This is a genomic window from Paenibacillus sp. Y301 (genome assembly GCF_059445505.1).
Genome location: NZ_JCAIUL010000023.1, coordinates 1 through 57,671, shown reverse-complemented (window position 1 = coordinate 57,671; position 57,671 = coordinate 1). Strand labels below are relative to the sequence as shown.

Below are 57,671 nucleotides of genomic sequence, written 5' to 3'. Positions count from 1 at the left end.
AACGCTCTCAATTATGCGGAATTCACTCGGAAATTTTCCAATGGATGGGATCCTTTGCATATAGCGCAACCAACTCGGTTTATCTATTATCATTGTAAAAGATATTACCCGCCTAATCCAGTCAACAAACATGAGACCGCAGTCAATAAACGATAGATTTGGAGAGGAAAGGCTTGTCCGCCCTCTTCATTCAGATCGGTAAAAACAACTTTTGCACCTTCACTTACAAATTTACGGACATGAGATTCTCCCATACACGTGCGCCACCTGTAATAATAACTACTTTACCTACTAAACGTTCCATTAAAAGGTCTCCTTTTGATTTGAATGTCATTAAATTACACTATAAAAAAGATGATATTTATAAATTTAGATTCTTGTACAGATTGATTGTTATTCACGCTGAATAACAGGTATGAATAAAATAAAACTCTGGGATATGCCATCCAAAGGTGCTAAATAGCCGGCCCTCCAGATTCGTCTGGAAACCGGCTTCTCCGTATTACTTTTAATAACTAATGTCTATTCTATTTCATCTAGATAAATGTACATTTTCTTTTTGAAACAGTTGTCCTACCGGAGTATCCCTGTATTCCGTATTTACAAAGACCAAATTATATTTTTCAGTTTTACTTTGATCTCCCATATTGTTTCGCATATGAAACGATTCGTTTATATAACTTTTTATCCTTCATGTTCTTTAAGGGGTAAAATTGGGGCCTCGTATTCACTTCCAGAATCCACGGTTTGCCCATAGAATCCAAACTGATCGAAGTTATTCCCAACAGAGATACCCAAGTCCTTCAATCTTGTCTCCATACGTTTAATCTCGACTGTATTGTATCCTGCGCCTGACATTGTTTCATGAATATAACCGATTTTCCCGCCTTGATTATAGTTCGTCGCAACTTTACCAGTCTTCCCTATTTTTGCGAACATGGCAGTGCTAACCCATGCTCCTTTGTTCGTCTTCTGGACCATAACGCGAATATCAAAGGGTTTTCCTTTCGTTCTAGCCAGATCAATTCCTTTCTGGAGTAAAAATGATTGCTTGTTGGAAAAGCGGCACAGCTCATCGTACAAACGATGAATAGTAGAATACGTAGATTTGACTGTATTGAGCTGGGTTTGATAGCCCTTCTCTTTTCTTTTGATCCGAATAATATTAACCCCACCTGAACCTCCTGTGGGTTTGAAATAAACAGTATGATAAGTAGAAAGCATCGAGATCAAGTTCTTTTTATTAAAAAGCATCGTTCGTGGAACGTATTTTTTCAAATTCGATTGCTTCAATAGCCAACTACTTTTTTTCCACTTACTTTTAATTGTAGTACTCCTATAATTCATTTAGATACCTCCTATTCTATAAGATAGGATATGAATGGAGGTTATAGCCTGTAACCACTTTTGCCTATCATTCAAATCTTCGTAAGTCCTAAATCAAAGTGATCTTTAACAAGACGTAAATAAATACTTGGATCAAGAACTTATTCCGGACTTTATCAAAAAATAGAATACATAGGTCGTTTTTTGGGTTAATAGTAAGTACTACAGCTCCATTGCCAAAATTACTATCCTTATCATTCATTAAAAACCCGAGTTCCCATTAATTCATTATAGAGAGGAATATGTGTATGATGCGAGCCATGATCATTATTAACCCCTCTTCCGGTAAGGAAGAGGCACTTAAACATGTCAGCAGCGTAGAAGAAATACTACAGAATAAGGGATATATTGTGACCGTCAATGAGACGAAAAAAGAATTGGATGCAACCCGTTTTTGTGTCACTGCATGCGAAGAATGTTATGATCTGGTCGTTTCCATTGGAGGGGATGGTACCCTCCACGAAACCATTAATGGACTCGTTAATCAGGAACACTACCCGAAAATAGGTGTGGTCCCTCTTGGGACGGTCAATGATTTTGCTCGCGCTTTACAAATTCCATTGGATCCCGAAAAGGCGATCCAGACACTCACTTCATCTAGAGTAAAAACAGTAGATATAGGCCGAGTAAATCACCTAATGGGTTGGGGAATCTCCGCTTTTTGTGGTCGCATTAACGAACTCAGTAGGTGGATTTGAGCAACTGGCCCCTAATGCTGAAGTTGACGATGGTCTACTTCACTGCTTTATTATAAAAGATCTCAATATATTCAATACCCTAACAGTCAGTATCTCCTTACTACTTGGCAAACTGAAAAATCATAAGGATGTTGTTTACTTTACTGCACAAAATGTAAGTGTAAGTTCAGGAGAAGCGGTTAGGACTAATGTAGATGGCGAAGAGGGACCGCCACTGCCCATCAAGCTCAGTATTTTGCCTAAACAATTCGAGGTAATTGTTCCAGAAGAGGACTAGAGATGGTAGTACTTGACCACTGTGGATCAATTTTCGGCTGTTTGGTAGGAACGCGAGCCCTCTTTAATCCGATGAACGGCTCAATCATAATTTTGGAAAAACGAGACGGAAGACAGAAGCAAATCATGAAAGGTGCTTTGCTTCTGTTCTTTACTCTCGTTTTAATATTCTCAGCCATCGTCTGCTGGGCTCAACTGAAGGCTCTAGCGAAGGTAGCCCTCTCATACTAATATCTAGTCATAGGTAAGTCATACTGAATAGACGCACTCAGTATGACTTTCTATGTCTATAGTTAAGATTGAAAATGATGTCAATTTCTATATTTTTTTAGCCAGTACCATATCCTTAGAAGTCTTCAGGTCACTCGGTCACTCTCTGTTTGCTAATTGTTCTTGTGCGAGACGGATCATTTCCCGTACCATTGCTCCTCCTATTTTACCGCCAACTTGTCCAACGGATTCTGTAGTCAGACCCCCATTGTCGCTTGGTTGCAGAGCTACACCAAGCTCCTTAGCCACTTCGTATTTCACATCGTCGGGTCGATTCGGATCAACTGCATAACCTTCGCGCTTCATTACGTCTGCTTTAAAAGCCTGCATCCCTTGTTCCACCCCGGGCACCGCGTATCTTCTCTTTCTTCTTGCCATCTTGCTACACTCCCTTCAATGTCTTGTTCTAAGATACCCAGGAGTACAGACCTTCATCCCCATATCAAATACTCACCATTCAGGTTTTTGATTGGTTATAGTGTAAACTGAGAATAATCTACATAGTGAAACTAATGCTTAGGAGTGAAATCAATGCCCTCAATAAGCGATATTCAGCTGCACTTACAGAATATCCAATACTCATCCCCTACCCTATTCTCTGGACTTGAAATTTTGCTTGTATTAGATGGTGAGCTATCTGTTGAAACGGATCGCGCAGTACATCAGTTAAGCGAAAATGATTTATTTGTCATTAATCGTAATCAACTTTACGAAATTCACGGAAATACAAAAAATGCCGTACTGAAGGTTAGTATTCCAGATTATTTTTTATCCTACTTTTATCCGGAATATCGCTTCCATACATTTAATCTATTCTCTCCACAAATCGACCGGGGTAAAGAATATATGATCAAAGAATTACAAAAGCTTCTAGCTGAAATGATGATCATCTATTTGCGTAAAGAAGAAACCTATAAACTAGAAATGAGTGAAAGGATTTCTAAAACTTTGCTTATCTTAATTAGGAGATTTAAAGATGTCGGAACCATGGTTGTAGATGTAAATGTGGAAGATGACCGGTTAAAAGGAATTATCGCTTTTATTGCACAGCATTACGACGAGCCACTTATGTTAGAAGAAGTAGCAAACAAATTTTATTTATCGCCTAGTTACTTTTCCCGTTATTTCAAACAGCAATTTGGGATTGGGTTCACTCGTTATATTATGAATATCCGATTAAACCATAGCTTAAAGGATCTATTATATACGAAAGACTCCATTACAAATATTGCTTTGAAAAATGGGTTCCCTAACACCAAATCGTTCTCAAATTTATTTAAGGAGTCATTTGGTGAAACGCCCTTCTCGTATCGTGAGAAACATGCGAAAGAACCTGTGAATGTAGTTAAAAATTATCAGTTGGAGGATAAAGAAACCTTTCTAAGTTCCCCTGAAATCTTAATAAAACTCAACATTTTAATCACACAAGGGGAATACACCAAAACGATTAGTGATATTGAAACCAATTATGAGGCCTTAAGTATTGATATTCATTCGCCTACTCCACGAAAATTACATCACCCGGACAATATCCTTATGATCGGAGAACTTCGGGAATTACAGAAGGAGAGTATACGGAATCAAGTATTAATGGCTAAAGAGGATTTGCAGATCAAATATATCGGAATTGATAGACTGCTTACGGGGAGGACGATTGCTCCTGAAGTAGAAACAGATGAGTTAATCCCCACTACGTCGCCGTATTATAATTCCGATGAGGCCATTGAATTTCTGAAATCCAATCATTTATCTTTATATGTTCATGTTAGATATAATCAAATGAATACAGAGCAAGAAGGATATCTAGATAAATTACAGAAATTTTTTCAACACTGCATCATCGTATTTGGATACAGTTATGTAGAGTCTTGGTGCATTTTGATTGCCGATGCTTTAGATACCCATGCTGATAAGAATGAGCTGGAAATATTCTATTTAAAGATTTACGGATTGTTAAAATCAATTTCACCCAACCTGCAAATAGGCTTTCTTTTACCCTTCTCTTTTGAAAAAGGAGCTATACCCAGTAAATATAATTGGGTACTGCAACAGAGTAACTATGTTAACTTTATTGCCTATCAAGCAAATACTCATGAAGTCATCGACTATAACGATCTGGGTGAAACCAACTTTGATTTATCCAAAGATTTCATTAAAGTAAAAACAGAAAAATTAAAAAGATTCTTAAAAAATCATTCCATTGAGAAACCCTTACATCTAATTACATGGAATACAGTTTCGGGGAATACCCGTTATACCAATGGGACCTTTTTCCGCGGAGCTTTAGTTTTCAATAACGCTATTAATATTTCCGATATGATTGAAGCTCTTGGTTTCTGGATCAACACGGAAACCCATGAGCGGAGTTTGGATATGAATAGCATTCCCCTAGAGAGTATGGAAATGTTCCATTATTTCAACGGCAAACGACCTGTGTTTTTTGCAATGTCATTTTTTAATAGATTACGTGGAAACATCATAGCCAAAGGACCCTTATTTATTATGACAGAGAACGAATTAGGCTATCAGCTTGTGTTAATGAACTCAACGATTATTAACCCTTTTTTATCGATTGAAGATACTTTTCTCCAGAAATTAATCAAGGAAATTAGAGTTACTATTAAAGGTATTCCTAGCGGTAAATATCAGATCCGAAAGTTGATTTTTGATAAAGATCATGGTGCCTTATATAAAATGTGGTGGAAGAACAACAGTCAGTATGGGATCGACCGAGAAATTATTGACCATATCACACGTTCAAGTCACCCGTCACTAGAGGTCTTTGATGAAACCATTGAGGAGGAATGGTCCTTTTACTCATACCTAACGGTAAATGCTATTCACTTTTTCGAAATACGGAAGGTATTCTTCTAGTCGGATCAAGTAAAAAAAAGACGGTTGATTTTCATCTTCATGGATAGAGCGTTAAGAATTTCATCGATTAATCCATAAAACACAACAATTATGAACTCCCTTTAAAGGGAGTTTTTTTTTATAATTATCAACGAAAAGAAAAATACCGGTAGTTTCACAATCTTTTCGTGAATAAATACACTTTGTAATAGAAAACATAAGACAGACACTTCTCAGGGGGGTAACAACGTGGAAACTAGCTATCAAGGTACAAATAAATTAATTACAGGGATTGTATTTGGGGTTATCACATTCTGGCTATTTGCACAATCTTTAGTCAATGTGGTCCCTGCAGTTCAAAAAGATTTAGGAATTTCTCTTGGAACATTAAACATTGGTATTAGTCTGACCGCATTATTCTCAGGAATTTTCATTGTAGCCATGGGTGGTTTAGCGGACAGAATAGGACGAAAAAAGATTACTAATATCGGGCTAATATTAAGTATCATTGGTTCTCTGTGTTTAGTCTTCGCTAATGGAGCTGCCCTCCTCATTATTGGCCGTATCATTCAAGGTTTCTCAGCAGCCTGTATTATGCCTGCAACAATCGCTTTGGTTAAAACTTATTATCAAGGTGCTAATCGTCAACGTGCATTAAGTTACTGGTCCATTGGTTCTTGGGGTGGTTCCGGTGTATGTTCATTCGCTGGCGGTTTAATTGCTACCTATTTAGGCTGGAGATGGATCTTCGTTTTTTCTATAGTTTTTGCATTTCTCGCCATGTTCTTAATTAAAGGTACGCCAGAGAGCAAAGCAGAAACTTCAGGAAAATTTAAATTCGATTATGTTGGATTATCGATCTTTATTGTTGTCATGCTTGCCCTGAACATCTTAATTAACTTTGGATCTGATTTAGGCTGGACAAGCCTGACTTCAATTATTTTGGCGATAGTGACTATTGCTGGAGTAGTTATCTTCGTTAAAGTAGAAAAAGCGAAAGTAGTAGCGCTTATTGACTTCTCTCTATTCAAAAACAAACCTTATGCCGGTGCCACATTCTCAAATTTCTTGCTGAATGCCATTGCAGGTACAATGGTCGTCGCCAATACGTATGTACAAGTAGGTCGCGGATTTAGCGCCTTCCAGTCCGGTTTGCTATCACTGGGTTATTTAGTGGCTGTTCTGGCAATGATTCGTGTAGGTGAAAAAATTCTGCAGAGAATCGGTGCTAAAAAGCCAATGATCTGGGGTGCATTGATTACAACCGTTGGTGTAGCCATTATGAGCTTAACCTCCCTGCCAGATTCGCCTTACACAATTGTGGTGTTCATTGGTTATGCTTTATTCGGCCTTGGATTAGGTATTTATGCAACTCCTTCTACAGATACTTCCGTATCCAATGCCCCATCTAATAAAGTCGGTGAAGCAGCTGGGATTTATAAAATGGCAAGTTCCTTAGGAAGCTCTTTTGGAGTAGCAATCTCTGCTACTGTATATAGTATCATGTCCGCTAACAGCCTGGAGATTGGCGCAACGTGGGGGATTATTACCAACGTTATCTTTGGACTATTAGCAATTCTTTCGATCGTCTTCATGGTTCCTAACAATGCTGGTAAAGAAGATAGAACCGCATAAGAGAAATATCAATATGGGAGGAATTATAGTGAAAAACAAATTAATGCAAATGCTTGAAGAACGCAAAGAAGAAATCATTCAGATCCGCCGCCACCTTCATGAAAATCCTGAGCTTTCTTTTAAAGAAGAAAAAACAAGTAAATTTATTGAAGATTTCTATAAAGGAAAAGATGTTCATTTAGACACTAATGTAGGCGGAGGCTATGGCATTATTGTTACCATTCAAGGAGGAAAACCAGGAAAAACCATTGGGCTTAGAGCAGATTTCGACGCACTTCCCATCCAAGAAGAAATAGATCTCCCTTTTAAATCTAAGAATCCTGGGGTTATGCATGCTTGCGGACATGATGGTCATACCGCTTACCTGTTAGTTCTTGCAGATTGTCTAATTCAATTAAAAGATGAAATTCCCGGTACGATCAAGATTATTCACCAACACGCAGAGGAAGTTCCGCCGGGTGGTGCAATCGGCATCCTTGCATCTGGTTTATTGGATGATTTGGATAACATTTTTGGGATTCACTTACTGCCGCTTGGAGAGTCCGGTATAGTTGGGTATAATAGTGGTTATGTATTCCCGGGTCGTGCTTACTTTAAACTAAAAGTTCAAGGTGTGGGCGGTCATGGGTCTTCCCCTCATCTGGCAAATGACTCGATTGTTGCAGGCGCTCATTTTGTCACAGCCATTCAAACTGTGATTAGCCGCCGATTAAATCCATTTGATATGGGGGTCGTAACCATTGGCTCCTTTGATGGAAAAGGCACTTTTAATGTCATCAAAGACAGCGTTGAAATCGAAGGCGATGTTCGCGCCATGACGGAAGAAACACGTGAAACGATTGAACGGGAAGTTCGCCGGATCGCACATGGAATTGAAGAAGAATTCAATGTAACCTGCGAGTTAACCTATACACCAGACTATCCACCGCTTTACAATAACCCTGAATTAACTGCAAAAGTTGCTTCTTACCTGAAAAATGCTAACGATAAAGATATTGTGGACGTTCAGGAATTCGGACCTATGGCACCTTCAGAGGACTTTGCCCATTACGCTAAAAAAATTCCAGCCTGCTTTTTCTATATCTGCTGTTCACCAAAAGGCGTTGAAAAACCATACTTCAACCACCATCCAAAATTCGATATTGATGAAGATGCTCTTTTAGTAGCAGCCAAAGCAGTGGGAACCGTAGTTTGTGGATATTATAATATCGATTAATAGCTAGACTAGGGGGCTGTCCCATAAGTAGATTTTCTACGAACGGAGGCAGACACTATTCAATCTCAAAACAGTAAAAGTTAAAAGAGCAGCGATTCTCCCGTTATTGGAAGATCGCTGCTCTGCGTTTTTGATCATTTGCGGCTTGTTTCAGTAGATTGTGGGCAAGTGAAAGCCAACAGACCTTAAGCGTCACTTTTTCCATGCCGCGAAGCAGAAATCTCCGGAATCCCCGGTTGTTTTTCAGTTGTCCAAATACACTTTCTGGTTCCGTCATTCGGCGTACGGATAAGTCGTAACCTTCCTCGCTTCGGTAATGTCGTTTTCGAATTTCATATCCACTAGGTTGAGTTTCTTTGCTCGTTTTTCGGAAATGTAACGTTTGTCCAGTAGGGCACATCCACGTATCCTCAGCTTCGTTGTACGTTCAGTTCTCAATCTTACCGACATTCTCTTTCCAAGCCTTGCTCTTCTCTTTGTGATAGCTGCCGTATTTCACTACAGCTTGAATTTCTTCTTTTTCCAGATATGCGTAGTTTTCTTCGTTACCATATTCTGCATCCGCAATGACCGTTCGTGGGAGTTTGCCAAGCATCTGTCTTACTTTCTCCATGTGCGGCTTTAAGCAGCGAGTATCGGTAGGTCTTGGGTGTAGACTGTAGGTCAAAATAAACTGATTTTCAGTCCCAATCTGTACATTGTAACCCGGTTTGAGTTGACCATTTCGCATGTGGTCTTCTGGACGGAACGATGATCATTAAATTACAAACGCTAGTATTGCCCTAGCAAACCTTTCTTCATGGCTATCTTCTCGCAAGCATGGAATACAAGAAGTCCTAAAATTAAATACACCAGCGAATTCAATAATAGTACCCCATAATCTGACATAGGCAATTGTGTCAACGTCAGATCCTCGATCATCACGGTTCTCACCATATTCACACCTTTAACGAATGGGGCGAATGCTAGAAATGGAGCTACATTTAGTGGAACAAATACAAGCCCCATCAACACAAATTGAAAGATCTGTAGAAAGGCTTGAATTTGTTTCACGATAATAGCTAAACCAGCAATCATAAAGCTAATACCTACCATACTTATGATAGTCACTACAATGATAGGGATCGTGGTCATGGGGTTAAGACTTAACCACTGTCCAGAGGTTAGCATCGCGGCAAACAGCAAAAGGACCATAATCACAAACTGTAAACCACATTGACTGAGGATCCGCGTGAGCATGATTTTCCACACACCCAATGGGGACATATATATTTGTTCTAATGTTCCACGCGTCGCTTCTGTTATTACCGAGAAACCAATAAAGTTCATCGTCATCATCGTTAAGCTCCAGAAGATGACACTTACAATGGAATATTGAACATTACTATCAAAACTGGATGGATCACCTACGAACATAATTCCAAAGAATGCAGCCAGAAATATAATATAAAACGTAAATACTAACGCAATCGTGTTCGGTAAATAGCGTTTCATCTCAATATATTCTTTACGAAAATTAGCATTGAATAAATGGAGCCATTTCATGAGTCTTCCCTCCCTTAACAATCTGAATGAATACTTGTTCAAAATCGATGGTTATACGATCTATACTTTCCACGATCGTTCCTTCCTCTTTCAGAAGATCAAACAACTCGTAAATGTCCTGGCCATGCTCTAAATTCACTTCCACGATCGTTTCATGGGAGCTTGCTTGATAAGTACTCAAAGGAAATGTACGCAACAGTTTATTCTCCTGTTCTACGCTTAACTGCTCACCCAACTTAATGGAATACGCCCTTGTTTCAAATAAATTCAGTAGATTCTCCACCCTGTCGTCAACTACAACTTCACCTTTATTTATGATAATGGCACGGTCACACAATTCCTGAACGACGGGCATATCATGTGAACTAATGATAATCGTGCGTTTTTCTTCCTTAACAATTCTGCTCAATATATGACGTAATTCATAACTAACCTCAACATCCAAACCAAGCGTAGGCTCATCCAGCAAAATGACATCCGTATTAGCTAATAGGGCTACCGCGATAGCCAACTTTTGTTGCATCCCTCTGGATAAACCATTGACAAGCTCATTCTCCTTTTCTTTAAGGTTGAATTGCTCTAATAATTTATCCGCTTGTTCAGCCACTTGCTTCCGAGAGTAACCCCGGTTTCCTGCAAAATATTCTAGGTTTTCCCGAACGGTAAGACGCCAATATAAATTTCGATTCCCCTCTAATACAGCACTAATATGCTCTAGCGCTTTAAGCCTCTTCTTACAAATATCTAAGCCATTAATGGATATAGATCCAGCATCCGATTCTAACAAACCACAGAGCATCTTGATGGTTGATGTTTTGCCAGCACCATTGGGCCCTAATAAACCGAGTACCTCTCCACGATTCACATCAAAAGAAACATCACGAACGGCATGGATCTTCTCTTTCGATTTTCTTTTCCCATACGCCTTGCTAATACCTCTTACTTCAATAATTTTCTCCACTTCATAACCTTCCTCTCCCGTACAATTTAAAAGAGTGCTTCCCTTTGCTAGCTTTATTTTATTGTAGTATCGCGATTGATATAACTGGCTTCAGGTGGATACCTCCTCCGTCTGAGGAATGAGATTTGTGTATAGGTTGTGTTTGCACAAGTTACGACAAAAAGACACATCGTAAGAGATGTGTCTGAAATCCCATATATATTTAGGTCAACCAAATGCAATTAGGTCATTCTCATATCCAACAACCGCATGATCATCGTCAACACTTCCGGCCGCAATGCTTCTGCGCTCGGTGCGAACTTACCGCCACTGCGTCCTTGTAGCGCGCCCATCTGTCTGAGTGCTTCCGCTGTGCCTCTTGCCCATGTCGGTATAATCGCATCGTCTGCGAAGCTTGAGATCTTCTTCGATGGGTCAATCCCGAACGCCCTGGGCTGGCGACCATAACTGCCATCTCTGCTCGCGTAACTCGTTCATTGGGTCTGAAGCTGCCATCCGGATAACCACTCACGATGTTCATTGCCGCAGCTTGTGCAATCGCTGACTTCGCCCAGTCTCCGATCGTGGACGCATCAGTGAAGCTTGGACTCGTACCTCCATTCCCACTTTGCCCAATCACCTTCATAAGCATCACCACTAGCTCCGCCCGCATCACCGGTGCATTGGGACGGAACGTTCCGTCTGGATAGCCGCTCACCATATTGCCCATTAAAGCTTGCCGAATCAGCTTCTCAGCCCAGTGCCCAGAGATATCGGACAATTCAGGCATTTCGTCCGAATTCGCCATACTCCGATGAATCGTGATTGTATATGTCTTTTTCGTCCCGTCTTCCGCTTGAACTACCAGTTCAAGTCGATTATTGCCTGATTTTAAGTTCATTGGTTTATTGCTACTCACGGTTTCTCTGTTAAGCGTAAGCGTTATTCTTGCCGACGCTTGCGCTGTTTCAGCCTTCACTTCGATCTGACTGGCTTCCGTCTCCGCCGTGTAGGATGTTCCCCCTGACTTGCCGAGCGAGATCATCTGGTCCTTCGCCCATATTTCCAGCTTGTTGAGTTCAGTATTGCCAGACAATTGCTGACTTCCTCCTCCCCCTACAGCAGGAGTTTTCCCTACAACAACAGTTTCCTCTGCTGCCACCACCTTAACCGTGCGACTAACACGTTCAGCCGCATTCCCCGCACGATCGCTGATGTCATAATCAATCGTATATTGTCCAGCCTTACTCGTATCTACACGACTAGACGATACAATCACTTGCGAGGTTTTATATCACCATCATAATTGTCCACAGCGCTGTAGCCAGCATCCGTATATAACGTTCCAAGACGAACTTCGACCACCGCATCGCCTTTCAAGATGATAACTGGCTTCTCACGGTCAATATTCGTCACTTCCAACTGCTTCACCATCCATAATCGTTAATGACGTTCCTCCAGAAGTGAAATAGCTTATATCCTGCTGGCCTTGCCCCACTTTTAACACTTCAATCCCGCTCTGTGCATACACGGAGGCTGTAACCGAGACGTTCCCTTGCGTCGGTGCTAATGGGTCAATCGACAGTTGTATGCTAGGTTTATCCGTATAGATGTTCCCAACTTGAATTGTTGCTACGCTCTCGTTGCCCACAGTATCCTTCGCATAAACCGTATAGATACCGTTCTCACCTACCTCGAAGCTTTGGTCAAATAATGTTCCTCCTGCTCCAAAGTAAGTCGCAGACTGATCGCCACTTGCCCATTTCGTCATTGTAATTCCGCTGTGCGTATCATTTATAGCCGCCGTAACCACAACATTCTGGCTAGTGATCCCTCGATAGAATGTGAGGCTGTTACAACACCGGAATGTGCTTTGTCCCATGTGGAATTTTCGTTTGGATCGATTAAACCCGTCCAGATATCTTTAAAATGATAGTTATTCGTATTAGCATATCCCCGTATATTGTCATAACCGATAAGTGTCAAAGAATCGTTATTTAAAAATGTATTGGCTTCAATAGCTGTTAGAGATGGATTTTCAATGATTACGCTGCTCAATTGGTTATTCCCAAAGGCAAAATTACTTATGCTGGTTACCTTCAAATCTGATGGTCCAATCTCTGAAGGAATATCAATTTCTTTGTCTATTCTCATATAACCTGTAATCGTAGCCGTTCCGTCTTTATTGTCGTCATATCCAAAACCATTGGATTCAGCAGCCCTTACCTCACTAATCACCGTACCGGGCCATGCTCTCAGCAATATCATAAGTAGAACAGTCATGGAGATCCCTATCTTTCGCCAACTCAATGAGCATTCGTTCATTCGATAATCACACATCCTTATTTCGATTTAGAAGTAATTCTTTAATCTTCCATTATAGAAACGGTATTATCAAGACAACTAAAGTTGGTATTTTGAATCATTTGTGAGCTCTGAGAGACTTGATCACCCCGCTTCAGGCATATTGCCACCATTCAACGTTAAAAAACCGTTCAACGATCTTTGTGATCGTGAACGGTTTAGATTTATTTTGCTATTCCTTATTCAACTTCTGCATAAGGATCGATCGTTTGAATGGTTCCATCAGCATTATATTTTAGTTCCGTATATTTCACGCAACGTTTGTGATTGACGCCATCAGATAGCGAGCAATCATGGTAAAAGAGGTACCATTTATCTTCAAACTGGACAATGGAATGATGCGTGGTCCAGCCTATAACAGGCGTAAGAATTGTCCCTTTGAATGTGTACGGACCCTGAGGGTTCTTACTAATTCCATAAACCAGTTTGTGCGTAGTCCCCGTCGAGTAAGATAGATAGTAGTATCCATTGTATTTATGTACCCATGGTCCTTCGAAATATCTCCGCTCCTCGTCGCCTGCAAGAATTGGGTTTCCTTCTTCGTCCAGTATCGAGATTTCAACCGGTTTATCCTTAAATGACAGCATATCCTCGCTTAGCGTTGCCACGATTGGACCTAACGCAGGCTTATCTGCTGCGGGACCCTCCGTTTGCGACGACTCGAAGCTGCCTGTCTGCCACTTTTCCAATTGCCCTCCCCAGAGACCACCGAAATACATGTAAGCCTGGTCATCTTCATCAATAAACACAGCAGGGTCGATGCTATAACTGTCCTTGATATAATTAGGCTCTGGCTTAAATGGTCCAGCAGGTGCGGATGATGTAGCAACCCCAATTCGGAAGATTCCGTCTTGATCGCGTGCTGGGAAGAACAGATAGTATACATTGTTCTTGTACGCGGCATCTGGTGCCCAGAGTTGGCTTGAAGCCCATGGAATATCCCGTAGATGAAGAGCTTCACCATGATCTACTACAGGAGAATCGAAGTTCTCCATGGATAATACATGGTAATCCTCCATAGCATATTGGTCCCCATTATCGTTATCTGGTCCATCATGATCAAGGTCATGTGAAGGATAGATATAGATTTTACCTTCAAATACATGAGCAGACGGATCAGCGGTAAAAATGTGGTTCACTAATGGTTGGTTTGGTTTAGTGTATGGTTTCATAGTTTACTCCTTTTAGCTTATTCTATTATCCATAATAAGATCGTGTGGAACATCCATTTGCAATCGCTTACAAATTTCACTTTTAGTTTACACTATCCTGCTCACTTCTCCAATACTCATACTAAAGAACTTACTCTAATAATTATAGATAATATATATAAAAACAGCCAGCCATTTAGAAGAATCTAATTGGTTGGCTATGGTCTATGGGTCTTCATCAAATTACATCTTCTAGCAAAATAAAATTCTCACTTTACACCCTTTCGTCGGTTAGAAATATCCAGCCAAACAGCAACAACAAGAATGGAGCCCTTAACTACGTATTGCCAGAATGATTCTAATCCCATCAGTGACATCCCGTTATCAAGGGTGGTCATAACCAATGCGCCTATAATGGCACCTATAATTGTCCCTGCACCGCCCATCAATGATGTTCCACCGATAACACAAGCGGCAATCGCATCCATTTCCGCCATATTCCCGGCAGTGATTGTCGCAGATGCTAAGCGAGAAGTCAGAACGATGGCTGCAATCGAAGCGAGTAGTCCGTTAAATACAAAGATCAGCATCGTCTTCCGCTTAATATGAATACCCGATAGACGGGCAGCTTCCATATTACCCCCAATGGCATAAATATGACGGCCAAACGTAGTTTTCGTTGAAATAATGTAAAAAATAATTGCCAATACAATAACGAAGATAATAGGAAAAGGAATCCCTTTGTAATTGTTCATAACAACTACGAATGACACAACCAGTAAGGCAAGAACAGAGACTTTCATAATATCTACTCCGAGTGGTGTGATCTCGAAGCCATATTTTTGTCGGGAACGACGTTTCGTATAGGCGCTCCATAGAAGAAAGGCCACGGCCAGCAACCCAATAATGATACCAAACCCTTTAGCAAAATAAGCATTCCCCAACATGGCAAGCAACGGATCGGATACTGGAATTGTTTTGGACTGGGTAACGCCCATTAGCACACCGCGGAACACCATCATGCCACCCAATGTAACAATGAAGGCAGGAATCATCTTGTAAGCAACAAGCCATCCTTGAAGTAGACCAAGCACCGCGCCAGCCACCAGTGTACCAAGAATAACAATGATCGCTGGAAGCTCCATCCAATTACTCAGTATAGCGGCTATTCCTCCGGTCAACCCTACGATAGAACCTACGGAAAGATCAATATGTGCCGCCACAATGACGAGTACCATCCCAATAGCTAATATGGAGGTAACAGACATTTGTGTGAATAGATTAGATAAATTTCGTGAGGTCAAAAAGGTAGGATTGAGAATTCCAAACAGTACCCATAGGAATACCAGCGCCCCTACCATGGTGTATGCACGTACGTCCATTTCACCAAACAAGCTACTCCAGAGCGATTTTCGGTTCGCAGGGATATCTATCCGATCTTGAGGTTCTTTTTGAAGTTGCATATTATTTACCTCCCGTAGCGGCGATCATTATATTTTCTTGAGTAGCCTCACGCCAATGAAATTCCTTAACGAATTCTCCTTCGCACATCACCATAATCCGGTCACTCATACCAAGTACCTCTGGTAACTCCGAAGAAATCATCAGAATGGCTACACCTTGATCTACCAATCGATTCATTAAATTATATATTTCGTATTTCGCTCCAACGTCAATTCCCCGGGTAGGTTCGTCCATAATCAGGATTTTGGGATCAGACATCAGCCACTTACCAAGTACAACCTTCTGCTGATTCCCTCCCGAAAGTGTACCTACCAACGTTTCCAACGAAGCTGTTTTCGTCTTTAGATCCTGCACATACTGGCGTCCCCATTTAATCTCTTCATTCTCGTTAATGAAACCGAGCTTCGATACTTTACCCATCGTAGCCATCGTCGTATTTCGTTTCACATCCATACCCATCACGAGTCCTTGACGTTTACGGTCTTCCGTCACTAGAGCAATTCCTGCTTTAATCGCTTCAGCAACGGATTTAATCTTTACCGTTTTTCCATCGATTTGTACTTCTCCCTCAGCTCTGCCTTCATAAGCTCCGAAAAGACTACTGACTAACTCTGTTCGTCCCGCACCCATAAGTCCAGCGATTCCCAGAATCTCACCTTTACGTAATTGAAAATGAATATCTCGAAGCACTTTCTGATTACGCTTTTCAGGGTGCCACACGTTATAATGGTTAACCTCAAGCACCATTTCTCCTGGGTTATGATTTACTCGTGGGTATCTTTCTGTCAATTCCCGACCAACCATCAAGGATACAACCTCGTCATCATCCGTCTCCTTACGATCAAGCGTCGCTATTGTTCGCCCGTCACGCAGTACTGTGATGGAGTCTGCTAGAGCAAAAACTTCAGGCATCTTATGCGAAATATATACACAGGAGACACCTTCACTGCGCAGCTGATTCAATATTCCCATGAGAATGGAGACTTCACTTTCTGTTAAAGCAGCTGTTGGTTCGTCTAGAATCAGTATTTTGGTGTGCTTGGAAAGTGCTTTGGCGATTTCAACCAGTTGTTGCTGACCAATCCCAAGATGACCAATTTTGACGTTTGGAGAAATATTCAGCCCCACTTTTTTCAACCATACGGAGGCATTATGGTACAGTTTATCCCACTGAATTAATCCGCGTCTGCACGGCTCAGCTCCCAGAAAAATATTCTCACCTACCGTCATCTCCTTGACGAGTGCGAGTTCCTGGTGAATGATAGCAATCCCTGCTTGCTCAGCGTCCGTTATTTGGTGGAACTGCCTGCTCTGTCCATCAATGATAATCTCACCGCTATAGGTTCCGGTCGGATAGAGACCGCTTAGCACCTTCATTAAGGTTGACTTCCCAGCACCATTCTCCCCGCATAGGGCATGTATTTCTCCCTCCCTAACCTTAAAGTTCACATGATCTAGCGCCTTAACACCGGGAAACTCCTTACTGATGTCTGCCATTTCCAATACATACATGATTCAAGCACCCTTTCTGACCATGAATCAGCAGAGAGCGGAACCTAAAGGTTCCGCACCCGCCATTCTAGTAGGTTATTGTTTAGGCCACTGGTCCTTAGGAACGTTCTTATACACTTCCTCCAGCTTGTGGAAGCCATCTTTGATCAGAACATCTAAATTATCCTTGTTAACCGCCATGGGATCGAGCAGTACGGAAGGGACATCAACCTTTCCGTTATTTACCGTCTTATCCGTCGTAATTTTTTCGCCCTTGGCAGCAGCCATAGCCATCTCAGCAGCTTTAGTTGCAATCGCGTTAATCGGCTTATACACCGTCATCAACTGTGTTCCTTCTGCAATGCGTTGTACAGCAGCTAAATCTGCATCCTGTCCGGATACTGGAATTTTGCCAGCCATCCCTTGAGCGGTTAAGGCTTGAATTGAACCCCCAGCAGTACCGTCGTTAGCTGCAACCACGCCCTGCACATCATTGTTGTTCGCAGTTAGGGCATTTTCCATATTTTTAAGAGCCTCTTCTGGCTTCCAATCCTTGGAGAACTGGTCATACACAATCTTGATATCGCCTTTCTCTTCCAGCGGTTTCAGTATATTCATTGCGCCTTCCTTGAACATATGAGCATTGTTGTCTGTGTCCGCTCCACCGATATAAACGATGTTGCCTTTTGGCGCCTGTTCGATCACTGCTGTCGCCTGGAATTCTCCTACACGTACATTGTCAAAAGAAATATAGTAGTCCACATCTGAATTATTAATCAGACGGTCGTATGCAATCACTTTGATACCTTCTTTGTGTGCTTTCTCCACAATCGGTGCTGTTGCTTCAGCATTGTGAGCAATGACAACAAGTACGTTTACGCCCTGGGAAATTAATTGCTCTGCTTGACTCATCTGCGTAGCATCATCTCCGTTAGCTGCAAGAACCTTCACTTCGCCTCCAAGCTCTTCTACTTTCGCAGTGAAAATATCACGATCCTTTTGCCAACGTTCCTCTTTCAATGTATCCATAGACATCCCAATGACAATTTTGTCTCCGTCTTTCGCAGCTGTTTTTTCCTTATTTTGATTATCCCCGTTGGAGACTAATCCACAGCCTGCAAGTGATGATGCCAATAATAGAGCTACCCCTAAACGAACTACTTTGCCGTATTTTCTCACTCTTTCATCGCCCCTTTTCACCATTTAAAATAATTGATTGCGCTTACAAACCAAGCTTAGCACGGGACGAAATGCCGTGGCCTGTTCAATACCAGCACTTCTTTACTCTCTAACTGCATTACCTTGTTGCCTCCTGTAATGAAAGCTAAATACAAGTCTTTCACAGGACAATTTGGTTATAAAACGCAAAAAAGTCCTTGTTGGTTAACAAGGACTTTCGTTCTCTATCTGCTGTCTGTATTCACTTGGCGTCATTCCTGTTGCCTTCTTGAAGACCCTACTGAAATAGTTAGGATCCTTATAACCTACCTCGTAGCATATTTCTTTAAGACTAAGACGTTCTTCCACAATCAATTGCTTAGCCTCCTTAATTCGAAGCCGAGTAACATAGTCGATGAAATTCTCTCCTGCATGCTGCTTGAATAATTTACTGAAATAATGTGGGCTAAGATTTACATATTCCGCACTTTGCTCCATAGAGATATCTTCTTTATATTTTTGATCAATATAGAGAAGAGCCCTCTGGAACACTTGAGAACGATTCTGATCTCGCTCTTCCTTCAGACTATCAATAAAGGAATCAAGCCAAAATAATGCACCTTTACGAAGTGCTTCGCTATCTTCCACTACACTCAAAGATTCAATCAGATTGGCACCGTCACCGGATTGAATCGCACGACATAGAAACAGCAGTAGCCCTATGACTTCTCCTCGCAAAGTAGAAAATGAACTCGAACTAGTTCCTTCCAAGATTTCATATAAAGAACTAAATCTCTCCGTACTCTCCTGTTTGTTATGTCGCAGCAGGGCATCCAGTAGATTCTTCTCATCATCCAGTGAGATCATCGTTTGCCCTGAGCTCAGGGGTATATCGTCGTAATGCCGTACATTCGATAACACGTTATCCTCTGCGCATACACGAACGGCTTCTCGATAGGATCGGCTAATTCCGTCCCAGCCCTCCCGAACTGATCCAATCCCTACCGAGAGGGACAACTGGAACCGCTCCTCCATAACTCCCCTAATACGCTCTCCCCATTCTAAGGAAATAATACGTTGAGAATAACCATGCCTACCCGATGGAAGAGGAATAAATAAGGCCATCTGATGTCCAATGATAGGTCCGACGATCGAGGCCAGATTGGGTTTCGTGAAATGCTTAACAGCTTCATAAACTTCCCGCTTGAGCAGTTGGAAATCGTCCCACTCCTTTTTGGATTTCCTAGAAAAAGATAATACCATCGCATAACCCTTATCCCACTGGATATGTAATAGACTGGCCAGCTGTTCGAGTTCCACCTCCTGCACTGACTCTAGCATAAGCATAAGAGAGAGCTCGTTCTCGGCTAGCGGAATCAGCTGTGACAGCTTCTCTTGAAGCTCCAATTGCTCATTTCGCAGATGTTTCTCTTCTTCCTTCTCGCTAATCAACAACTCTAGTACATGCAGGATTTCCTCACGTCTTGCTGGTTTAAGTAAATAATCCCGTACGCCCAGAGCCAGCCCCTCCTTCGCATAAGAGAAGTAATCGTGAGCTGTTATCATCACAATTTTGGTTGAGGGAACCATGGCCGAAATATGACGTACAGCCTCAAGCCCTTGAATGCCAGGCATCTTAATATCCATAAAGATGAAATCAGGCCGTTCCTCTTCCGCAATCTGAATGGCCTTGCGTCCATTTTCCGCATGGAGAAAATGAAAGGTGTCCGGCAGAATATGCCTAATCATCAGCTCCAGACCCTCCCGCTCCAGCGCTTCATCATCCGCAATAAGTAAGCTGAACATGAGTCACACTCCTTTCTTGTCATGTGGTTACCGCGTGATAGGGAATCTTGAACAAGACAGCTGTCCCTATTCCCTGGGTGCTATCAATTTCGATTCTCTGCTCTCCATTGAAATATAAATGTAGTCTTTTAAATACATTATGTGTTCCCAGCCCAGTGGATTGGCCTTTCCTACCCAAGCTAGGCGTCTCCTCGCGGAAAGATTTGAGAAGTAGCTCAACTGTCTCCCTGCTCATCCCTACACCGTTATCTCGAATCTCAATTCCTACACCTTCATCTACATATCCGATAGTGAGCTTTAACTCTGCGCCCTCTTCCATCTGCTCTATCCCATGTACGAATGCATTTTCCAGAATAGGCTGCAGGGTCAGACATGGAAGCATGCCGTCCAGTGCTCTCTCATCAATATCCATGACAAAAGAAATACGATCACGAAACCGCGCCTTCTGAATGTTGATATATTCGGTCACATGTTCGACTTCTTCACGTAACGACACCGCTTGATCCAGCTTTTGCAGGTTATATCTCAATAGACGGGATACCGATACCGTAAGATCACTTGTCCTTATGGCCCCCTCGATATAAGCCAACTTGGCAATAGAATTAAGGGTGTTGAACAGAAAATGAGGATTAATTTGGCTCTGAAGCATTTTGAGCTCTAACTCTTTCACTAGACGGTCCTTCTCCAGACTATTGATATTATCAGCCATCAAACTTTGAATGTTATCGATCATGCTATTAAAGGTTCGGCACAAGATGCTAATCTCATCATTGTTAATGCTTTCTGGTGCCTTTGTATCCATCCGACCTTTTGATATTTGCTTGGCAGTTGCCACTAGCCGCCGGATCGGTCCCGTTATACTATTCGACAGCCATATGGCCAGAATGATGCTAAGAACTGCAACAGTAACGACCAGTTGCGTCCCTATATTATTCAATTTGTCTGTGGTGGACATAATTTCCTGATAAATCGGCTTATATTGATCAAGCTCAATGTCAACTAATCCCTGAGCCTCCTCGCGTATGAAACGCTCGGTTTTCTCCGCTTCGATATAAGCCCCTGCCATCGTATTAGAATCTTGGTCGTCGATCTTGCCAATCATAGTCTCGACTTGCTCTAAAAACGTATCCATAATATTACGGTAATTTACAAGCGGCAGGTCACTTCCACCAATTGTCTCCAATCCATCTAGCTCTTGTCTCAGCCGCTGAATACCGCTCAGGTGTTTTTCCACTTCAGGAAAACTATCCGCATCGACCTGCATAATGAACCGGTTCATCGATCGCATAATCTCCCCAACTTCATAGGACACTTCCTTATATAGTAAGATACGATTCATCATTAAATGATAGCTTTCCTGCACATTCTTACTGCTTTGGAATAAGAAAAAGGAAACTGTACTCATCAAAACCACCAGTAGTGGAATACAAACCAACAGCTTTTTGCGGATACTCACAGGCCTTCTCCCTTCTGTGCATTATGCTTATCTAACACCATTACCTCTGTATAATATTCAGTTCGTAAGGCTTTTCCCTGAAAATGCTGATGAAGTAGCTTGACTGCTGTATCACCCATTAAAAAAGGCTGCTGTGCTATAGTTGCCTTAATCTCACCCCTTAGAATGGCATCCAGTGTCTCTTCCTGATTATCAAAACCAACGATCGTAAGAGAATCTCGTTTCAAGCTCTTCGCAGCCTGAAGAACACCCAGAGCATCTGTTGCACTGGTACCCACCATGATCGAAATGTCTGGATGTGCCTTTAGCATTCCCGCTGCTTGCTGAATCGCTTCCATATGTGAAATGTTGGAGCTGCGAACATCCACAATGTTTAGATCTGTGTATTGCTTCACTATGTTTTGTAGCCCTTGTAACCGTTGTAGCTGATTCTCGGCAAGCTCGCTCCCTATAATGACACCTATTTGTCCAGATCCACCTGTAGTCTCTGCAACAAAACGCCCCATGTTTTCTCCCGCCGCCTCATTATCCGTACCTACATAAGCCAGTCTTTTACTAGCCGGAGCATCCGTATCGATGGTCACAACAGGAATGCCACGCTGCACAGCCTTATCAATGACCGGTGTAAATCGCTCACCATTTAGACCTTGGACGATAATCCCGTCCACTCGGGCAGCAATCGCTTTTTCCAGTAAATGAATCTGCTCGTCCATGTTGTTGCGGACCGGACCGGTAAATTCAATATCCATTCCATACCTTTCCGCAGCTTTCTCCGCACCCTTCTCAATCATTTCCCAGTAAGGATGATAACGTTCCTGTTCAATCAGTACGATATGATACCTGTGTCCCACATTCTCGGGATGACCATGTAATTCCTGAACAATACTGCCCATCTTACCGGATTGACGCCCAAATCCAATAAATTCATAAGCCAGTAGAAATATTAGCAATACAGCCACACACGACAGCCATTTTTTATCCAATATTATTCACCTCATTCCATATCCTAAGCATTATTGGAAACGGTTGCAATAAAATTATGGACTGGTATATCAAAAGTTCTAAGGTAGTCTTGTGTATTGGTTCTGTTTATACAATTAACGACGGAAAAACACATCTCTTTGAGATGTGTCTAGAAATATATTAATAACCAATGGTACTTACTCTGCTCTTTTTACATTCAACTTATTTACCTGATGCTAAGCCTACTTTATTTAAATTAGCTATTGTACCACCGTCTACACGTAAGTCTATACCTGAAATATAGGATGCTGCATCGCTAAGAAGGAAATCTACAGCTGTTGCTATTTCAGAGGGTTCACCTTCACGACGTAATGGAGTAATATCCAGCATAGCTTGCATTTCTACTTGTTGAGAAGCTTCTAGCCGTCCCATTGGTGTATTGATTGTGCCAGGAGAAATCGAATTAATTCGCGCTCCCTTTTCTCCCCAATTCCAAGCTTGATCTTCAACAAATAATATCACGCCCAATTTGGAAAACGTGTATGCCGCCCCGGGATTCCCTTGAGCAAATTGTTCCACAGCTTCAACAATATTGTCAGCTAATGGTTGTTTTAGAACGTCAGAATATGGACCTACTCGTGGTAACATATGACCGCTCATTGAGGAAATACATACTACTGAAGTTCCTTGCGTTGCATATGGGAGAAATGCTTCTAATACAATTCCTGTACCCAATAGGTTCACTTCCGTGATCCGTCTAGAATCGGCCATAGATGGTGATAATCCTGCTGTATGAATCAAACCTTTTAGGGTTCCTAGCTCTGCAGATTTTTGTGCCAATGAAGCAACGTTTTCTCGTGAAGTAATATCAACGGTTTGGTAATAAACATCTGTAATCCCTTTAGCCGCCAATTCTTCTTTAGCTTGAATCAGTCGTTCTTCAGAGACATCAGCCAATAATACAGTTCCCTTTTTTCCTACCAATTCAGCCGTTGCTTTTCCCATTCCACCTGAACCACCAGTAATCACATAAACGGATTTAGTCATTTATCATTTCGCTCCTCGACATGTTATAATTCAAGTATATAATCCAATATATTAGAACGGACGAGACATTTTCATTAAATATGTTCATAGGGGTGTCACATTTGGAGACTACAAAGGAGACTATTCGGGTTGCACTTTTGAAATTGTTGAGCACGAACAACTTCAAAGATTTGACGGTGAAAGAAATTGCTCATGCGGCAAACATTTCTCGATCGACATTTTATTTATATTTTGTAGATAAGTATGACCTGATGGACGATGTAAGAAGGTTATTAAATGATCGCTTTCTATCTTTCTATCAAAGCCAACACCCCGGTTGGGAACAGCCCATGATCCTACATTTATGTCAGCATTTTGTTAAGTATCGCTCATTTTATAACGTAGAATTTAATGATGCTAACACTATCCAGAATCTATCTGACAGATTAACAACGCAATTAATGCTTATATTTGATGATCAAGATTATGCGATTTTTGCAAGCTATGGCACCATTGGCTTCTTAAGTCGTTGGCTCAAAGACTCTTTTGTTATAAGCCCTTATGAAGCAGCAGAGAAACTATTAAAAATTGGATTTACCAATTGGTCAAAAGAAATCGAAACTAACGATATTTACATTGCAGGTATGCTGAAATAATGAATAGGTTATACGAAGGACGATCTATACTTCATATCTATGAACTAATGCAAAGAAGCAGCCTATAAACAAACTTATAGGACTGCTTCTTTTCATGTGAATCTTTTCATTATCAATAAATTCATAAGCTTAACTGCTCACAAAACTTCATTGAATATGCCTTGTTTCGGAAAGGAATCCCTCTTTCACACCATTATAGACTTCAAACTCCCTTAATCGCTGCCATAGGCTTGCATGTTGCCACTACATCAGCTAGGGATGCACCCACCACACTATCAATAATCCGATCCACGTCTTTATATGCTTGAGGACATTCATCTAGAATCGTTGCTAAGGAACGGTGGTTGACCAGGATTTCTTCATCGGACCCCACTTTCATGGAACGCTGGAATTCATCAACAGTCACTAATTCCTTCGTAGCTTTCCTTGATCTAGCTCTGCCTGCTCCGTGACAGATGGAATAGAAATTCTTCATCCCTTCTTCTTTACCGATCATAATGTAAGAAGAAGTTCCCATGGAGCCAGGAATTAATGCTGGATGTCCCGTTTCTCTGTAAGCCGCTGTATTGAGGAAATGTCCTGGTGGCAACGCACGTGTTGCTCCCTTTCGATGAACAAGCATCGCCTCATTCCGATGATGTTCCTTCAATGCATAGTTATGCATCAAGTCATACAGCACAGGGAACTCAATATCGTCTCCGAAACATTCACGGAAAGCCTCGCGAACACCGAAGGCAATCATATGTCTGTTACTTACCGCGAAGTTTAAAGCGGAGTACATCAGATTGAGATAGCTTTGCCCTTCATCGCTCGAGATCGGTGCATAGATCAGATTACGGTCAGGATTCTCTATCCCCCAGTTGAACATGGAGGCTCGGAATAACTTCGTATACTCTTGCCCAAGTCTAGCACCCCACGCCCGAGAACCCGAATGAATCATTACGATAACTTGCCCATCAAATAATCCCCATTGTGTCGCTAGATTCTTCTGTGCTTCTTCGATCTCTAGGTATTGTATCTCGATAAAATGATTCCCACCACCCAATGTTCCTAATTGACCATGAGCGTATTTGTGAATATGATCTGGTAGCTTATCAAGATGTTGATGATCGAACTTGAATGTCGACTGCTCAACGTGTGTCAGCCATTGCTCATTTGGAACATAGGCACTCGGAAGCCCATTCAGACCATACTTTACGACTTCCTTTATATCTATATCTGCATAATGAGAGTTCGTACGTTCATTCGTCGGAACATATTTCTCAATCGTCTTAATTAGCGCTCTGCGTACACCTTTATCCTGAATGTCCTTCTTGTGTAGAGGTGTCGTATGCACACGCATCCCACACCCAATATCTACACCCACAATAGAGGGAGATACAAATCCATCCTTCATATTCCACACCGCTGTTGTCCCGATACAGGTTCCAATACCAACATGAGCATCTGGCGTATAGCTCATATATACATTACGTGGAATTCTTAAGTTGTTATCGGCCATTTCAAAGGGTCTCGAATCAAACGATTGATAAATATCCGAATTAGCAAATACGTGCAGATTGCCATTAGGTAGATCGACTTCATAATGATTATTTCCGTGGAACTTTTCTATTCTTTCCATTTTGTAACCTCCAGGTTTCTTCTTGATCTGAATTCATCATCGCTGATTTTAACGGCTACGAACATGGTGAAAGTATTACGACCACCTAAATATTTGGTACAATATTGAAATACATATATGAAAAGTGAGGGATTTCCTTGGCACGAGAAAGCTTTGATAAAGAAATCCAGTTCCTAAGGATGCTAGTCCTAACTAGTGGAGCATACAGCCGAACACAATTTGCAGAGAAGCTCGGCATCTCTGTCCATACCTTTGATAAGACACTTCGACGACTTAAAGAAATTGCCGGACCAGATTTTACTAGCTCATTGCATAACAGCTACTATGAATCAACCGATCCGATGTTATTATTCCTGTTCCGAGGGAAATCCCTCAAGGAATCCGAAAGTCAAAGAATAGCTATATTGATGGCCTCGATCCATGAAAGAGCATCCACTGCGCTCGAACTCCTTGATATATGCTCCTTAGCATTTACAAGCGAAGAGACACCACCCGATGAGAAAACGATTCGCAGCGATCTGAAATATCTAGAAAAGGTAGGTGTCATCTGTAAACAATCGGGACAGCGTCCCTATCGCTACTGTATCCAAAATGAACTTATCCAACAGCTCACATCCGATGAATTAATCGATTTATATGATTTTATCGATATTATGGCAAATACGCAGGTTCCATCCGTACAAGGATATTTACTTCGCGATGGACTTAAAAAACAAATAAACAGAAGCTCATCTATCCCTCAAGAATTTGAGGTTTATCTATACAAATATCATTATTACTCTCGTATATTAGATGAAGCGCATTTATTCACGCTATTAGAAGCCATCCATAGTTATCGTAAAATACGTTTTCTATATTTTTCACCAAAGTCTTCACAAAGCTATACGTCTCGTAATACCAATCCACGATATGAACGTGAAATCACAGGTAAAGAAGAAATTATACTCCCACTCAAGATCGTCTACGATCATCAATATGGACGGTGGTATCTCTTAGCGTACTGTACGCGACATGGGATTAGGAAGTATCGGATGGAAGGGATGACACAACTTGTGCAAGAAGAGCCTGTCGACCCATCTTACTATGGGGAGAAAAGGATCGATTTAGAAAGTAAAATCAAATACAGCTGGTTAATAGATACAAGCGGTCCTGTCACCATTCAGATGAGATTCTATAATCCCAATGATAACAATACGAGTTCAAACTTCGTTAAAGCGCGTGTGCTACTACAAGGTCAATGGGGACAAATTGTAGAAGAAAATGACGATTTTTTCGTATATGAGATTGTGGTCAATGGGACATCAGAGATCAAACCATGGATCAGAAGTTTCGGATCTAGCTGCGAAGTACTAAAGCCAATTAATCTACGTAAAGAAATGATTGCCGAATGGAAGGAGATTCGAACCTATTATGAATTTATTTGAAAAAATATATAGCCATCAAATCCTCTCCTTATTAGAAGACTCAGGAACTTATATGATTACTTCACAGGAGAGATCTTGGCTAAAGACGATGATGGACCTTCCCGTCGCATCTGAAGCTTTTTCAGCGAACACATTACATAAACTTCAAACTACTCTGCATACGGAAAAATCAATGAATACAGAAGCAATCATCGAAAAGGCACGTAGTGTAGAGAGTCAAGTATTCCACCCTCTACTTCGTAGCCTACGTCGTATGATTATGAATAAATCAGGAATAAACATGACCTATTCATCCAAGGGAGGAAGACTCTTTGATAACAAGATCGGTTATCCGTATAAGTTGGAATATTCCATGATTAAGAGAAGCTGGTATCTACTGTGGTACCCTATAGCTAACCATTCTTTGATAAGCACCAAGCTAGAACATATTCAATCAATCAGCGAGTTAGAAATGTCCGAAGAGCAAGTGAACAACATTAGTAAAAGAATTGAGAACATCCTTGAGAAACGTAAACAACAAGCCCTACTTGAGGTCGGACGACCCTATAATCCAGAGCTCTCACGCATTCTCTATGCAATCTCTTGTTTCGAAAAAGAAGTATCTTATGACTCGATGAAAGACACTTATACGATTCTACTAACCTTTGCTAATAATGAGGCAGAATATGTATTATCGAAGCTTCGTTTTCTGGGTAAACGCGTTCGTGTGGTTGAAGGTGCATATCTGAAAAAGCGGATGCTAGAGTCGGCTAATAAGGCTCTAGATCGGTATGAGAATAGTGTTGACTAAATAGGAGGAATGGCTTAATTTTTCAAGTGATTGAATGTCATTACAAGAATGAATTTAATAAGCGCTACTAAAAGTGGATCCACTTTTAGTAGCGCTTGTTTTATTTGCTTATCAGTCATTATTCTTGTACAATTCGAAATTTGCTGATCATTTCGCTCACTTGTTCGCTTGATTGTTTCATTTGTTCAGCCGCAAGATGTAACATGGAATAAGCACGCATCTGGTCCGAAGAAGCCGAACTTATCTCCTCTGTGGCAGACGCTGCATCTCGAGCCACATGAGATATCTTAGTAATGGATGAAACAACCTGTTCCCTGATCACATTCATCTGCCCTATATCCTCATCCATTTCTTGAATCGAGTTAATGAATTCCTTTAGCATATCCGCAATCGATTCAAAAACTATTCCCGACTCCTGAACAATAAGCGATTGTTTGGAGACAACCAATTCGGTCTGATTCATAACCTGTAACGTTTGAGAGACTCCTGCCTTGAGGCGTTCGATCGTGATGTTTATGCTCCTTGTTGATTCATAAGTCATGGTCGACAGCTTGCGAATCTCTGTAGCCACGACCGCAAACCCTTTTCCGGACTCGCCTGCACGTGCCGCTTCGATGCTCGCATTTAGTGCGAGGAGTTTCGTGTGTTCAGATACGTCATTAATCGTTTGAACGATTGTGGAAATGGTAAGCATCTGTTCTGCCAGACCTTCAATATGTTGTACGACCCGTTGGTTTGCTTCAGTCGTCTGTAAATTATGATCCTGCAATTTAAGTACTTTATCCATACCGCCTCTTAAGATAATTTCAGCTTCTGAAGATAGGCTGGTCATTTTTTTATTTCTTTGATTTACCTTTTCAATCGTGCCCGATAACACCATCGTTTCACTGCTCGTCACCTCTGTTAAGGACGCTTGCTCCGAAGCACCTACTGCAATTTCATTAATGCCCGAAGTCATTTCCACACCGGTTGCTGTTATTTGTTCCGCAATAGAAGTAAGTTCCTCAGCGGAAGTATTCACATGGCGAATCGATTGGTCTACTGTCGAGATGAGTTCTTTCATACGCAACGCCATGATATTAAAATCAGCGGTTAATTCCCCAAGTTCATCCTGTGAGAAGGTATGTATATCGATCGCTAGATTACCTTCTGCCATCTCTCGTACACATCCGCGTAAATAACGAATTGGTCGATGAATCGAACGGATGATCACATAACCAAGAAACGATGAAGCGATCATGCCTGATAATGTTAATAGAATACTAATCAATTGCAAGAAGCCATATTGCTTTTGTGCGTTGTCCAACATGATTTGATTATCAGCGTAGTACATATCGCCTATAAGATCCAACGTCTCCTCCATCTGGTCAAACTTTACACTGCCCTCTTGATAGGAAAGAAGCTCTGCACGTTTACGGACAGTTGAATCCTTTGACGATAGTCCGTCAATTACTTTTTTGGAAACCGAGTCATACGCTACAACCGCTGCTTCGTGGTCTTGAATCATCTTTTCCTCATTATCAAAAATAGCACCAAATGACTTATACTTATTGAATCTGTTCTTTGCCGAGTCCTTCTGTTTGTTAAGCTCTTCTAATTGCTCAGTAAATTGACTCGACCCTGGTACATAATTGTATAATGATCGTTCTACTAACAGCATCTGATATAAGTCGATATTCGCTGAACGAATGTTATCAAGGACTTCCGCCCTGATACTGAGGCTCGCCTCAAGTGAGGATTGCACCCTCTGTAAATTGAAAATCCCAACCCCTCCGATCACAAGGTTGGTAATTACCGTAACGACGATCGTTAGAATTACCTTGTTCCTAATCGTCATAAGTTTCTTCCCTTTCATTATGCCGCACTCCTCCATCCGGTTCTATTGCACTACTCCAACTGTTATTCGACATGATTTATCAAAACCCCTGCTAAAAACCAAGACTAAATAACTAATGCCTATATCAATGTTAGTACGTTTTGCCTAGAAGATGCGCTTCTGAAGATCGGATGTTAAAATAGGCTAAAAGAGCTTAGCGATTTATCCAAGACCATAATCCTGTCTAGGAGGCACGACCATGATGAGACAAAGTATTCCATACCAACGAATGTTTAATCAGCACATAGCTGGTGGGAAGTTTGACAAACCTGAACAGGTTGTCCAACACCTTGGAGCTTTACAATCACAAGATTATCATCAGGCTCTGTGGGCCATCGGAGTACGAATGAATTCTGCTACAGTAGGTACTATCGAGCAAAGCATCGAAGAGCACAAGATCTTGCTGACTTGGCTGATGCGTGGCACAATTCATTCCGTGTTACCAGAAGATGTAAGGTGGATGACAAAACTTCTGGCTCCACGCCTTCTAGCGCAGGATCAACGAAGACTTGTACAGTTAGAACTTGATCAGAAGATCATCGAACACTGCAAGCAGATCCTCTATGATGCATTACGGGGGAACAAGCGGATAACCCGGCCCACTATTATGCAATTGTTAGAGGCAGATGGGATCAGTACCAATAATCAACGGGGTTATCATCTTCTGTGGTATATCGCGATGTCCGGTCTCATCTGTCTTGGACCGCGGGAGGGCAAGCAACAGACTTTCGTATTACTAGATGAGTGGGTGCCAGCCACCAAAGAATTATCCAGGAGCGAAGCTCTCGCTTTGCTCGCGGAACGTTATTTTACCGGCCATGGTCTCGCAACTGTTCAAGATTTAGCTTGGTGGGCTGGAATTACGCTTTCGGATGCAAAACAAGGTGTTGAAGCTGCTCAATCTCGACTAATCATGGAAAAGATACAAGGGCAGGAATACTGGGGAACTGAGCACCTCCACGTTGGGGCAATGGAAGAAGAATCAAATGTCTATCTGCTTCCGGGATACGATGAATATCTGCTTGGGTATAAAGATCGAAGCGCAGTATTAAGGACGGAATATGCCCATCACATTGTTCCCGGTAATAACGGTGTATTCATGCCGACTATCCTCATCGACAGTCAAATTGCAGGGACGTGGAAACGAACTCTTAAGAATAAAGGGATCGACATCGAATTCAGCCTATTTGCACCTCAAAAGAAAAGAGAACAACGACTCATCGAGGCTGCGGAGAGATATTGCGAATATGTAGGACTGCCTTTGGCTACGACATCCTTTCATATCTAAGATAAGATTACTTCAACGCATTAATCTACATCTGTTGGCTGACTAAATAATAATAGAGTCCCTTCGCTTGAAGTAACTCGTCGTGGGTTCCGCTTTCTACGACTGTGCCTTGGTCCAGCACAACGATACGATCAGCATGCTTAATTGTGCTTAATCGATGGGCGATGATCAACGTGGTTCTATTTTTAACAATGGAATCCATATTATTCTGAATCTTTCTTTCCGATTCCGTATCGAGCGCGCTCGTTGCATCATCAAATACAAGTAGAGGTGGATCGCCAAGAAGTGCTCTCGCAATCGCAATTCTTTGGCTTTGTCCTCCAGATAAACGCATACCTCCGTCACCAATCATCGTATGATACTTCAGAGGGAGAAAGCTGATAAACTCATGGGCTCCTGCTAATATCGCCGCGGCTTCCATCTCATCCATAGTGGCATCCGGCTGACCAAACGAAATATTATCGTGGATTGTTCCTCGAAAAAGCGCTGTATCTTGCTGTACAACTCCGATATTTCGGCGTAAAGATATCGCGTCAAGGGTTCGCAGATCATTGCCGTCCAACCGGATCATCCCACTTGAGGGCTGATATAAATTCATTAATAAGTGAGCAAGTGTTGATTTCCCCGAACCACTTCGTCCAATTAATGCAACGGTTTCTCCAGGCCATATGTCTAGGCTAACATTCTGTAATACGTTATTCCCATCCGCATCATAACGGAATGTAACATTCTCAAAAGATAGTTGACCTTTAACATCCACAAGTGTCCGCATTTGACTTAGATCAGGCTGCTCCAAAGAAGCTTGAAACACGTCGTCCAATCTTTCTATTGAAATTCGCGCTTCCATGAGATCGTCCATCATTTGAATCATATAAGAGATCGCCTGGGTTACAGCCGTTAATAACACGGTAAAAGCAATCAATTCTCCTGTCGTCATATCGCCTTGCAATACAAATCGCGAACCGAAATATAGAACAGAAATGGTTCCAAGTGTCCGAATCCATTCCCCACCTGTCTCCGCAGATACCCATAGTAAGGTTCCTTGTAATCGAAGCTCCATTGCTTTTTTAAATTTATCCTTTAATTGATTAAATACGTTTTGCTCGGCAGTGAGTGACTTAACCGCTGCAATATAACTCACAGACTCCACCATCGTTGTCTCCGAATCAGCATGGGCTTGAAATTGCTTCCGGCTATTCTTTCGCATGCGTGGAGAAATAACATAAATCAAGACTACATATAGAGGGAAAATGACAGAAGCCATGAAGAACAATTCCACATTGTAATACAACATTAACGATCCATACACGACTATCGTAACCAGGTCCAAAATGAAATTCGTAGCCCCAGAAGTGAGAATTTGACGTATTTTCTCATTTTCATTCACCCGTGTGAGGATGTCACCCACAGTCCGTTCGTTGAAAAAAGATAAGGGCAGACCAAGTACATGTTTGTAAAACGCATGAACCATGTTCATATCGATCTGTAGCGCCGTTTTCGAATGATCCATTGTCTAATAAACACAAAAAAACCGTTAACCAATGAAATCGACAGCATCGCTAACATTAGAACTGTAAGTAGGCGGTCATTTCGATTAACCAGTACGTTATCAATGACCATCTGAGTAATAATAGGCAAAGAAAGTGAGATAAGCTGAATTCCAACAGACAACAACAAAATGAAAACCAGCATTCGTTTATACGGCCACAAATAGGCAGCATATCTTTGCAACGTCGAACCCCGAGAACCTGATTCCTTTAATGCCGCCGTTCGGATAAGCGTTAGGAGCAACCCATTCCAATTCTTAGCAAATTGTTCATGGGTCAGCTTCTCGACGCCGATTGCAGGATCTCCCACATACACATACTCTTTATCGTAACTTGGTACACGACTATATAATGATTTCCTTTCCAATGCGCAATCGCTGGTAAATGAACATCGTGCAGATTCGTAATATCCGTTCTCATACCTTCTACTTCGAACCCTAGCGTTATTGCGGCTTCCTTCAATCCTTGGAGCGAAGTTCCTGATCTGGAGGTACGAGTAATCGACTTAATATGATTAATCGGAATCGATACGCCATAATATTTACATATCATGCTCAAACATGCGGGTCCACTGTCCGTTTCGCTTTGCTGCAAAATGACCGGATATCTTCTCCACGGCATGCTTCTCTTAACATGGAATCGTTTATTTGCTGTCATATTTCCCTTCACAACTTCACCCGGTTCTACACTTGGTTCAGCCACAACTTTGTCCTTCTTTTCGGGAATATGCCTACCTCTCAAACTGTCATTCGAGGAAATCGAAAGCATCGCTTCCTTGTTTTGTGGATATTTACCAATCAACTCGTCAAAGTCTTCCTTTGACAGGCGAAATAGGATAGCATCCATTGTCGTTCTAACAGTAGCCTTCTGTGGTTCTCCATTCAGCAATGCCATTTCACCAATGAAATCACCCGCTTGCAATCTATTAAGCAATTCCCCACTACTTTCCTTTACAACATCCACTTTCCCAGACTTCAATATATAAAAAGCGTTCCCGGGCTCTCCTTCCGTCACTACAGACGATCCCGTTGTATAGGGGCAAATCGTTATTTTATCTATCAGTGAAGTTATCACCTTGTTTTCGAAATTGGCAAACACAGTGGAGCTTTGCAAGAATAATCGCTTAGAATACATAGTTACATATTGATTTATATATCTGTCCAGCTCAGGGTGTAATGTCAGCATTTGAACAAAATCTTCCTTCGACATCTTCAATAATTGCAGTTCCGTAGATGCCCTAATCGTGAAATCAATGATTGAGTTGTTCAATAACCCGCTTTCGCCAAAGTGCTCACCGGGATGGAGTAGACCCAGATTTATCTCATCACCATTTGCCTTTTCTTTGATTCTTCTAACTTTACCGGACACGATGAAATAAAAGGCATGCATCTGTTCACCAGTGCGAACGATCGTCTGACCCATTTCATATTGTTCAGAAACAAGTCTCTGCCCTAAGCGTTTCTTCTCCTCTGCATTCAATACATCCAAAATTGATATCTGATTTAACAGCGTGCCCACCATACTTCTCATCCCAATTTGAGTTGAATTATACTTGATCCCAAAGTGGAATCTCAATTGCGGCTTTGTTCAGTTGCTCATCGACCCACTCCTTGAACACAATAGAACTTATGTCCCTCTTCAATCCGATACATTAACTCTCGCGCTGCTCCATACTCCTTCATGACGATTTGCGATAGGATGGCTGAATCGAAAGAAGGGCGATTCTCGTAAAAATGTTGTTCAACTTGATCTCGACAAACGTTCTCCATCACTTTGAATTCAATCAACTGATCTCGAATCGATTCCGCAAGATCATCAAGAGTCATCTTGTTACGCTGTAACCATTCCGTTGCCGCGGCTACTTGTAATAGCCCATGACTCCTCCGATAATCGTCGATTCCCTGCTGTAGCTCATCTCCACTGACCGAAATAGCATTAGCTGAAGCATATCGTTCAATGATTACTTGTCTCACTTTACTCTGTACCACATCAAATGTCTGATGGTTCTTAGCATGACGTAATACTTCATTCAGGCTAATGGACTGTCCATCCATTGTAATCGCAATTATCTTGTGTAGAGACATATCCACAACCTCATTTATATTCATAGGATAGAACCAAAAATCACCCCTCAACAACATCTTGGGGTGATCGTAAAAATCAAAAATAAGTTAAGCTAATCTATGGGGCATAGGCCTTTTTTCCACAGATCGGGGTGTTCCGACTTTGGGTAGTAGTTGCAATACCTTGTCTCGAATGCCCGTTACCTCCCAAGACTTGTTTCATCTCTTGTTCGGTTAGCGTTTCACCTATCTCCTGCAATTCAACGAGGCACAGTTTCACTTCTTGATTGTTCTTCTCTAGCATTGTTATCACCTCATCTCCATTAGTCTTAATATTAATCTAACGGGGATAACGATGGTTATCAAGCAACTAAAGTTGTATTGGTTAGAGTCATTCTATACCTATACTAGCACCTTACATGCTTCCGTTTGAAGCCAAGTTGCCCTCTTTCTACTGCCTTTTTTATATTATTGGAAGCGTTCAAAATTTTGCTTTTGGCGGTACCTTGATTCACTTCTACCTGCCCTACTTCCTTCGCAACTTCGACCGCCTTATCATGAAGTGGTAGGTAGGATACCGCCACAGTGTATATAAAGTTGTTCATCGCGTATTTCGCGCGTTCGGGGGCATCATGAATGGTTTTTTTTATAAGTTCCAATAGATCAGCGATTTTCTCTTCGGCAAATTCACGATCTGGACGATTGCCAAGCAGCCAGCAGTAACAGCTCCAGCCCCCCGACATTCTCAGCTCGATATCACTTGTAATCCATTGATCGGCAACCTCTTGTGCAATATCCGTCTCTGCCAGAGTTACCGCTACCACATAATCCGATAACATATAAAAATAAGCTCCATCCATCCACCGTTCGAAATCCGCCTTAGACATTGCCATCGGATCAGCGATCATCCCCGCAAAGTACATGGCATCATAATTCCCTGTGGCATAGAGTTGCTCAGCCAATGGCTGATTTCGTTTTATTTTCTTGAAGATCGGTTTCATCTGGCCAGTAGCCACGCCAAAGAGCGGTTCATGCGCGCCGTTGGTTTGATATATCTTCTTGGTTCGTTCCTTTCCAAGAACCTCAAGCTCTTGCATGACTGATTCTAGATTCATTATTCGCACTCCTTTTTGATAGATTATCCGTCAGGATGAAATCCTTCTTCATTCGAATATATCATAAAATAAGGTTAATCCAATGCCACCAGGCGACTGTAAACTTTCATTATAAAGGAAATTCCCAATTTTTTCATTGACAACCTATCTAAATACGATATATATTTAATGACATTGATAATCATTATCATAATATTAATAAAAAATATATTACATATAAGGAAGTGTACACACATGAACACAAAACGAAAGTACTCATTCGCTACATTATTCATTTCCGGTTTACTTGCAATCACACTAGTTGGTTGTTCTAATCAGCAATCCAATGCAAATCCTACACCCTCTCCGACTGCGAGCAATTCAGCAAGTACAGAAACTACTCAAACAGAAACTCCTGCTACTCCGGATAACAATGTCCAATATCCGATCGTGATTAAGCATGCTTTTGGCGAGACGACTATTAAGAGCAAGCCTGAACGTGTAGCTACGATTCAATGGGCGAATCACGACGTTGTTCTCGCTCTTGGTGTTGTTCCTGTAGGTTTCTCAGCGGCAAACTTCGGGGTTCAGGATGATAGCGGACTATTGCCTTGGACATCCAAGAAGCTAGATGAACTTAACGTAAAGGACCCAAATGTTTTCATGGATACAGATGGTCTTGATTTCGAGGCTATTTCAGATTCCAAACCGGATGTTATTCTTGCGGCTTACTCCGGTATAACTCAGGAAGACTACGATCTTCTGACTCAAATCGCTCCAGTTGTAGCATATCCGACTGCTCCTTGGACAACCACATGGCGCGAGCAAGTCACTTTAAATGCAACGGGTATGGGTATGGCATCCGAAGGTGAGCAACTTATTAAAGACACCGAGGACATGATTAACGAAAAGGTAAGCGCATATCCTCAGATTAAAGGTAAGAAGGTGGTTTGGGTTAACTTCTCTGCTGAAGATATGTCTAAACTACATATTTATACACCTGTAGACTCTCGTGTCTCTTTCCTGCATGAGTTGGGAATGGTTGATCCTGAAAGTATTACTAAACTAATTACAGATCCTAACAGCTACTCATTAAATTTAAGTGCTGAGAATGCTGAGGCCCTTAACGATGCAGATTTAATCGTTGGATATGGTGATGATGCGTTGTATCAAGCTATTAAAGCTGATCCACTACTTGGCAAAATCCCTGCGGTCCAAAGAGGTTCTGTAGCGTTTATTGAGAGCGATACACCATTGGTAGCTGCTGGAACGCCAAATCCACTGTCCATTTCTTATACCATAGACGATTACCTGAAGTTAATCGTTGGAGCTATTGACAAGATCAATGAATAATTCAGCGATTCCGAACACCGACCATACAAAATCACATACTCCGAAGAATTTCACCTTGGTTCTAATCATTTGTTTCATCCTGTTAGGCATAAGCGTGTTTGTCTCACTGGTCTACGGCTCTCGACCCGTGAGATTTCACGAACTGATAGACGGCTTATTTCACCAGGAAGTAGACTCCTACGGTGCAAATGTGGTTCGTAAACGTATCTCCCGAACTGTTTTCAGTTTACTTTGTGGGGCAGCACTCGGAGTTTCCGGATCGCTTATGCAATCCGTCACTCGCAACCCTCTTGCTGACCCAAGTATATTGGGAGTAAACACAGGTGCATCATTGTTTGTGGTCTTCGGTATTGCGTTCTTGAACATAAGTAGCGCGAGTCAATATATATGGCTAGCTTTGGCTGGGGCTGCGATTACGGCTGTGTTTGTATTCGGAATCGGCTCAATGGGGCGTGGCGGAGCCACGCCCATTAAGCTCGTTCTAGCCGGAGCCGCTATAAGCGCTGCTCTTTCTTCTCTGGTCACAGCCATCATGATTCCACGGTCTTATGTCATGGATCAGTTCAGATTCTGGCAAGTAGGTAGCGTAGGCTCCGCAACGTGGAGCGCTATTGGTACTTTCATTCCATTTCTGATTATCGGAATGCTTATCGCTTTTATTACTGCCCCTGCACTTAACGCGCTAGCACTCGGGGACGAAGTTGCGACGGGCCTAGGCGTCCGAACAGGAATACTGCGGTTTATAGCCGCTTTTGCAGGTGTTATATTGTGCGGTGCGGCTACGGCTCTGGCTGGGCCTATTGGTTTCATCGGACTGTTATCTACTCATGTCGTTCGCCTGATTCTTGGACCCGACTTACGTTATGTTATTCCTATGTCAGCCATCGCTGGAGCAATTATTCTGACTTTATCCGATGTAGCTGGCAGACTTATTACTAACCCTGGAGAGCTTGAAGTTGGTATCGTTACAGCATTTATAGGAGCTCCAATCCTAATTATATTAGCTATGCGATCGAAAGTGCGTTCATTATGAGAAATCAATCTATTGAATTTATTATGGCGGGCAGACGTCAAAGACGCCGCCGTTGGATACTTGTTACTAGCCTCCTTACAGCACTTGCAATCATTCTTTGCTGTGCCATGCTTATACTAGGGAACACCATTTATCCCGTTCAAGATGTACTACGAGCTCTTTCGGGAGAGCAAATCCAAGGCGTTTCTTTTGCCGTTAGTACTATCCGTCTACCAAGAATGCTTGCAGGTCTTTTTGCAGGGTTTGCTTTTGGTATTGCAGGTTACACCTTCCAGACCATGTTGCGTAACCCCCTTGCGAACCCAAATGTCATTGGGATTACGTCTGGCTCAAGTGCGGCAGCTGTTTTTTGTATACTTGTGCTTCAGACAAGCGGAGCTATTGTTTCCCTTGCTGCGGTGATTGCTGGTCTTGTTACGGTCCTAGTCATTTATATACTATCCAGAGGGAAGTCATTTTCAATTGGGCGATTAATCCTTATCGGAATAGGTATACAAGCTATGCTTGATGCTGTAATCTCCTATCTCATGGTAGTTAGTTCTGAGCGAGATATTCCATCCGCGCTCACTTGGCTCACTGGCAGCCTTAATGGTTCTCAAATGGATGAGCTTCCGCCTCTTGTCATCATCGTGGTGATCTGTTCGCCTACCCTAATCGTGCTGGGAAAACATCTAAGTATATTAGAACTTGGTGAACAATCTGCTTCATCTCTCGGCGTGAACACGGACAAAACAAGAATTGCACTGATTGTAAGTTCCGTCTGTATGGTTGCTATTGCTACCGCTACAACGGGTCCGATTGCCTTTGTCTCCTTCCTTGCGGGACCCATCGCAACTAGACTCGTCGGAGTTGGCTCTTCGAACGCCATTCCGGCAGGCCTTGTTGGCGTTAATCTAGTCCTGGCGTCAGATCTAATTGGACAATTTGCTTTTGAGTACAGATTCCCTGTAGGTATCATTACCGGATTACTCGGAGCACCTTATCTGATCTTCTTGTTAATCCGAATGAATCGAAAGGGGGAACTATGATGAAACCAGCACATACTTTTCAAGCAGAACAACTCGTAGCAGGCTATGAGAATAAGACAGTTATCCATGGTGTAGATCTTGTTATACCTAGCAATAAAATAAGCGTAATCATTGGATCCAATGGCTGTGGTAAATCTACATTACTTAAAACGCTAGCCAGACTTATCAAACCGACATCTGGAAATATAACTCTTGACGGTAAACCCATTAGTAAAGTCCCATCTAAACAATTGGCTCGCGTAGTAGGTATGTTACCTCAATCACCCATTGTTCCAGAGGGGATTTCTGTATCGGATTTGGTTGGTCGAGGCAGATTCCCACACCAATCCCTCCTCAGCGGATGGACAAAGAAGGATTATGAGGCTGTTGCCGAAGCCATGAGTACGATGGATATTATCGAGTATGCTAATCATAATATCGATGAGCTTTCAGGCGGTCAAAGACAGCGCGTCTGGATTGCAATGGCTCTGGCACAACAAACGGACATTCTATTTCTCGATGAACCGACGACCTTTCTTGATATTACCTATCAGGTTGAAATTCTTGATCTGCTTACAGACCTTAACCGAAAGCGCGGAACTACGATTGTCATGGTTCTTCATGATATCAATTTGTCAGCTCGTTATGCAGACCATATTTTTGCGCTTCAAGAGGGAAAACTGGTCGCTGAGGGTAAGCCAGCAGAGGTTATTACAAATACATTGATTAAAGACATTTTCGGGCTTAATTCTACAGTGATTGAAGACCCCATTTCGGGATCTCCTTTGGTGGTACCGAAAGGTCGATATCATGTTAATGATGAATACACTTCTTAAATAGGGGTGAACTGGTAATAAACAAAGATCGAACAACAAGTAAAAAGACACTAGAGTAGCCAGACTCTTGTGTCTTTTTTTGTTTCCTCCCATTGGGGTAGCCTTCATACTTTATGTACTTAACGGATAAGACTCTATCTGAGTAGCTTTTTATTCAGTTTACCTAATGAGGTATACGGTAAATTGTCGACAAGAATAATTTCCTTGGATAGCTGAGATCTTACCAGTCGAGGACGCAGCCATTCCATGAGCTCTTCTGTTTTCGTTTCGGCATCGGGTATTAGAAGGACAAATACTTTCAATCGCTGTCCATAATGCTCGTCACTAATTTATATAATGATGATAAACAGCTTCTAAAGCCTTGCCGTCAGTATTTCGCATAGCGCTCCGTAAAGCGTATGTTCAAGATTCATTGAGGCAAGAGAGGAGAGTGCCGCCATCGGCGTTGCTGATTCTTTGACCACATGGTAAATTTGTTCCTTCAATTGAAAAAGAATTTGCGCTCAGTTCAGAAGTGCAAACACCTCCGCTTCTACCGAATTCACAGCCATCCGAACATCAGTGAACATTACTTCCAGGGACTTATCCACTGCCTGATCCAGGACAATGATCGTAAGCGTATGCGTATTTCCGTCATATCCCATGTCTGCTGCGATTTCTGCGCCGCCAGCGAATACCTTGACCATCGTATCCGCAAAGCCGACAAAGGATAACTTCCATGACCGCCGCTCAGGCACAACTTTTGTATTACCTAGGGCAGGGAGAATCTTGAAGCTGGCTACATCCCCCATATCCAGTATCATTTCCGTATCGCACCATTGATCGTCCCGGTCCTCCGCAGTATCGCCTTCGTCCTCCCAGAGATGAAAATGACCACATCCCCCAGCAAACACACGAACCTCCATATGCTTAGGATTATCCACCGAAGGGGTATATACCGTCAGGTCCACCAAGGGAACGATGGCACCCGCTTTAGCTAGTACAGGGATATTTTCCATATTACGATAGAGAGAGCTTTCTTCCACCGTCGTACACGCTTCCATTAAAAAAATCAATCCAAACGCCCTCAGGTAGCCAGGCTTTGAATTCTGCGACGCCCCTCTTTGGGTCCGCCGGCTAATTCCTAACACTCATTAGGTGACCCGATTTGTTGCTCACCCGCACACTGAGACCATGCCTGGAGAAAGGCTTCTTGTCATATGTTAAGTGTAGACGATCCGTAATCAATTCAAGCTTGTTTCCCAGATCTATCACGCGAAACTCTGGAACCGTAAAATTGCGGTTCACTACAGTCTGTGACGCCCGGTCTTCAAAAGAGCCCTCTTCGCTGTATTCCATCCGGATGAGCTCTGGGGTTAATACAGTGAAACGATAGCGTTCTCCCTGTATGATCGCGTCAGCATTAGCGTATGGTTCGGAATGAAACTCGAAGTGTTTCGACAATGGCTTCAGCTCTTTAATTTCATTTTTCATCGATAAACCTCTTTTCTTGTTATTAGATGGTTACGAAGAGAAGTTTATTTCACGCTCATATAACGGCTGTACGCATCGGTACGAATCTTAATCATCCGTTCAAGACCCATGTCGTTCAGCTGCTTGATATAGACATCCCATTCTTCGTCAATTTCGCCTAAGATCACAAATTTGGCACGCATTGTATTCACATAACTGTCGATGTCCGTGGTCAACGTCGGCAGCTCCTGAAATTCCTCTACGGTGTACATAACATTAGGGAAAGGCTCAGTTACGTAATCGCTACCCAGCTTATCAAGATCCAGCTTCAATCCGTCCCCACTCTCGGGGATCAGAACAATCTTTTTCTCAAAAGTCGGGAGTGAATAATTCTTTGTCAAGTAATCCTTCTTCAAATAATTTGCTCTCCCATTTGAGAGCCTCTTTGTACTCCTCTGAAATAGGGTAATATACCGCTTTTCCGTCCTTAATCAGCATATGATTGTTATTCAAGTCAGCAATTCCGAAGGGACTAATAAGGTCGTTCCCCATTTCAATATAAGGAATTTCATCTGGTTTTCCGTTTCCGTTTGGATCTTGCTCTTTAAAAGCTTTAAGCACGTTGTAAAGATCGTCGATCGTCTCCGGGACCTTTAGTCCCAGCTTATCTATCCAGATCTTGTTAATCACAGGCTGGCGTGAACTTTTAGAGCGCGACGGCAATCTTGCGGGCAGAGAGTAGATTTTCCCGTCAGGAAAGGTGCTGATTTTTTTCATTTCAGGCGTTTCTTGCATGGCTGCTTTGAGATTAGGCATATATTGTTCAATATAATCATCCAGCGGACGGAAATAACTTAGATTATTGACAATATCAGAATCCCCTAAGGTTTGATCTCCAAGGATGATATCCGGGAGCGTACCGCTTGCCAGCATAATGGGCTTCCGTTCGCTCCAGTCGTTGGAGGACATCACCTACCATTCGATTTTGACATTTGAATTCTCCTCCAAATCCTTCAGCCACTGATTCTGACTAAAGGTATCACCCATACTTCCCCAGCGGACAGTCAGCACCTTCAATGTCACGGGCTCGTTTACAATCGGTAGGCCCTCAGTGTTAAAATTGCTCTTTTCGCTTACGACGGTGTTATCCTCATTGTTTCCACTACACGCTGTAAGGCTTGCCAGCATTGCTGTTACCAGAAGAGTGACAGTTAGTATTTTATGTAGACCCTTTCTTTGCTGATTTGTCATTCTTGATCCCCCACATTTTTAGTGTAAAAGCATTATTCTTTAACAGCGCCAATCATTACCCCTTGGTTAAAGTACTTTTGTACAAAGGGATAGACGCACATAATTGGAACTGTTGCCACAATAATGACGGAATAGCGCATCATATTGGAAAGACGTAGCGCGATTTGCGCAGCTTCACCTGTTCCCATACCAGACTGCATCTGATTGGTAATCAGAATATTACGAAGTATCAACTGCAAAGGATACATATTTGTATCTTTTAAATAAATCAAGGCGTTAAAATATGAATTCCAATAACCAACGGCGATCCATAAACCGATCACTGCGATAATTGCCTTCGACAGCGGTAAAACAATCTGAACAAAATAACGAAGATTGCCACAGCCATCAATCTGCGCCGCTTCCCACAAATCTCCGGGAATACTACTCTGAAAAAAAGTTCGTGCGACGATAATATTGAAAACTCCAACGGAGAAAGGCAGTACCATAACCAGGAATGTGTCGTACAGATGAAAATCCCGGATCGTTAGAAAAGTTGGAATCAACCCCCCGTTAAAGAACATCGTAAAGATGAAAAACAGCGAAATATATTTACGTCCCACAAGGTCCTTTCTTGACAATGCATAGGCAGCCGAGATATTTACTACTAAACCGATCGCGGTCCCCACCACCGTGTAGAGGATGGTATTCCGGTACCCGATCCAGATATTTTCATGACGAAGCAGCTCTTTGTAGCCATCGAACGTGAATCCTTTAGGAAACAGCCATACCTGGCCGCCTGCCACTGCGGAAGGATCACTGAACGAAGCAATAACGATAAAGTACAGCGGGTAAATCAGGATAACTAGAAAAATTGCTGATATTACATACATTATAATTTCCATAACAGTATCCGATGAACGGTTTTTCTTTATTTTCCCCACATTCCCTTTTGTCACTGTTTCTAATACTCCCATTTCAATTTTCCTCCCTTCTACCACAAGCTGTTTTCGCTTAATTTTTTAGAAATCTGATTGACAATAATTAATAAAATAAAGCTGATGACGGTGTTAAACAAGTTGATAGCCGATGAAAAGCTGTACTGACTACTGAGCAATCCAATTTTGTAAACATATGTGGAAAGAATTTCGCTTGAAGTTATATTCAGATCATTCTGCATTAGATATACCTTCTCAAATCCAACTCCGAGCAGACTTCCGACCCGCAGTATAAGTAGTGTAATCGCTGTCGGCATCAGCATAGGAATATCGATATAACGAATTTTATGCATCCGGTTTGCTCCGTCCACGGTTGCGGCCTCATACAAGCTAGGGTCGACCGCAGAGAGTGCAGCGATAAAGATAATGCTGTCCCATCCGACATGCTGCCACACATCCGACCAGACATACACACTACTGAATAAACCAGCGGAGCCTATCAGATCGGGAGCCTCTTTTCCAAACAGACTATATAAATTCCCTAGCAAACCGGTGCTAGGGGAGAACAAAATCATCATCAAACCCACCATTACAACCGTAGAAATAAAATGAGGCATGTACGATACAGTCTGGAAAAACCGTCTAAACCGGTTGGGTCTCATCTGGTTAACCATTAACGCCAGTATAATCGGAATCGGAAACGTAATCAGACTGTACCCGCTGATGATCAGTGTATTCTTAATTGTTGATGAAAATTGATAGGAATTAAAGAACTTCTCGAAGTACTTGAATCCCACCCATGGGCTGCCGCCAATTCCCAACGCCGGGCTGTAATCTTTGAATGCAATGAGCACCCCGTACATCGGTTTATACGCGAATAATAACGTAAGTATCACAGCGGGAAAAAGCAATATATATAGACCCCAATTTTGTTTCATTTGTCCGAATGTCCGCCCTAAATTAAATCGACCAGATTTCATGACATCCCCTCCTAAAAGTTTTGTTAGCATCTGCTTCTTGGATCAGCTTCGTACAAAACTGGCTTCTGAAGCATAAACGTATCTGTTAATTGTTCCATATGTTATACCGGCCGTTGAACATCTTTAGTATATCGTCTCGATTCCGCGTCTACCGGACATTATAAAAGCGTTAATCGGACTTTTAGGGTCCGGTTCTGGGGCTAAATACAGAACCATCCCCCCATCAACAGCCTACAATACGCTATTCGGACTTTAATTGACGTTTTCCGGACTTTTACAAAGAGATGCCGTCCGGCAAAGACAGAAGCACCGGACGGCATTTTTTAAAAGCCAACAGATCGTTTCTTTATTTTTCAATACCAATAATGATAGGCTCGGCTTTGCAGTGCAGCTTGCCCTGTGTAACTGTGACTTCACTACCGTCAATCAGGTTTAGGTACACGCCATCAGGAAGATCAGCCTCTACTTCTGCTGACTTCCCTTTCATGCTGAACACACCAACCAGCCTTTGTTCTCCCCAGATGTGAGTTCCCACAATAATGTCAGCCTCATCAACGGTTCTCAGATTGCAGACACTATGAGCCATGATTTCTTTTTTCTTGATGAGATAGAGGGCTTTGAATAGCCATGAAAGTCCTTCCCCGTACTCCAATTGACAGTATTCTTGTTGAACAGATCAGGACAAATCTCATTTCCCATTTCCTGTCCGCCGTAAATAAGAGGCATTCCCTTTTCGAAATATAAGAACGCAGTCCAGTTGATAAGGTCATTTTCATCTGGAAAAAGCGCTTTGGCACGAGGTCGGTCGTGATTTTCAAGAAAACGCAGTTTAACATAGTTGTCCGGATAAATAGATTCTTGCGCATTGATCTTATTCATATAGCATGCCAGCGTGTTATTTCAGGCCAGATATCCCGTGAAATAAGGGTAGACATCGTAATCGTAGCAGACGTCAAATACCTGCAGGATTTCAGAGTCAGACAAGCTAACCATACCTCTTGCTTGTAGGCGAAATACACATTGTTTTTGCCATTTAGTACACTCCTAAAGTTTTGTGAACTTATGCATCATGTAGGAAAATTTTGAGATGAAATGCAGTATAGAGAAAAGGCTGCCCAACAGCAATTTGCAGGGCAGCACATTTTGGGAGACAAATAAGTTAATTCACACTCACATAACGGCTGTAAGCATCGGTACGAATCTTGACTAACTTTTCAAGACCCATTTTATTAAGCTGCTTGACATAAGCATCCCAGCCTTCGTCAATGCCGCCTTTGCTTATAAATTGGGCACGCGCTGTATTCATGTAGCTGTCGATATCCGTGGTCAAAGTCGGAAGCTCTTGGAACTCCTCTGCGGTGTACATAACGTTAGGGAAAGGCTCTGTTACATATTCGCTGCCCAGCTTATCAAGCTGTATCTTCAGTCCATCTCCGCTCTCCGTGTTCAGAACAATTTTCTCTTCAAAAGACGGGCTCACATATTTCGGTCCGAAATCACGGAGCGACTGATCCCAGTACCATGCATCCGCGCTGGTTCCGGTTGGTGGATCCATCAAAGTAAAGGTGTCGTTATCGTTCTTCTGGATAACGGTGCCAATCGCTCCCCAGAAATTCTGAATACTTGCTTCATTGGTATAGAACTGGTCGGCCCAGCGTGCGGCAACCTCCGGGTATTTGCCGGAAGTACTTATGAGCAGTTCGTTGCGGTTAACACTCATACCAATCGGATTTCCAATGGTGTAACGCTTACCATCCGGTCCGGAAATCGGTGGAATAGTCACATATTGATCACTCCATTTGCCAAATACAGCATCTGGTGTCCACTGGTACGAGAAGCCTACGATTGGAGCATCCGGATTTTGGAACTTGGCCGATCTCATCGTTTCATCCTGAGTGAACACCTCTTTATCGAGTAAGCCTTCTTCATACAACTTATTTTCCCATTTGAGACCTTCTTTGTACTCCTCTGAAACAGGATAGTATATCGCTTCTCCGTCCTTGATTATCATACTGTTATTATTCAAGTCGGCAATCCCGAAGGGACTAATCAAGTCATTACCTATTTCGATAAATGGAATTTCATCTTGCTTTCCGTTTCCATTCGGATCTTGCTCTTTGAAAGCTTTAAGTACGTTGTACAGCTCATCAATCGTTTCAGGAACCTCCAAACCCAATTTATCCAACCATGTTTTGTTAATTACAGGCTGGCGCGAACTTTTTGGTCGTGCTGGAAGTCTTGTTGGCAGAGAGTAGATTTTGCCGTCAGGAAAGGTACTGATTTTTTTCATTTCAGGCGTTTCTTCCATGGCCGCTTTAAGATTAGGCATGTTTTGCTCAATATAGTCATCTAACGGGCGGAAAAAGCTTAAATTATTGACGATATCCGAATCTAAGAAGGTCTGATTTCCTAAGATAATATCCGGAAGTGTACCGCTTGCTAGCATAATGGACTTCTGCTCTGCCCAGTCATTGGAGGACATTACCTGCCATTCAATTTTGACATTCGTATTCTTTTCCAGATCCTTCAACCACTGGTTCTGAGTAAAAGTGTCCCCCATGCTTCCCCAGCGTACGGTCAGCACCTTCAGCGTCACAGGCTCATTGACAATCGGCAAGCCTTCTTTGTTATAACTGCTCGTCTCGCTTGTCGCGGCATTGTTTGCATTGTTTCCGCCGCAGCCGGTGATTCCAAATACCATCGTTGCTACCAGAAGACCCACAGTCCATTTCTTTGCATTCATTTTCTTGCTGAGTTCACTCATTTCATAATCCCCCATTTCATTTATACAAATCGTTTGATTCATCCACTTTCTATATGTGGAACGCGAATCTGAATATCTTTATATTAACTTTTTGTTTTTTCGCATTCCGGACACTTCAAGACTGTTATCCAGACTTTTGAATCCGCTTACAATAAATGAAGGGGCCAAATTTATCTCTGTGGAAAATTTAGTAACAGTATTCCGACTTTTCTTTGCGCTTTCCGGACTTTGAAGTGAATCGGTGCTGAGTTCTTATGTTTTTTTCACGCAGAGGTTTTATAATGATTTTGTTACCTATAAAAACGTATTCATGATCTGAATGCGCAGGAAAGGACTCGGCACCAAGAAGCTATGGAAAAAAAAACAACAGAAAAAAAAATCTACCCTATTAGTCATTATGTAAAAGTCATGATTCTGGTATCATTCACAGTGCTTGTTGTGGACTTAATAATCAGTATCGCTTCCATTTCCATCGTCAAGCAACAGTCTACTCGAAATTTGCAGGATACGGCGTCACTCTACATCAACCGTATTGATCATGATTTTGCATACATTAATCACTATATGGGCTGGACGCTTGCGAACGATGAGAATCTACTTACGATGAATACTTACGGAGTCGACAGCATCGAGTTCTTAAAGTCGAATGAGAGCCTGCATAAACGTTTTACCGAACTGCAAAAAAATTACGGACAGGAGTATAACTTCTTTTACTATTTAAAAAATGAGTCCTATTTTCTGAATTGCGCACCGATCAGCGTAACCTATACGGATTACAGGGAGCTAAAAAAGAAGATTATTTCTTATATAGACGACAAGGAGATTTATGAGAAATTTTATTCCAAATGGACGCCTATTCTAGTAAACAACCATTATTATGTCATTAACATCGTTCCCTATCACAACCGCTATCTAATTGGACTGATCTCGGCAGATAACCTGATAAGTCCCCTAAACCAAATTAACCTTGGGGTCAACGGTTATGTTTCTCTAGTAGATGAGAATGAACATACTTTAACCAGTCCGATATCTAACAATAAAAAGTTGTTACAGGACAAGGGGGGGCTCTCAAATCTTTTCCAATCCCCTACAACGATCAGCAGCGAGTTTTCGGGCACGACGTTCAGCACCAAGATGGTCATTAAATATGGTATATTTGAGAAAATCATGATTGCCCAACTGCTTATCATGCTTCTGTTCTTCATCGTTACATCCACTTTATGCATCGTTATGCTGTTTTTCAAAAGAAGGGTACTGAGCCCTATTCAAAGCTTCTCCGAAAACCTTGTCTTCATTAATGAGGAAGGGCAACCGGCGGATTTCAAAAGCAGTAAGATTATAGAACTGGAACAGGCGAATACACAGTTTAAAAGCCTAGTTGAACAAATCAAAACCTTCAAAATCGCTATGTACGAACAGGAACTGGAGAAACAGAGAATACAGCTCGATTTTATGAAACTGCAAATTAAGCCCCATTTTTTCTTGAACTGTCTGACTAGCATTTACAGCATGGCACAAATTCAAATGTATAAAGAAATTGAAAATATGGCGATGTCGACGTCTAAATATTTCCGATATATTTTTCAGAACGGTGAGAATTTTGTCCGATTGGAGGATGAGATCGAGCATGTCCGAACCTATCTCGAGATTCAAAAACAACGTTATCAGGATGCATTTATTTACCTTATCGAACAAGAAGATCAGGCAAGCAGCGTGGAAATTCCACCTCTGGTACTTCAAACCTTCATCGAAAATTCGATTAAATACGCGATATCCAGAGAACACGAAGTACATATCAGGCTTACAGTAAAACGCTGCCAGATCGAGGAAGACGAAGTGACCGTTATCCATCTCTTTGACAACGGGCCCGGTTTTCCACCAAATATACTGGAGAAACTTAATCATGGAGAGCCCTTGGATCAAACCAAAGGTACGCAAATCGGCATTATGAATACTCTTAAAAGGCTGGAATACCTCTATCTTAAAAGAGCTACAGTCACCTTCTCCAATTTGGAGGGAGGCGGCGCAAGTGTTCTCTTATATCTTCCGGATCCTCCGAATAAATCAATATGAATGGAGTGCGATTTATGAATGTACTGCTTGTTGATGATGACTTTTATGTTGTATCCGCATTGCAAAAGAAAATAGATTGGGAATTACTAAACATTGAAACAGTTTATACCGCTAATAATGTCGCTCAAGCACGTGAACTCATAGAAAACCATTCTATACAAATTCTTATTTCAGATATTGAAATGCCTCAAGGTAGCGGACTCGAACTTCTAGCGTGGATACGGGAGGGGAATTATAGTATTCAGACTATTCTCCTTACCAATTACGCAGATTTCAACTATGCACAGAAAGCGATTGAATTGCAAAGCTTTGAATATTTTCTCAAACCTATCGAATTTGATAAGCTGATGCTTATCATTCAAAAGGCTGTTATACAGGCAAAGGAGCAACAAAGTAACGAGAAAGCCATACAAGGAGGATACTTTTGGAAAAAAAATCAGTCGAAAAATCTCGAGCATTTTTGGCGCAGGCTGGTTAGTGGTAGTACATCATTCCCGATTAAACCGGCAGACATCACTCATGCCATTGAAGAACAAAACCTGTCCTATCAAATGAACGATACACTACAGCCTTTGATATTCAACTTATTTCCCTATAATGGTAGTATGGGTAAAGAAGAAAAGGGACTTTATGATTTTGCCCTAGTTAATGTACTGTGCGAATTGTTTCAGAATCCTTGTTTTACCATCGAGAGTATTCTGGAATATAAAGATTACAACTGGATAGCCATATTAAAATGGAATCATGCACCGGACTCTCAAGTACTTAAAGAATTGTGTTCTTCATTTATTCAAAAGGCGAATCCTTATTTAAAATGTGACGTCTGCTGCAATATCGGTTTATACGACAAACTAAATAATGTCAGCAATACTTTAAAACAATCACTTCTTATGGATGAAGATATTACTAAATGCAGAAATCAAACCTTTTTGGTGGAAACATACCTCTGTCAAAATAAAACGGTATACATTCCACCGGATCTTGCCCATTTAGAGGAACTGCTTAACCAAAATAAACTTGCCGCTTTTCTTGAAGAAGTCACACAATATTTAAAAGTTATGCTTAACAATAAATCACTAGAAACCTCCGTTCTTAGCTTGTTCCGATTAGATGTAGTTCAGCTTGTGTATTCGTTTCTCAACATGAAAGGAATACGGTCACACAAATTGTACTCCGGCACAGCCAATGATAAATTATTTATGCATTCTTTAAATTCTATTGAGGATATGGAAGAATACCTTGAATATTTAATAAATACAGCAATGAAATACCGGGATTTCGCAGCACAACCAAATTCCATCACAGAAGAAATAAAACAATACATTCATTCGCATTACGGAGATAATCTGACACGAAATGATTTGGCTGAAATTGTCTATCTCAATCCTGATTATCTGGCAAGGATATTCAAGAGAGAGACAGGTGTTTCATTAGGCAGCTATGTCATCCAAGTCCGAATCGCAGCTGCGAAGCATTTATTGGAAACAACGAGTATGTCTGTATATACCGTCGCGAACAAAGTTGGATATAACAACTACTCCTATTTTTCGAAACTTTTCAAACAAGAGGTAGGCCTTCCTCCTAACGAATATAAAAAAGGAACAACAATACAATCCTGCTTAACAAGAAGAAACGACGTTGTCGTCCTTTAAAGATGACAGGGGGTAGCCTTCATACTTTAATGTACTTAACGGATAAGACTCTATCTAAGTAGCTTTCTATTCAGTTTACCTAATGAGGTATACGGTAAATCGTCGACAAGAACAATTTCCTTGGGTCGCTGGAATCTTGCCAGTCGAGGACGCAGCCATTCCATGAGTTCCTCTGTATTCGTTTCGGCATCAGGTTTAAGAAGGACAAAAGCTTTCAATCGCTCTCCATAATGCTCGTCAGTAACCCCTATCACACCCGTATCCTCTACTTGAGGGTGCGTTAGCAGCACCTGCTCTACTTCTAGGGGATACACATTTTCACCCGCAGAAACGATCATACTGTCTGCCCTTCCAGAGAGATAGTAATAGCCCTTCTCGTCCTGGTAACCTAGATCACCTGTTTCGATCCAAGTTTGCACTCCGTTTCTCATAGACCACCTGTTTTTTATACAGAATTGGCCGATTGTTCCGAGCTTAACTTCGTTCTTGTACTCATCTAGTATTTGGAGGTCGACACCCTTAATCTTTCTTCCAATTGTACCTGCGGAATGGGACAAATCTTGTGGTGTTGCTATCATGTTTAGGCCCGCTTCCGACGTCCCATATAAATTGTAAAGTACCTCACCCAACTCACATAATGTCTCTTGGGTAAGCTTTGGACTGAGTTCAGCACCCCCTGAAGCAATACAAGTTAGTGATTTCAAATCACTCACATTCGTTCGTAACATTCTACGCAACATGAGTGGTACAACCGTTATAACTTCCACTTGATGCTCGCGAATCAGGTCGCATGCCATTTCTGCATTAAACCCACGGCGTACAATCACTTTTTTCCCTAAGGCGCTGAATAAAAGCAATTCCGCTACGCCATAACCGTGATAGATGGGCGTTGCAATATACGCAGTATCATAATTGAGGATCTTTAATCGAATAAGGAAATCGTAGAATGGGTCTAAATAATTGAAAAGTGATGGCTTATGCACCGCTTCCTTAGCACGACCAGTGGTTCCCCCCGTCATAAGGACTAGCTTCCCTGTAGCCTTACGTCGTTTCTGTTTGCTGCTATAGGTTGCAGGGGTCATGTTGTTAATCGCTGGAGCCGTATGATGATAACTCATTAGTACCGCTCGTGTATGTGTACAATGCTCTTGAAGATGGCTTCGTTCCTCATCAACAACCAAGAGGTCAAAATGATGATGCTCAAGGATGCCATTCAACTGGATTTCACTCATTTCGGCATTTAGCAGATATATATCCGCTCCCGTTGTAGAAACCGCAAAAATAGTCTTGATTAATGACGCATGATTTTTGCAAATCAATCCGACTTTCTTACCGCTCCCAAGCTGGTAGCTTTCGCGTAAAGATACCGAAAGCTCTTCGGATCGCGCAAAGAGTTGGTTATAAGTTAGCGTTTCTTGCTCATCTACAAGGGCGACTGCGTCTCCGTAAGTTTTAGCCGAGAAATGAAGAAGGGTCATCAGATTGATTCCATTTATGTAAATTGCAGCAGCCAAACGAACCAAGGCTAGGGGCGATAGCAGTCTGATTTTAAAAAGAATATAGAGAAGCTTATAGATCCTCACTATCATCTCTCCCTTTTTCTTAGTCTTCGCGGCAACGAGAATTCGAAGTACCCTCTGAAGAGAATGGAAGCCAACTGTCCACAAATTAACCACCAAGGCTTGTAGGTTTTCTTATGGGTATAGAGAGACTTCCCTATGATTCTTGCAACATGCTGTGGGGACATTGCGGGCAGCTTCTGATAAGAGGTCGTTGGCAAGATCATAGGTGTTCTAACTAAGGGAAGGTATATTGAAGTCGTGGAAATTCCCGTCATGTTCAGTTCTGGAGCAACCGACAGAAACCACGTGTCGAAGGCTGCCTTGGATGCCTGATATGCTGCCCATTCGGGGAGCGGATGCAACAAAACGTTGACTGTCGAGACGTTGATGATATGCCCTTGCTTCTGCTCAAGAAGAGGAAACGTCGACAAAAGCAATTGAACAGGTGCCGAAAAGTTAATCGCCATCGTACGCGTAACATCATGATAACGATCCAAGGACTGATGAATCGACCGTTTAATGGAATGTCCCGCATTACTTACAACAATATCGAGCCCATCCGGTAGTCTATGAAGAAAGTGAACCAATCCATTCAATTCATCCTCATTTCGTAGATCGGCTGAGAACACGCTAACTTGAGCAGCTCTCGACTCTATTACACCTTTCATAGCTACAAGCTTGTCTTCTCGCCTTGCCACTAGGATTAAATGAACCTTTATATCAGCTAATAAGTAAGCAAGTTGCTCTCCAATACCCGAGCTAGCGCCCGTAATAAGAACGGTCTTCCCCTCCAATTGATGCTCCAACTTGTGCTCATTGAACAATGGCGGTGGAAAGAGGAACGATTCAAAGAATCTGTACGTAGACATGATGGCTCCCTTCTTGCCTGATCATCAGCGTCACAGGCAACTCCTCATTTTTTCGACAGGGAGGAGGTAAATCCCTCTATACGCGGACTTGAATACGGGGTCATATACAACTCTCTTTATCCGTTTGATACCCTTAACGCAAAAAAATAAGGACACCGAGGAGGCGCCCTTATCAAAGTTATTATTGAGCTGTATAGCCACCGTCAATGACAACAGCTTGACCTGTGACACTTCGAGCCTTATCACTTGCTAAGAACAAAGCATAATCAGCAATTTCACTAACTTCTAACAATTTCTTTTGAGGAACCAAGGGAAGAAGAACTTCTGCTAGCACATCTTCAAGGGGTACATTACGAGTCTTAGCTAGATCTGCCATTTGTCCACGAACAAGTGGTGTATCTACATATCCTGGACATAATGCATTAACGGTAATACCATGTTCCGCACCTTCCAATGCAGCCACTTTTGTTAAACCAATTACACCGTGTTTAGCGCTATTATATGCCGCTTTTCCTGCGAATCCGACTAAACCATTAATCGAAGCAACATTAATAATGCGACCGAATCCTTGCTCCTTCATCAATGGGAACACGTTTTTAATCATAATGAACGGTGCAATCAGCATAATTTTGTGCATCATTTCAAATTTTGCTGTTGGAAATTCCTCAATTGGAGACACGAATTGTAAACCAGCATTATTAATGACAATATCTACTGTACCGTACGTTTCTTTCGCAACTTTGACTAAATTTTCGATGTCTTCCTCTTTTGTAACATCAGCTTTAATGCCTATAGCTTCAAAACCTAATTGTCCAAGAGACTTAGCCGATTCCTTAACCTGTTCTTCATTAATGTCAGATAGAACGACTTTGGCTCCATTTGCAGCAAATTCTTTACCAATCTCAAATCCAATACCTCGAGCAGAACCTGTAATAATGACAACTTTATCGTTAACCATGTAAAATTCCTCCTTATTATTTTCACTTGCACTCGTGCTGCATTTAGACTAGACCTATAATACCCATAATGACGCTAACTATTAATGCAATCGTAGGTATGAGAAAAGCAACAACAAACACATCTTTATATGTTTCTTTATGAGATAGTCCTGTAACAGCTATTAGCGTTAATAGAGCACCGTTATTAGGGAATATTGACGCACCAGAAGCAACAGCGGCTATTCTATGTAAAGCATCCGGACTAATTCCTGTTTCTTGAGCAACGTTGTAAAAAGTATCGCCAAGTGTACTAAGTGCAATTCCCATACCACCTGAAGCAGAACCCGTAATGATTGACATAATTTGTACGGATAGACCCTCAGCAATTAATGGATTACTTGAAATATTCAGTAACCAAGTCGTGATATGATCAAAAGCAGGTACCACGGCTATAACAGCCCCAAAACCAACAGCAGCACTTGTATTCAGAATTGCCATAACCGAGCCTTTTCCGCCCTCATTAATAGAGAACACGAACTTTTTATAATCTTTGAAATTAATAATCATAATACTTAATACTCCAAGTAATAGAGCATATATAGCTTCTAATTTAACAATGTTCAGAAACACAACTACAACGACAAGCGGAATGATAGATAATATCCAGTTAGGAACATGATCTTCTTCCTTTGCATCCTTTGCAGATTCATTTTTAGGCTCTGTATATACATCACCTTTTGCAGAAAGCCTCTTCGCTCTGTAAGCTAACCAGAGATACCCGCCAACTGCCATAATCAATGTACTTACAATCCCAATAAGGAACCCAGATGTAGGGGAAGTATGGAAATACTCCATTGGTATTAAATTTTGTATTTGTGGTGTACCTGGCACGGATGTCATTGTAAAGGTAAAGGCTCCCAGTGCAAATGCTGGTACGAGTAATTTTCTCGTAATGTTGGCTTCACGAAATAATTGCAGTGCAATGGGATAAATAGCAAAGACGACTACAAATAGACTAACCCCACCGTACGTCAATAAAGCTGAAGCAATGATTACTCCCAGGATGGCTCTTTTTTTACCTATGAGCTGGGTTACCTTCTTAGCAACAGAACTTGCTGCTCCGGTTTCTTCCATTAACTTACCAAATACTGCTCCCAACAAGAATATAGGGAACCACTTCCTAACGAAATCAACCAACCCATCCATATAGGTCAGAGTATACATGTCAAAAAAATCTAATCCACTCATGATCGCTACAACGGCTGCTGCCAATGGTGCTACCCAAATAATCGACCATCCAAAATAGGCTAGAGCCATTAATAACACCAAACCAACAATGATACTCAACAAATATAACCGCCTCTATTCATTTAAAATAAACCTATAAACCATATCCAAATTATCTCCTCAGGTCTCACTATTTATTCGAAATAATATTGAGAAGAAGGCGGTGAATTACTAAGCAGATTATCTAACCGGATGGCGGAGATTACAGGAGGGAACTCTCCAGCCTCCATTACATAAAAGGTGAAGTTTTGGTTTGTTTCTTACTAGGGAGGAATGGAGATGGGATTGGTCAAGCTGCATCCAAATATTCGAATGGGCTGACAGCTATTTTACTCTTGGTCGACTCTGTTCAACTTCTTGAAATAAGGCAGCCATGATTGGCTGCCTTATCTCAACTAACGGGGGAATTGTTTGATCCATAATTTCGAGAAATCGACCCAGCCGAAGGAGTCCTGCGTAGCCCCTTTGAGCGCCGAATGAAACTTGGATACTTTATTTAAGGTGATAACCACACAAGATCCAGTTCTCGTCCCTCATTCTCTGCTCAATCTGATCGATGACCTCACCCCGCGCTTCCGGTGAAGGAAGTTGCACGAACTTGCGGAAGTACTTTCCTAGCCATGCATGTTGCTCATGATTGAAAAACCGGTGCAGGAAGCTCGACTCATCTTTAAATAATCGTAGGTATCCCCACTCCGTATCGTCCTCGAGCGATTCGCTGATGAGAAGCATATCCGCCTGTTGGTCCGCGTCCGTCAAAAAGTAGTCAGCGACGAGGATCGGCTGAATGGTGATATTTAATCCGATAGAATAACAGCGCATCTGCAGCCACTGAGCGTCCTTCAAGGATTTTCTTTTGTCCCAGTAATAAAGCGTTAAGGCTTCCCCGGAATAAGGGTTCCCTCCCCATCGTAGATATGTTTACTCTTATCAGGCAAAAAGCTGTTTTGCGATTCTATATGCCATTTCCAGGATCAAACGCTTCAGATCAAGCGGCTCTCGAATGCGAACCATCCAATAGCCGAAAAAACGGTTTTTACATTCTACTTCTCTTGCTCCTGTTCCTTTATCACTTGCTCAATACCCAACAGAATCAGCTTCAGTCCGAACTCAAACGCTCGGTCGGTCCCCATCAGCTCGAACAGCCCGTTCGTGAACATCCTCCGGAACAGTCCCGAATCCGTCTCGCTCATAGAGTCCAGAAGTCCAATCATCTCCTCACCCGGATCTGCTCCCGCATCCTCCTTAAGAATAGCGGAGACATTGCGCTCATGCTGATAATCGTCTAGGACGAAGTAGTAGACATAGTTCACAAGCGTAGTAATCACTTGCATTTTCTGCTCTTGCTCAAGTGGCGTTGATTCCACGCAGAGTAGCATACGGTTGGTGAATCGGATAATGTCCGGTTCGTGGGGTAGCGTCATCATCATAAGTTGCGTGGAGCAGGGATACCGGTTGAGCACACTCCGTACCGTTACTGCAAGCCCCGTCAGCTGCTCCTTCCAGTCCCCTTCAGAGTGGAACTCCTCCAGAATCGTTTTCGATACCTGGTTGGCAAGACGCTGGTAGAGATTCTGCTTGCTCTTGAAGTACCAGTACAGTGAGGGAGCCTGAATCCCAAGCCGGTCTGCCAATCGTCT

Annotated in this window: 56 protein-coding genes and 2 pseudogenes; 15 read left to right on the top strand and 43 right to left on the bottom strand. The window is 42.0% G+C overall.

Translation table 11 applies throughout. The annotated features are described in order from the left end of the window. Window positions 1-104 precede the first annotated feature (104 nt). On the bottom strand, window positions 105-254 hold the full coding sequence (locus AC1D69_RS23935; protein WP_495458620.1) for a hypothetical protein: 150 nt from the start codon (window positions 252-254) through the stop codon (window positions 105-107). 375 nt (window positions 255-629) lie between these two features. Beyond that, window positions 630-1,347: pseudogene (locus AC1D69_RS23930) on the bottom strand (YheC/YheD family protein). Window positions 1,348-1,634: 287 nt separating this feature from the next. On the opposite strand from AC1D69_RS23930, the gene AC1D69_RS23925 reads away from it, so the two are divergent. Both AC1D69_RS23925 and AC1D69_RS23920 read left to right on the top strand, forming a co-directional pair. Beyond that, window positions 1,635-2,084: a diacylglycerol/lipid kinase family protein gene (locus tag AC1D69_RS23925; RefSeq protein ID WP_495458619.1), complete on the top strand. Its 450-nt coding sequence runs from the start codon at window positions 1,635-1,637 to the stop codon at window positions 2,082-2,084. After that, window positions 2,050-2,361 carry a diacylglycerol/lipid kinase family protein gene (locus AC1D69_RS23920; RefSeq protein WP_495458618.1) on the top strand — a complete coding sequence of 104 codons (312 nt, stop codon included), beginning with the start codon at window positions 2,050-2,052 and terminating at the stop codon, window positions 2,359-2,361. The genes AC1D69_RS23925 and AC1D69_RS23920 overlap by 35 nt, the downstream gene beginning before the upstream one ends. Window positions 2,362-2,729: 368 nt before the next feature. Here the strand turns inward: AC1D69_RS23920 and AC1D69_RS23915 are convergent, their stop codons facing one another. Then, entirely contained in the window at window positions 2,730-3,008 is a 279-nt protein-coding gene (locus AC1D69_RS23915) for an alpha/beta-type small acid-soluble spore protein (protein ID WP_495458617.1), read from the bottom strand. Between the two features lie 153 nt (window positions 3,009-3,161). Here AC1D69_RS23915 and AC1D69_RS23910 point away from each other — a divergent pair, with 153 nt between their 5' ends. The 3 genes from AC1D69_RS23910 (at window position 3,162) to AC1D69_RS23900 (ending at window position 8,334) form a co-directional block, all read left to right on the top strand. Further along, entirely contained in the window at window positions 3,162-5,504 is a 2,343-nt protein-coding gene (locus AC1D69_RS23910; RefSeq protein WP_495458616.1) for a helix-turn-helix domain-containing protein, read from the top strand. Between the two features lie 228 nt (window positions 5,505-5,732). After that, window positions 5,733-7,118, top strand: coding sequence for an MFS transporter (locus tag AC1D69_RS23905; protein ID WP_495458615.1), 1,386 nt, complete (start codon window positions 5,733-5,735; stop codon window positions 7,116-7,118). 28 nt (window positions 7,119-7,146) lie between these two features. Further along, window positions 7,147-8,334 carry an amidohydrolase gene (locus AC1D69_RS23900; RefSeq protein ID WP_495458614.1) on the top strand — a complete coding sequence of 396 codons (1,188 nt, stop codon included), beginning with the start codon at window positions 7,147-7,149 and terminating at the stop codon, window positions 8,332-8,334. 103 nt (window positions 8,335-8,437) lie between these two features. Here AC1D69_RS23900 and AC1D69_RS23895 read toward each other — a convergent pair. From AC1D69_RS23895 to AC1D69_RS23825, 15 genes and pseudogenes are all read right to left on the bottom strand, one after another. Further along, window positions 8,438-9,073 (bottom strand): annotated as a pseudogene (locus AC1D69_RS23895) (transposase); the annotation flags it as partial. 32 nt (window positions 9,074-9,105) lie between these two features. After that, window positions 9,106-9,879 carry an ABC transporter permease gene (locus tag AC1D69_RS23890; RefSeq protein WP_495458613.1) on the bottom strand — a complete coding sequence of 258 codons (774 nt, stop codon included), beginning with the start codon at window positions 9,877-9,879 and terminating at the stop codon, window positions 9,106-9,108. Continuing rightward, a complete protein-coding gene (locus AC1D69_RS23885; RefSeq protein WP_495458612.1) occupies window positions 9,851-10,840 on the bottom strand; it encodes an ABC transporter ATP-binding protein in 990 nt (329 codons plus the stop codon). Before AC1D69_RS23885 ends, AC1D69_RS23890 begins: the two co-directional genes overlap by 29 nt. Before the next feature lie 259 nt (window positions 10,841-11,099). After that, entirely contained in the window at window positions 11,100-12,098 is a 999-nt protein-coding gene (locus AC1D69_RS23880) for an S-layer homology domain-containing protein (RefSeq protein ID WP_495458611.1), read from the bottom strand. Continuing rightward, window positions 12,095-12,235, bottom strand: coding sequence for a hypothetical protein (locus AC1D69_RS23875; RefSeq protein ID WP_495458610.1), 141 nt, complete (start codon window positions 12,233-12,235; stop codon window positions 12,095-12,097). Before AC1D69_RS23875 ends, AC1D69_RS23880 begins: the two co-directional genes overlap by 4 nt. Then, on the bottom strand, window positions 12,222-12,590 hold the full coding sequence (locus AC1D69_RS23870; RefSeq protein ID WP_495458609.1) for a hypothetical protein: 369 nt from the start codon (window positions 12,588-12,590) through the stop codon (window positions 12,222-12,224). Before AC1D69_RS23870 ends, AC1D69_RS23875 begins: the two co-directional genes overlap by 14 nt. A gap of 23 nt (window positions 12,591-12,613) precedes the next feature. Beyond that, window positions 12,614-13,087 carry a leucine-rich repeat domain-containing protein gene (locus AC1D69_RS23865; protein ID WP_495458608.1) on the bottom strand — a complete coding sequence of 158 codons (474 nt, stop codon included), beginning with the start codon at window positions 13,085-13,087 and terminating at the stop codon, window positions 12,614-12,616. A 275-nt stretch (window positions 13,088-13,362) separates the two neighbouring features. Then, on the bottom strand, window positions 13,363-14,355 hold the full coding sequence (locus tag AC1D69_RS23860) for a glycoside hydrolase family 43 protein (protein WP_495458607.1): 993 nt from the start codon (window positions 14,353-14,355) through the stop codon (window positions 13,363-13,365). Window positions 14,356-14,603: 248 nt separating this feature from the next. Next, window positions 14,604-15,797 (bottom strand): sugar ABC transporter permease, encoded by a 1,194-nt coding sequence (locus AC1D69_RS23855; protein ID WP_495458606.1) that lies wholly within the window; start codon window positions 15,795-15,797, stop codon window positions 14,604-14,606. 1 nt (window position 15,798) lies between these two features. Then, the gene (locus AC1D69_RS23850; RefSeq protein WP_495458605.1) at window positions 15,799-17,310 is read right to left on the bottom strand and encodes a xylose ABC transporter ATP-binding protein; all 1,512 of its coding nucleotides are present in this window, start codon (window positions 17,308-17,310) and stop codon (window positions 15,799-15,801) included. A 75-nt stretch (window positions 17,311-17,385) separates the two neighbouring features. Then, window positions 17,386-18,492: a D-xylose ABC transporter substrate-binding protein gene (gene xylF, locus AC1D69_RS23845; protein WP_495458604.1), complete on the bottom strand. Its 1,107-nt coding sequence runs from the start codon at window positions 18,490-18,492 to the stop codon at window positions 17,386-17,388. A gap of 180 nt (window positions 18,493-18,672) precedes the next feature. Continuing rightward, complete coding sequence (locus tag AC1D69_RS23840) at window positions 18,673-20,253, bottom strand: helix-turn-helix domain-containing protein (RefSeq protein WP_495458603.1); 1,581 nt, start codon at window positions 20,251-20,253, stop codon at window positions 18,673-18,675. A gap of 19 nt (window positions 20,254-20,272) precedes the next feature. Further along, entirely contained in the window at window positions 20,273-21,709 is a 1,437-nt protein-coding gene (locus AC1D69_RS23835) for a sensor histidine kinase (RefSeq protein ID WP_495458602.1), read from the bottom strand. Continuing rightward, window positions 21,706-22,692, bottom strand: a complete 987-nt coding sequence (locus AC1D69_RS23830; RefSeq protein ID WP_495458601.1) for a sugar-binding protein — start codon at window positions 22,690-22,692, stop codon at window positions 21,706-21,708. The genes AC1D69_RS23835 and AC1D69_RS23830 overlap by 4 nt, the downstream gene beginning before the upstream one ends. Window positions 22,693-22,894: 202 nt before the next feature. Beyond that, window positions 22,895-23,719, bottom strand: coding sequence for an SDR family oxidoreductase (locus AC1D69_RS23825; RefSeq protein WP_495458600.1), 825 nt, complete (start codon window positions 23,717-23,719; stop codon window positions 22,895-22,897). A 101-nt stretch (window positions 23,720-23,820) separates the two neighbouring features. Between AC1D69_RS23825 and AC1D69_RS23820 the strand changes: the two genes are divergently transcribed. Next, window positions 23,821-24,354, top strand: coding sequence for a TetR/AcrR family transcriptional regulator (locus AC1D69_RS23820; RefSeq protein WP_495458599.1), 534 nt, complete (start codon window positions 23,821-23,823; stop codon window positions 24,352-24,354). Between the two features lie 202 nt (window positions 24,355-24,556). Here the strand turns inward: AC1D69_RS23820 and AC1D69_RS23815 are convergent, their stop codons facing one another. Beyond that, complete coding sequence (locus AC1D69_RS23815; RefSeq protein WP_495458598.1) at window positions 24,557-25,975, bottom strand: RtcB family protein; 1,419 nt, start codon at window positions 25,973-25,975, stop codon at window positions 24,557-24,559. A 137-nt stretch (window positions 25,976-26,112) separates the two neighbouring features. On the opposite strand from AC1D69_RS23815, the gene AC1D69_RS23810 reads away from it, so the two are divergent. Together AC1D69_RS23810 and AC1D69_RS23805 are read left to right on the top strand one after the other, a co-directional pair. After that, entirely contained in the window at window positions 26,113-27,399 is a 1,287-nt protein-coding gene (locus AC1D69_RS23810) for a helix-turn-helix transcriptional regulator (RefSeq protein WP_495458597.1), read from the top strand. Further along, complete coding sequence (locus tag AC1D69_RS23805) at window positions 27,386-28,189, top strand: WYL domain-containing protein (RefSeq protein ID WP_495458596.1); 804 nt, start codon at window positions 27,386-27,388, stop codon at window positions 28,187-28,189. The genes AC1D69_RS23810 and AC1D69_RS23805 overlap by 14 nt, the downstream gene beginning before the upstream one ends. Window positions 28,190-28,307: 118 nt before the next feature. Here AC1D69_RS23805 and AC1D69_RS23800 read toward each other — a convergent pair whose 3' ends face one another. Next, window positions 28,308-30,044: a methyl-accepting chemotaxis protein gene (locus AC1D69_RS23800; RefSeq protein WP_495458595.1), complete on the bottom strand. Its 1,737-nt coding sequence runs from the start codon at window positions 30,042-30,044 to the stop codon at window positions 28,308-28,310. A 220-nt stretch (window positions 30,045-30,264) separates the two neighbouring features. Here AC1D69_RS23800 and AC1D69_RS23795 point away from each other — a divergent pair, with 220 nt between their 5' ends. Next, window positions 30,265-31,353 (top strand): winged helix DNA-binding domain-containing protein, encoded by a 1,089-nt coding sequence (locus tag AC1D69_RS23795; RefSeq protein ID WP_495458594.1) that lies wholly within the window; start codon window positions 30,265-30,267, stop codon window positions 31,351-31,353. A gap of 25 nt (window positions 31,354-31,378) precedes the next feature. On the opposite strand, the gene AC1D69_RS23790 is transcribed toward AC1D69_RS23795, so the two are convergent. The 6 genes from AC1D69_RS23790 to AC1D69_RS23765 form a co-directional block, all read right to left on the bottom strand. After that, entirely contained in the window at window positions 31,379-32,863 is a 1,485-nt protein-coding gene (locus AC1D69_RS23790) for a peptidase domain-containing ABC transporter (RefSeq protein WP_495458593.1), read from the bottom strand. After that, a complete protein-coding gene (locus tag AC1D69_RS23785; protein WP_495458592.1) occupies window positions 32,827-33,210 on the bottom strand; it encodes a hypothetical protein in 384 nt (127 codons plus the stop codon). Before AC1D69_RS23785 ends, AC1D69_RS23790 begins: the two co-directional genes overlap by 37 nt. Then, the gene (locus tag AC1D69_RS23780) at window positions 33,177-34,421 is read right to left on the bottom strand and encodes a cyclic nucleotide-binding domain-containing protein (protein WP_495458591.1); all 1,245 of its coding nucleotides are present in this window, start codon (window positions 34,419-34,421) and stop codon (window positions 33,177-33,179) included. Before AC1D69_RS23780 ends, AC1D69_RS23785 begins: the two co-directional genes overlap by 34 nt. 74 nt (window positions 34,422-34,495) lie before the next feature. After that, window positions 34,496-35,008, bottom strand: a complete 513-nt coding sequence (locus AC1D69_RS23775; RefSeq protein WP_495458590.1) for a SurA N-terminal domain-containing protein — start codon at window positions 35,006-35,008, stop codon at window positions 34,496-34,498. A 73-nt stretch (window positions 35,009-35,081) separates the two neighbouring features. Next, window positions 35,082-35,267, bottom strand: coding sequence for a hypothetical protein (locus tag AC1D69_RS23770; protein WP_495458589.1), 186 nt, complete (start codon window positions 35,265-35,267; stop codon window positions 35,082-35,084). Window positions 35,268-35,370: 103 nt separating this feature from the next. Beyond that, window positions 35,371-36,078, bottom strand: coding sequence for a DNA alkylation repair protein (locus AC1D69_RS23765; protein ID WP_495458588.1), 708 nt, complete (start codon window positions 36,076-36,078; stop codon window positions 35,371-35,373). 234 nt (window positions 36,079-36,312) lie between these two features. Here AC1D69_RS23765 and AC1D69_RS23760 point away from each other — a divergent pair, with 234 nt between their 5' ends. From AC1D69_RS23760 to AC1D69_RS23745, 4 genes are read left to right on the top strand one after another with little or no spacing between them, the layout of a single operon-like run. Further along, window positions 36,313-37,410 carry an iron-siderophore ABC transporter substrate-binding protein gene (locus AC1D69_RS23760; RefSeq protein WP_495458587.1) on the top strand — a complete coding sequence of 366 codons (1,098 nt, stop codon included), beginning with the start codon at window positions 36,313-36,315 and terminating at the stop codon, window positions 37,408-37,410. Continuing rightward, the gene (locus AC1D69_RS23755) at window positions 37,403-38,443 is read left to right on the top strand and encodes a FecCD family ABC transporter permease (RefSeq protein WP_495458586.1); all 1,041 of its coding nucleotides are present in this window, start codon (window positions 37,403-37,405) and stop codon (window positions 38,441-38,443) included. Before AC1D69_RS23760 ends, AC1D69_RS23755 begins: the two co-directional genes overlap by 8 nt. After that, window positions 38,440-39,471: a FecCD family ABC transporter permease gene (locus tag AC1D69_RS23750; RefSeq protein ID WP_495458585.1), complete on the top strand. Its 1,032-nt coding sequence runs from the start codon at window positions 38,440-38,442 to the stop codon at window positions 39,469-39,471. The genes AC1D69_RS23755 and AC1D69_RS23750 overlap by 4 nt, the downstream gene beginning before the upstream one ends. Next, window positions 39,471-40,286: an ABC transporter ATP-binding protein gene (locus tag AC1D69_RS23745; protein WP_495458624.1), complete on the top strand. Its 816-nt coding sequence runs from the start codon at window positions 39,471-39,473 to the stop codon at window positions 40,284-40,286. Before AC1D69_RS23750 ends, AC1D69_RS23745 begins: the two co-directional genes overlap by 1 nt. Before the next feature lie 134 nt (window positions 40,287-40,420). Here the strand turns inward: AC1D69_RS23745 and AC1D69_RS23740 are convergent, their stop codons facing one another. From AC1D69_RS23740 to AC1D69_RS23690, 11 genes are all read right to left on the bottom strand, one after another. Further along, window positions 40,421-40,615: an AMP-binding enzyme gene (locus AC1D69_RS23740; protein ID WP_495458623.1), complete on the bottom strand. Its 195-nt coding sequence runs from the start codon at window positions 40,613-40,615 to the stop codon at window positions 40,421-40,423. A 174-nt stretch (window positions 40,616-40,789) separates the two neighbouring features. Continuing rightward, window positions 40,790-41,329, bottom strand: a complete 540-nt coding sequence (locus AC1D69_RS23735) for a DUF5110 domain-containing protein (protein WP_495458584.1) — start codon at window positions 41,327-41,329, stop codon at window positions 40,790-40,792. 73 nt (window positions 41,330-41,402) lie between these two features. Then, window positions 41,403-41,729: a hypothetical protein gene (locus AC1D69_RS23730; protein ID WP_495458583.1), complete on the bottom strand. Its 327-nt coding sequence runs from the start codon at window positions 41,727-41,729 to the stop codon at window positions 41,403-41,405. Window positions 41,730-41,803: 74 nt separating this feature from the next. After that, window positions 41,804-42,139 (bottom strand): hypothetical protein, encoded by a 336-nt coding sequence (locus AC1D69_RS23725; protein ID WP_495458582.1) that lies wholly within the window; start codon window positions 42,137-42,139, stop codon window positions 41,804-41,806. Next, window positions 42,108-42,671 carry a type 2 periplasmic-binding domain-containing protein gene (locus AC1D69_RS23720; RefSeq protein WP_495458581.1) on the bottom strand — a complete coding sequence of 188 codons (564 nt, stop codon included), beginning with the start codon at window positions 42,669-42,671 and terminating at the stop codon, window positions 42,108-42,110. The genes AC1D69_RS23725 and AC1D69_RS23720 overlap by 32 nt, the downstream gene beginning before the upstream one ends. A gap of 39 nt (window positions 42,672-42,710) precedes the next feature. Beyond that, on the bottom strand, window positions 42,711-42,989 hold the full coding sequence (locus tag AC1D69_RS23715) for a hypothetical protein (protein WP_495458580.1): 279 nt from the start codon (window positions 42,987-42,989) through the stop codon (window positions 42,711-42,713). Between the two features lie 32 nt (window positions 42,990-43,021). Then, window positions 43,022-43,945: a carbohydrate ABC transporter permease gene (locus tag AC1D69_RS23710; protein WP_495458579.1), complete on the bottom strand. Its 924-nt coding sequence runs from the start codon at window positions 43,943-43,945 to the stop codon at window positions 43,022-43,024. Window positions 43,946-43,962: 17 nt separating this feature from the next. Further along, window positions 43,963-44,886 (bottom strand): ABC transporter permease, encoded by a 924-nt coding sequence (locus AC1D69_RS23705; protein ID WP_495458578.1) that lies wholly within the window; start codon window positions 44,884-44,886, stop codon window positions 43,963-43,965. Between the two features lie 346 nt (window positions 44,887-45,232). Continuing rightward, window positions 45,233-45,421 (bottom strand): hypothetical protein, encoded by a 189-nt coding sequence (locus AC1D69_RS23700; protein ID WP_495458577.1) that lies wholly within the window; start codon window positions 45,419-45,421, stop codon window positions 45,233-45,235. Window positions 45,422-45,447: 26 nt separating this feature from the next. After that, on the bottom strand, window positions 45,448-45,765 hold the full coding sequence (locus AC1D69_RS23695) for an alpha-amylase family glycosyl hydrolase (protein WP_495458576.1): 318 nt from the start codon (window positions 45,763-45,765) through the stop codon (window positions 45,448-45,450). Between the two features lie 280 nt (window positions 45,766-46,045). Further along, window positions 46,046-47,650, bottom strand: a complete 1,605-nt coding sequence (locus AC1D69_RS23690) for an extracellular solute-binding protein (RefSeq protein WP_495458622.1) — start codon at window positions 47,648-47,650, stop codon at window positions 46,046-46,048. A 351-nt stretch (window positions 47,651-48,001) separates the two neighbouring features. On the opposite strand from AC1D69_RS23690, the gene AC1D69_RS23685 reads away from it, so the two are divergent. Together AC1D69_RS23685 and AC1D69_RS23680 are read left to right on the top strand one after the other, a co-directional pair. Continuing rightward, complete coding sequence (locus tag AC1D69_RS23685) at window positions 48,002-49,723, top strand: sensor histidine kinase (protein ID WP_495458575.1); 1,722 nt, start codon at window positions 48,002-48,004, stop codon at window positions 49,721-49,723. A gap of 14 nt (window positions 49,724-49,737) precedes the next feature. Continuing rightward, window positions 49,738-51,375 carry a response regulator transcription factor gene (locus tag AC1D69_RS23680; protein WP_495458574.1) on the top strand — a complete coding sequence of 546 codons (1,638 nt, stop codon included), beginning with the start codon at window positions 49,738-49,740 and terminating at the stop codon, window positions 51,373-51,375. A 50-nt stretch (window positions 51,376-51,425) separates the two neighbouring features. Here the strand turns inward: AC1D69_RS23680 and AC1D69_RS23675 are convergent, their stop codons facing one another. From AC1D69_RS23675 to AC1D69_RS23650, 6 genes are all read right to left on the bottom strand, one after another. Further along, window positions 51,426-52,958, bottom strand: coding sequence for an AMP-binding protein (locus AC1D69_RS23675; protein WP_495458573.1), 1,533 nt, complete (start codon window positions 52,956-52,958; stop codon window positions 51,426-51,428). Window positions 52,959-52,960: 2 nt separating this feature from the next. Continuing rightward, entirely contained in the window at window positions 52,961-53,806 is an 846-nt protein-coding gene (locus tag AC1D69_RS23670) for an SDR family NAD(P)-dependent oxidoreductase (RefSeq protein ID WP_495458572.1), read from the bottom strand. A 181-nt stretch (window positions 53,807-53,987) separates the two neighbouring features. Further along, window positions 53,988-54,764 carry a 3-hydroxybutyrate dehydrogenase gene (locus tag AC1D69_RS23665; protein WP_495458571.1) on the bottom strand — a complete coding sequence of 259 codons (777 nt, stop codon included), beginning with the start codon at window positions 54,762-54,764 and terminating at the stop codon, window positions 53,988-53,990. Between the two features lie 43 nt (window positions 54,765-54,807). Then, window positions 54,808-56,094, bottom strand: a complete 1,287-nt coding sequence (locus AC1D69_RS23660; RefSeq protein WP_495458570.1) for a GntP family permease — start codon at window positions 56,092-56,094, stop codon at window positions 54,808-54,810. A 429-nt stretch (window positions 56,095-56,523) separates the two neighbouring features. Next, on the bottom strand, window positions 56,524-56,790 hold the full coding sequence (locus AC1D69_RS23655; protein WP_495458569.1) for a hypothetical protein: 267 nt from the start codon (window positions 56,788-56,790) through the stop codon (window positions 56,524-56,526). Window positions 56,791-57,074: 284 nt separating this feature from the next. Continuing rightward, on the bottom strand, window positions 57,075-57,671 hold a 597-nt coding region (locus AC1D69_RS23650; protein WP_495458568.1), incomplete at its 5' end, for a TetR/AcrR family transcriptional regulator.

Bases quoted from the DNA above. Each gene is read 5' to 3' on its own strand.
- AC1D69_RS23890 (WP_495458613.1), bottom strand. From the start codon at position 9,879: ATGAAATGGCTCCATTTATTCAATGCTAATTTTCGTAAAGAATATATT.
- AC1D69_RS23680 (WP_495458574.1), top strand. From the start codon at position 49,738: ATGAATGTACTGCTTGTTGATGATGACTTTTATGTTGTATCCGCATTG.
- AC1D69_RS23695 (WP_495458576.1), bottom strand. From the start codon at position 45,765: ATGAATAAGATCAATGCGCAAGAATCTATTTATCCGGACAACTATGTT.
- AC1D69_RS23805 (WP_495458596.1), top strand. From the start codon at position 27,386: ATGAATTTATTTGAAAAAATATATAGCCATCAAATCCTCTCCTTATTA.
- AC1D69_RS23855 (WP_495458606.1), bottom strand. From the start codon at position 15,797: ATGCAACTTCAAAAAGAACCTCAAGATCGGATAGATATCCCTGCGAAC.
- xylF (WP_495458604.1), bottom strand. From the start codon at position 18,492: ATGGTGAAAAGGGGCGATGAAAGAGTGAGAAAATACGGCAAAGTAGTT.
- AC1D69_RS23745 (WP_495458624.1), top strand. From the start codon at position 39,471: ATGAAACCAGCACATACTTTTCAAGCAGAACAACTCGTAGCAGGCTAT.
- AC1D69_RS23775 (WP_495458590.1), bottom strand. From the start codon at position 35,008: ATGAATATAAATGAGGTTGTGGATATGTCTCTACACAAGATAATTGCG.
- AC1D69_RS23840 (WP_495458603.1), bottom strand. From the start codon at position 20,253: ATGTTCAGCTTACTTATTGCGGATGATGAAGCGCTGGAGCGGGAGGGT.
- AC1D69_RS23770 (WP_495458589.1), bottom strand. From the start codon at position 35,267: ATGCTAGAGAAGAACAATCAAGAAGTGAAACTGTGCCTCGTTGAATTG.
- AC1D69_RS23870 (WP_495458609.1), bottom strand. From the start codon at position 12,590: ATGACGAAATGGGCAAGTGGCGATCAGTCTGCGACTTACTTTGGAGCA.
- AC1D69_RS23750 (WP_495458585.1), top strand. From the start codon at position 38,440: ATGAGAAATCAATCTATTGAATTTATTATGGCGGGCAGACGTCAAAGA.
- AC1D69_RS23790 (WP_495458593.1), bottom strand. From the start codon at position 32,863: ATGGATCATTCGAAAACGGCGCTACAGATCGATATGAACATGGTTCAT.
- AC1D69_RS23795 (WP_495458594.1), top strand. From the start codon at position 30,265: ATGATGAGACAAAGTATTCCATACCAACGAATGTTTAATCAGCACATA.
- AC1D69_RS23860 (WP_495458607.1), bottom strand. From the start codon at position 14,355: ATGAAACCATACACTAAACCAAACCAACCATTAGTGAACCACATTTTT.
- AC1D69_RS23760 (WP_495458587.1), top strand. From the start codon at position 36,313: ATGAACACAAAACGAAAGTACTCATTCGCTACATTATTCATTTCCGGT.
- AC1D69_RS23910 (WP_495458616.1), top strand. From the start codon at position 3,162: ATGCCCTCAATAAGCGATATTCAGCTGCACTTACAGAATATCCAATAC.
- AC1D69_RS23865 (WP_495458608.1), bottom strand. From the start codon at position 13,087: ATGATATTGCTGAGAGCATGGCCCGGTACGGTGATTAGTGAGGTAAGG.
- AC1D69_RS23720 (WP_495458581.1), bottom strand. From the start codon at position 42,671: ATGCTGGCAAGCGGTACGCTCCCGGATATCATCCTTGGAGATCAAACC.
- AC1D69_RS23735 (WP_495458584.1), bottom strand. From the start codon at position 41,329: ATGGAAGCGTGTACGACGGTGGAAGAAAGCTCTCTCTATCGTAATATG.
- AC1D69_RS23755 (WP_495458586.1), top strand. From the start codon at position 37,403: ATGAATAATTCAGCGATTCCGAACACCGACCATACAAAATCACATACT.
- AC1D69_RS23665 (WP_495458571.1), bottom strand. From the start codon at position 54,764: ATGGTTAACGATAAAGTTGTCATTATTACAGGTTCTGCTCGAGGTATT.
- AC1D69_RS23690 (WP_495458622.1), bottom strand. From the start codon at position 47,650: ATGAGTGAACTCAGCAAGAAAATGAATGCAAAGAAATGGACTGTGGGT.
- AC1D69_RS23780 (WP_495458591.1), bottom strand. From the start codon at position 34,421: ATGGTGGGCACGCTGTTAAATCAGATATCAATTTTGGATGTATTGAAT.
- AC1D69_RS23705 (WP_495458578.1), bottom strand. From the start codon at position 44,886: ATGAAATCTGGTCGATTTAATTTAGGGCGGACATTCGGACAAATGAAA.
- AC1D69_RS23825 (WP_495458600.1), bottom strand. From the start codon at position 23,719: ATGACTAAATCCGTTTATGTGATTACTGGTGGTTCAGGTGGAATGGGA.
- AC1D69_RS23800 (WP_495458595.1), bottom strand. From the start codon at position 30,044: ATGAAAGGGAAGAAACTTATGACGATTAGGAACAAGGTAATTCTAACG.
- AC1D69_RS23850 (WP_495458605.1), bottom strand. From the start codon at position 17,310: ATGTATGTATTGGAAATGGCAGACATCAGTAAGGAGTTTCCCGGTGTT.
- AC1D69_RS23685 (WP_495458575.1), top strand. From the start codon at position 48,002: ATGGAAAAAAAAACAACAGAAAAAAAAATCTACCCTATTAGTCATTAT.
- AC1D69_RS23710 (WP_495458579.1), bottom strand. From the start codon at position 43,945: ATGGGAGTATTAGAAACAGTGACAAAAGGGAATGTGGGGAAAATAAAG.
- AC1D69_RS23925 (WP_495458619.1), top strand. From the start codon at position 1,635: ATGATGCGAGCCATGATCATTATTAACCCCTCTTCCGGTAAGGAAGAG.
- AC1D69_RS23715 (WP_495458580.1), bottom strand. From the start codon at position 42,989: ATGACAAATCAGCAAAGAAAGGGTCTACATAAAATACTAACTGTCACT.
- AC1D69_RS23670 (WP_495458572.1), bottom strand. From the start codon at position 53,806: ATGTCTACGTACAGATTCTTTGAATCGTTCCTCTTTCCACCGCCATTG.
- AC1D69_RS23915 (WP_495458617.1), bottom strand. From the start codon at position 3,008: ATGGCAAGAAGAAAGAGAAGATACGCGGTGCCCGGGGTGGAACAAGGG.
- AC1D69_RS23935 (WP_495458620.1), bottom strand. From the start codon at position 254: ATGGGAGAATCTCATGTCCGTAAATTTGTAAGTGAAGGTGCAAAAGTT.
- AC1D69_RS23765 (WP_495458588.1), bottom strand. From the start codon at position 36,078: ATGAATCTAGAATCAGTCATGCAAGAGCTTGAGGTTCTTGGAAAGGAA.
- AC1D69_RS23815 (WP_495458598.1), bottom strand. From the start codon at position 25,975: ATGGAAAGAATAGAAAAGTTCCACGGAAATAATCATTATGAAGTCGAT.